Below are 56,542 nucleotides of genomic sequence, written 5' to 3' on the forward strand. Positions count from 1 at the left end.
AACCGCGCAAGACGTTGTTGAGTCTGTGCGCAGCCAAAATATTCAGGTGGCCGGCGGTATCTTGAACCAGTCGCCAGTGCCAAACCAACACGCCTTTGAGTTAACTGTGCAAACTCAAGGACGTTTGGTCGACGAGCAAGAATTTGAAAATATTATTATCAAATCCGGCGACCGCGGTGCCTTGGTTCGTTTAAAAGATGTGGCGCGTATTGAGCTGGGTGCCGAGAATTATGTCACCCGAGGTTATTTAAACGATACCCCTTCTGTGATCATTGCGCTGACAATGCGCCCTGGAGCCAACGCACTCGATACATCCGACACCGTTATTAAAGCCATGCAACGGTTGTCAGAGAATTTCCCCGCCGATTTAGAATACAAAATTATCTACAACCCAACGACTTACATCGAAGAATCCATGAATGAAGTTTTTCAAACTTTGTTTGTGTCTATGATTTTGGTCATTGTTGTGATTATTGTTTTTTTGCAGAGCTGGCGAACAGCCATTATTCCCGTTATTGCCATTCCTATTTCGTTAATAGGCACGTTTGCAGTGATGTTGATGGCTGGATTTTCTCTCAACATGTTGTCGTTATTTGGCTTAATTCTCGCAATTGGTATTGTTGTCGATGATGCGATTGTTGTGGTTGAAAACGTAGAGCGTAAGTTGCGTGAGGGCATGGAGGTTCGTCAAGCTACCAAAGAAACTATGGACGAAGTGGGCATTGCACTGGTGGCAACCAGTTTGGTGTTAGTCGCGGTATTTTTGCCGACAGTTTTGATGGAGGGAATTTCGGGGCAGTTTTACAAACAGTTTGGGGTCACCATTGCCGCGGCAACTATGATCTCGACGGTGGTTTCGATCACTCTCAGTCCGGTGATGGCGACGATCCTTATGAAAGCGCCAGTAGATCGCCAAGCTCCTATGGGTTTTCTTGAAAAAGCCTCGAACGGTTTCAATAATTTTATTGATAACATGTCTGGCAAGTACGCCTTTATTGTTCGAAAACTGGTTCGTATGACGCTGGTGGTATCTGTGGTGTACGTGGGTTTAATTACTTTAACGGGTTATCAGTTTTCTAAAATACCGACGGGGTTCATTCCGGCACAAGACAACGGTGTTGCCATCGCCATAATTAACCTTCCTTCGGGTGCTTCTTTGGACCGAACGGACGCTGTGGTGCAACGAGTCTCTGAGGCCATACTCAGCGTTGACGGCGTCGAAGATACGGTGTCATTTACCGGTTTTTCTGCGGCAACCAATGCTAATGCGAGTAATGCTGGGGCCATCTTTGCGGTTTTGGAACCGTTAGGTGAACGTCCCAGCCTTGAGGTGATTTTGACCAATATGCAGCGAGCCTTCTCGACAATTGACGACGCTTTTGTTCTGGCTATTTCTCCGCCACCGGTACCGGGTATTGGTAATGCCAGTGGTTATAAAATGATGATTCAGGATCGCGGCGCACACGGACCTGTGGCACTCGAACAAGCGGCCTGGGCGTTAGCGGCGGCAGCGAATCAGGCCGAGGAAACACGATCTGCCTATACTTTTTTTGAAACCGGCACACCGCGTATTTACTTAGATATCGATCGCGATCGCGCCAGACGGTTGAATGTGCCGCTAAGCAGTGTTTTTAGCACATTAGAAATTAATCTTGGCTCGGCCTATATCAATGATTTTAATTTCCTTGGCCGTACATTTCGGGTGACAGCGCAGGCAGATGCTGAATACCGATTAACGAAAGACGACGTGCTGCGTTTGAGAGTCAGAAGTGAAGACGGCAATATGGTTCCTATTGGTTCCATTGCCACCGTTCACGATACTTCCGGCCCTTCACGAGTGCCGCGCTATAACTTGTACCCATCTGCGGCGGTCAGTGGCGAGACCAGTCCGGGTTTCAGCTCTGGGCAGGCAATTGCGCGTATGGAACAACTCGCTGAATCGGTACTTCCCGATGGCTTTGATTATGAATGGACCGAGTTAGCTTACGAGGAAAAAAATACCGGTAATACCGCGATTATTATCTTTATTCTGGCGGTTTTATTTGTGTTTTTACTGCTTTCTGCGCAATACGAAAGCTACACCTTACCGCTGGCAATTCTGTTAATTGTGCCGATGTGTTTATTGTCTGCCGGTGCAGGATTACTCATTGCCGGTATGGACAATAATATTCTCACTCAAATTGGCCTGGTGGTATTAATTGGCCTAGCGTCAAAAAATGCTATTTTGATTGTCGAATTTGCCAAACAAAATGAACAAGAAAAAGGCATGGACGTTTGGAACGCCGCAGTAGAAGCTTGTCGTTTAAGACTGCGCCCGATATTGATGACGGCCTTGTCTTTCATTTTAGGCGTTTTACCGTTGCTGTTTGCCTCTGGTGCCGGTTTTGAAATGCGCCAAGCCATTGGCTTAACGGTTTTCTCTGGCATGTTAGGCGTTACTTTATTTGGGCTTTTCCTTACGCCTGTATTTTATGTGATTTGCCGAAAAATGGTTGGCTTGGTTTCTACTGACAAAGTAAATTTAAACAAACTTAATCAGCATTAATTAATATAGTTTTCTATTAATATATTGTTAATTGAGATTATTTTTCTTAGATTTTCTAACGGTTATTACTCATGATGCAGTTTTAAATTAACGGATTTTTATCGGTAATTTAATTCATGATCATGAGTAATACCGCGCATGTATTTAAATCTAATTTTCCAAGTACATTTTTTATGTACGTGTAATTGCTATCAATTACAGTCATATCCAATTGTTTTTTATTTTTTACTAATCCTTCTCGTACTCGATCGAGTTCCACTCCTATATAAGCATCTTCTCAAGCGCTGTCGTCTGTTTTCCTGACGTTTATTAGGTTTACATTATTGGGTTATTTTGTAAATTAATTGTTGACTTATTACAGTTATCAAGAATAGTATGTACTGAGTTTACAAAAATAGTTAAAAATGTAAATTTATAGGTTATTTTTAATCTATAACTGTATGTTTATGACGATAGGCTGGGTGGTATGTGTGCTCATTCAAAGTCGTATTGTCGACGAAAGACCTCTAAACCCTCGGTGTAGCAGCCAGAAATCATTTGGTTGTAGAGCACAGACGAGGAACCACAGCAGAAAACTTTGACGTTATCGTGAGCCGCTTTAATGGAAGGTATATCCGTTATGAATGAAACCAAATCCGTGGAAAATAAAGACAGTTTGCGTGCAACGCTTGAGACGTTGCGTGATTCGTACAATCAGCAACCGTACCCAAGTTATCGTGACAGAATTGATGTTTTAAAAACATTAAAAGCCTCGCTTATTCGTAACGAAAAACAAATCTACGAAGCGCTTAAAAAAGATTATGGATATCGGAGTGAATTTGATTCCCTAATTTCGGATGTACTGCCCACCGTTATGGGAATCAACTACGCAATCAAGAATCTGCGCAAATGGATGAAGCCGTCAAAACGGCATTCTGGGCTTATGTTGCTGCCATCCAACGTTAAAGTTCATTATCAGCCGCTAGGCGTTGTGGGTGTAATTACGCCTTGGAATTTCCCGTTTTTCTTAGCTTTGGGGCCTGCGGTTCAAGCACTGGCTGCCGGGAACCGTGTCATGATCAAAATGAGCGAATTCACACCCAACGCTAATCAGGCGCTCAGGGCGGTGCTTAAAGATCTTAGTGAGCACATCGTTATTTGTGAAGGTGAATCAGAAGTAGGGGCCGCTTTTTCCTCACTGCCGTTTGATCATTTGGTGTTTACAGGCTCGACTGCTGTAGCACGACACGTAGCCAGCGCTGCGGCAAAAAACCTAACCCCAATCACACTGGAGCTTGGCGGTAAATCGCCCACTATTATTGATGACACCATCGATATGGCCATTGCTGTCGACGCTATTATCGTGGGTAAATCTGTCAACTCCGGGCAAATCTGCGTTGCTCCTGATTACGTGTTTGTCCCTGAAAACAGAAAAGAAGCGTTTATTAAAACCTTTATTCAGCGTTACGGCGAATATCACTTAAACAGCAACAACCAAAATACTCAAACCCATATCGTGTCGCAAAGGCAATACGACCGCTTGTTGGGTTTCCTCGAAGACGCTAAGCAAAAGGGAGCCAATATCCATTCGGTGAAACCCATCGAGAATGACCAGGGGCGGCGGGTATACCCTCATTTGGTCACAGAGGTTAGCCAAGAAATGAAGGTATTACAGGAAGAAATCTTCGGCTCCATTTTACCGGTAATGACCTACCGTAACATTGAAGAAGTTATTGAGTACATCAATGAACGCCCAAGACCATTGGCGCTGTACATCATGTCTTCTCAAGATTTATTCATCGAAAACATCTTAAAAAACACTCACAGCGGCGGCGTTTCGATTAACGATTCAGCCATGCACGTTATGGCCGATGACGCTCCTTTTGGTGGCATAGGTCACTCCGGTATGGGTCAATATCACGGCCATGAAGGATTTCTGACATTCTCTAAAGCTAGAACTGTGCTGCGTTCTTCGAGTTGGTTGCCAAAAAACCGAATTATTCTTAAGCACAGAGATTTTGTGTTTCGCGCTTTGAGAACGTTAATGCTCAGGTAATACGCCGTGTCTCTGAATGGTTTACAATTTGGCTCTATTTCGTATAATTTTCTTGTTGGTTCAGATCGATTACGTAACTTTTTGGGCTTAAACGAACAAATTGAACGTCATGAATAGAGGAATTCATATTGTCGGAACTGCTTGATAAACATGGCCAGATGGCGAGAAATATTCTAACCGCGTTTGCCGAATCGGGATTTAAAAAAACGTCTATGGAAGGAATTGCACAAGCCTCTGGCATATCTCGGCAATCGGTTTATAAACGATTTAAAACCAAAGCTAATTGTTACGAGTGGACCATTGATACGTATCTTTCCAACATGTATCGCCGAATATTTTCCACCTTAAACAACAACGAGCTTTCTCCAGAGGCAGTTTTAGATAACGTATTCGATATTCTTATCGGTGAAGCCGTAGAGATCATACAAAATACCAACGGCGCTCAAGTATTAAATGACGTTTTGAAAGCCACTCATACTTCAGAGGAAGATTGGCCGCTCAGATTTAAATCGCGCCTGGCAGATTTTATTGAAAAAAACGGCTACGCATCCAGTGAGAAAGCCTCAGGGGTTGCTTTTGCGCTGATCTCTGCCGGAAAAGGATTGCTACTAGAAGAAGCTTCACGAGAGAGCTTTCATAAAGACATGAAGCTTATTATTAAGAGCGTGTGCACGCAAAATACTTGAAACCAGTTACTTATACAGAAATCTACACAAAACCTATACCGAATATTAAACCTTCCGGTTTTTACCGCTTTCTGCGCGTACACGGTTTTCGGTTTGTACATAAATGGTATCTGTGGTGGCCATGCTGGCGTGGCCTAAATCTTCCGACAAATCTTTTAACGCTCGGCCACGTTCAACTTCCATACTTGCGCCGGTGTGGCGCAGCCAATGGCTAGAGGCTTCTTTGAGTTGTCTGGCTTTATCGTCGCCTTCATGGCTTCGCATTTGTTCGTAGGCAACATCAAACATTTCCTGAACAATTCGCGTCAGCTGGCGTGATGTCATACCACCTTGGCCACGAATTTTTTCAACGATGGGGTGGTTTTCACCCGGTGAAGGCAGGGGGGTTAACCCTCGATAGGCTCGATACCGCTTTAAATACGGGATAAAGCTATTGGGCACGGTGATATCGCGTATTTTACGCCCTTTACCGTAGATTTTAAGCCACCAGTTTTGATCCGAATCTTGCCAAAAATGACTCATAACGGGTATCCAATCTTTTCGCTCAGAAAGCTCGGAGATTCGCAAAAATAAGGCTTTTAACGCACAAATTATAAACAAACTTCGTTCATAAATAGGGTCTTGATCGGCCAGTTCCGAGGCAATATTAAACACGTATTGCCATTGGGATTCGGTTAAACGTCGAATTTCTTTAACTTGAGCGTCTCTAATAAAGTAGCGACAGTCTGATTTAGCAATTTGCGCGGGATTGCCGTACAAATATTCTTCATTCATTAAATATCGGTAGAACGCAATAATCGCAGTAAACATTGCCGACAGTGTTTGCTGTGACGGTTTGTATTTCTTTTTATCGATGGTTTGATCGGGATTGCTTTTTTTGGGTAATTGCAGCTTAAACGGCAGCCATTTGGGGTTTTGATCATAGTAGCCGTTAGCAAAGACAAATTTTTCGTGATTGGCCGTGCATATCCAAGATTTTGGTGGTTGCCAGCAGAAATCGGCGTACTCGAGAATATCCGATTTGTTTAGACGATCCATAGGTTTTTGTTTGAACAAAAACAGCCACAACAAGAATCGTTCGGTTTCATTTCTAAAGCGCGTAAATGTGTGCGTGGATTTATTGCGACCAACATACTTAAGGAACTCTTGGCCCCAAAGCCAGTGATTCATCCACCAAGAGTCTTCAGATTCAAGAAAATCCTTCAACGACGGATAATCATCAAGGACCATATTCACTAAGGAATCGTACGTGGGATACAAAGCTGAAGGTTTAGGAATCGACATAAGTGTTTGTGCAGATATTTAGAGAAATAACGAGCCGTGGCTTAAATATAGGGGTTAAAGTTAGTATAAACCTAAGATTACACTATGTCGAATACTAAATAGTATCAGACATAACAGAAGCGATAGAGTGGTATGAAATGAAATCAGATATAGATAAGCCAATCACCCTACGCATGGATGCCAACTTAAAGAAGGATTTTAGGGTCTTCTTTAAGTTGGGCTCTTAAATAAGTGTTTGTCGTGTAGGGTTTCTATTTTTTATGGTTAGTTATGTGGTTTCCGTGTGTTTCTGTGGTCTCGTATTTACAAAGGCAGTCCAAAATCAGGTGCAATTTGATTTAACCACGCATCTAATCGCTCATCGGTCATACTGCTTTGATTATCTTGATCTAGAGCTAGACCAACAAATTTGCCATCAACAACAGATTCTGAGTGCTCGAACTCATAACCCTCGGTTGGCCATGCACCAACAACTTTGGCTCCTCGCTCAGTAACAAACTCGTAGAGTTCGCCCATTGCGTCGACAAATTCATCAGGGTATCCCACCTGATCACCTAAACCGTAAATAGCCAGAGTTTTACCGCTGAAATCGACATCTTCGATTTTGACTAAAAATTCTTCCCAGCTCTCATTTTCACAGTCAGAGGACAAGCCAGGTAACTCGCCTTCACCCAAAGTGGGCGTACCTAATATCATGAACTCGTAAGCTGAAAAGTCATCGATCTCTGTTCGATTTACGTTTAACGGTTTTGCCATTAGCTCGTCGTCGAAACGGCGTTTAATCAATTTCGCTATTTTTCTGGTATTACCGGTATTTGAGCCAAAAAATACACCAATCTTTGCCATGGTTCTCTCCAGATCCGAATCGTGATTTTTTAAAAATTTTCTAGAATAAGATTCAGGCTAAATTCGGCGATAATTATCCTGAATCTTTTAAAGAATAGTTTGCAGAAACTAAGCCAGTCCCGCAGTAGCGATCCAAGTGTTTGTTTTGAATCTGTTTTTTAAATCTATAAACTTCAAGAACAATACAAAATGTAGCAAACACGACATTTAGAAGACTTAGAGGTCCATTTGCCTTTGTTAGCTTTCCTACAACAGTTATAAAGAAGCCAAACTGCCCCCTTCTATTTTCAAACCACTGCCCGTTTCTAGCTCGCTCGATAAGTATTTTACGGTTAATTCACGTTCTTCGCCGGATGTCCGTAAATCCACAACGCAGCCAGCAAGACCATCTTGTGAAGGCATTTCAAACATGACTTTTTGTAACGTTGCTTCGAGAATAGATCTTAGGCCTCGGGCTCCCGTTTTTCTGCTTACAGCGTCTTCTGCGATAAACGTCAGTGCTTCTTCTGAAAATTCTAACGAGCGTCCTTGGTACGAAAATAATTGGCGGTACTGTTTCACCAAAGCATTTTTAGGTTCAGTTAAAATTTTCAGCATTGCTTCAACATCAAGCTCTTCTAAAAAGGTGACAATTGGAAACCGACCGATAAATTCCGGTATTAAACCGAATCTCTGTAAATCGTCAGGTAGCATGGCTGCAAGTAAGTCGTCTAACTCAATACTGGCTTCTTCGGGCTTGGAGTGAAAACCAATGGAAGTATCTTTTGGTTGTACGCGAGAGCTAATAAGTTCCTCTAAACCTGGAAAAGCGCCGCCGACGATAAATAAAATATTCCGTGTATCGATCGTAACTTCATCGCTATTCTCACGGCGTTTGGTCGACTTCGATATATTTTGTTCAGCGCCTTCGACCAATTTCAATAAGGCCTGTTGAACACCTTCTCCTGACACATCACGCACGCCGTTCGCACCGCCACCGCGTTTTGCGATCTTGTCGATTTCATCAATATACACAATACCCCATTGGGCTCTATTGACATCACCCTCTGCGGCTTCTAAGAGCCGAGAGATAATGCTGTCTACGTCGTCACCGACATAACCTGCTTGGGTAAGACTTGTCGCGTCTGCTGAAACAAAGGGCACACCAAGTATTTTTGCAAGGCTCCGCACTATTAGAGTTTTACCGGTACCCGAAGGCCCAACCATTAAGACATTCGACTTTTCAAGTTCGACATCTGATTCGTCGTCGTTGAGAGATTCTTTTGTGCTATTTAATAGGCGTAGGAAATGATTAAATACAGCGACTGATAATGTTTCTTTTGCCAAGTCCTGACCGACGACATAATCGTCGAGGTGTTTTTTGATCGCTTCCGGTGTGCGCAGTTGCGGTTTCATTTCTTTACTTACTTGCGTTTTTCCCCAGCTACTGACAACCTGATGCGCAAGTGTGACACAGGATTCACAAATGCGACCGTCGTTACCACTAATCAGGGGAACCTGAGGACTTTTTTCAACGCCACAAAATGAACAATACACCTTCTCACCTTCAGCCATGTCCTATCTCCTAATCGCGTGTTGATACGCCTGAGTTTATTCTCAACGAATCAAGCCATTGTCTTTGCTTTTGCTGGCGGTTTCGATCCAACAAATGCTCTTTTAGTTTTGGCATCACTTCTTCTAAGCCAAGTACACCCTCCGACAGAACGTCGTCGCAGCGCAAAATATGAAAGCCCAATTCAGACTCAACAACGTCGCTCAACTGGTTTGGTTTCATATCAAAAAGTACTTTTTCTAACTCCGGGTACAACACCCCTTTTTTAACCTTACCAAGCAGGCCACCTTGAAGCGACGTTGGGCATTCAGAATGCTTTAAGGCTTGTTGTTCGAAAAGTTTTGGCTTCTTTTTCAGTCTGCTAGAAATTTGATTGATTCTTTTTAACGAATTTTCACGACTGTTTTCTGGACTGTCTTCATTGACGGTAATAAGAATGTGGCGAGCAGTGCGAATTTCTGGATGATTGAATTTCGCGATGTTCATATAGTAGAACAAGCTGATGTCTTCTGCCGTGGGTACATCGCAATCTGCGCTCACATACTCTAGTACTGAATTTACGTGAAGCTCTCTGGATATAAGTTCAACTAAGTCGTCGTAAACAATGGCGTTGTCAGACAAATAATGTTCAAACTCTTCGGAATCTTCAAATCTTGAAGATATTTCTTCTATCGCATCTTCTATTTGAGTCTCAGGTATTGATATCCTGCTTGCCTCAGGGCTAGACAAAACGAGTTCTTCCAGTTTTATTTTTCTTTCAGAGACACGTTTAACGTCCGCTAATTCGTTAGCATCAAGCTCTTCGTAAGACTTCGAATACTTTTCCGAGGCGATCTTGATTTGCTGATACCTTTCTCCAAATTCGGCGTTCATTTATTCGCTCCCACCATTTTTACTCCAACCATTATTTACTCCAAGAATTATTCGTTTCAGCAGTTATTCGCTTTAAAAGTTGAATAATTAACTCGTAATAAAATGCCTCTTTCGACAATTCGATTAGGTTTCCGTGAGTAGTTCAATCGCCGCTTCAGGCATTTGTAATGTGCAATGACCAAAATAAACGTGATAGCTGACTTTCATATTTTCGATGTCACGAATAACTTTTGTTATTGTGCCGGTTTGGTTTTCTACCACAAGATCGACTCCATCTTTCGAAATGGGAATACGTGCTTTTACTTTTTGGTTAAACTCGTATTGATTCGGCACCCACGGCGCAGACGCAGGAATCAACTCTTCTTCCCTACAGCCGACTGTTTTTCCTGCATCTAAAAAATGTACTCGATAAATAATTTGGTCTTGTAAGTAACTACCTACATCATAAACGCAACCCACCTCTCCGCGTTTAATCAGTAACTCTCCGACCTCTTTTCCCGGATAGGTTCCGTCGTTTCGCACATTTCGCGTTAGTCGAACTTCTGAGCCGTACTCATACGCTGGCTGCATGGTTAAACACCTATAAGTTCATCCATTGATACAAATGTTTCTTGTGGGCCTTGCATCTTATAAATTTTTAGAACTTTTTCCGTCTGTGCATCAGAGTTGACAAAATCTGAATACGCACGTTCTAACAAAGCTTTGTAGGCCTGACGGGTGCTATCTTCATCCGTCGCCTGATCTAGAAGTTCACCCGCTTTATTTAAGTAATCATGGTAGCGTTGCATAATATGCAGACGGTTAATATGTACGATACTTTGTTCGAAAGGCACATCGAAGTAATCGAGAAAATCTTCGGCTGAACTTAATTCACTGAGTTCTTCTTCTAAATCAAATTGAGTCATGAGCAAGCCTCCAGTTTCTTTTGGACAGAAAAATCAATAATTTCTGCGGTATTGTTATCAAGAATGGACAAAAGCAGTTTTGCCCCTATACGGTCACGCTCATCCATAGCGACGACTTTTTCTATCATCGACCGACCTTTCTGGTAAAAACCCATTCTTAACAATAAATATCCCGCAGCTTTTAATGCGAATAAATACAGTCGCACTTGTGTAAAGGAATAGCCAAGACCAGTAATCACATCTCGCATTTCAATGTCTTGCCAACTTGATGGAAATTCAATTTTTCCACCAACCACTTTCATGACTCGGTAAGCGATGGCAAGCGCTTTTTCATATTTGTGCTGATAATAGTAATAGCGGTACAAACCCACCAAAACCGATAAGTTTTCAGGCGCTTTTGCCAGAGCCTTCATCAACAAGCCTTCGCTTTCGGGGCCATAGTTTTCTGCTGCTTGTTGTATCAGGCACTCTACTTCTAAATCCATCTCTCCTTCGAAATAAAGCATGTCGCCGTTAAACTCTTGTAAATCCATAGCGAAATTCCTCAACTTTTTAATACGCTTCGACCAATTGAACATTCATTGATGCATAGGTCGTTTCCAGGTACGCACTCTTTTTCAGTATTACGATGTGCAAAGCCATCCCCAGGCAAGGCTTCAATTTTCTCTTCTAGTTCGTCGATGCGCTCTAATAAACAGCTCATCACCTTACCAATAGGATCAGGAATTAAATGATGATTAAGGTCTACGCCATAGCGCATCGTTTTTGCATTAGGATCAACATTGACGATTCGTCCAGGTATGCCCACGACCGTACTAGAATCTGGTACGTCTTGAACGACGACAGAATTGGCGCCAACCCGAGCGTTCTGACCAATAGTAATCGCACCTAAAATTTTTGCGCCCGTTCCAACAAGTACACCATTACCTAACGTTGGGTGGCGTTTGCCTTTATTCCAAGTCGTTCCACCGAGAGTCACACCGTGATAAAGCGTCACGTCGTCACCAATTTCCGCAGTCTCACCAATCACCACGCAGGCACCATGGTCGATAAAAAATCGCCGTCCGATTGTCGCTCCTGGATGAATGTCGACATTGCTAAAAAACCTGGCAAAAAAAGACAGGAAACGAGCCAAAAATCGGAAACCTTTTTGCCAAAGGCTCGAACTCAGCCGATGAATTAATAGTGCGTGAACGCCTGGGTAAGTGGTTAATACTTCCAATACGGATCTAGCCGCGGGATCGCGATCAAAAACACAAACCACATCTTCTCGCCACAGACTGAATAAATTCATTTGAGCTTTGCTCTTGCCGCTAACGGACTGTGAATTTGTATTCTCAGAATCAAGCACGAGTTCATCTGAATTTGTCATTGCTCTACCCTTGCCGGAAGCTGTTGGAAATCGCCAAGCTCTTCGTAGAAGAGAAAAAGTTCGTTATCATTTGGGCTTCTTTTTTGCTCGGTCGAAAAGCGTCGAACTCGCGCGAGTAATTGTTTGGATTCGATTTCGTTTAAATCAATGCCGATGTCTCGATAAGAAGACTTAACAATTTTTGTTCCTGAATGTTTGCCTAGAATCAGGCTGTGACTGCGTCCAAGTTGCTCTGGGTTTAGACCTTCGTAGTTTTTTCGGTCTTTCAATAAGCCGTCTACATGTATGCCAGCTTCATGGGTAAAAACGCCATCACCAACAACACTCTTTTGCCAGGCCACGTGCCGCCCCGAGGCTCGCTCCACTAAGCTAGATAACCCTGGAATTTTTAACGTATCGACACCGGTTTCTATATTGTGCAAGTTTCTTAATCCGAGAACGCATTCTTCGAAAGGTGCGTTACCGGCGCGCTCACCTAAGCCATTTACGGTGGTGTTAATATGAGTTGCGCCCGCCTTCACGGCAGCTAAAGTATTTGCCGTTGCCAGACCGTAATCATCGTGGGCATGCATTTCGATTTCTAAATCACTACGCTGGGCTATTTTTCGAATATTTTCATACGTTGAAAAAGGTTCGAGAATGCCTAAGGTATCTGCGTAGCGAACTCTGCTGGCCCCTGCGTAAGTCGCGGTTTCAATAACACTGTGAATAAAATCCAGATCCGCTCTTGATGCATCTTCGCAACCAATGCAAATATCGAATCCTCGATCTAAAGCGATTGGCACCAGCCTTTTAATTTCGGCAAGCGCCCAGTCCCGGTTTTTATTCAGTTTTTTGGCTAACTGTTGATCTGAAACCGGTACTGAGAGGTCGATCATATTTACATGGGTTTTAAACGCGGCTGTCATATCCCCTTCATTTAAACGGCACCAAGCAAGCAGCCTTGAATTCAAACCCAGCGAAGCAATACTTCGCATGACATCACGTTCTTCATTTCCCATCGCGGGTATGCCAATTTCTAGTTCAGGAACACCGGCATCTGACAAGTGACTCGCAATTGCGATTTTTTCTTCAGCAGTGAACGATACGCCCGCACTTTGTTCACCGTCTCGAAGCGTTGTATCGTCAATCGTTACTGTTTTCATAAAACGTGCCCGGTAGATATTCTGCCCAGCCAAAGCATTTGATTCGCTGTGGTATTTATATTTGGTTTAGCAATCGCTATACCTTTTTTTTTACGAAATTATTTTTTAATAAATTCAATGACCTATCTGTATTTGAAATTTAAACTCGTTGGTAAGCATTTGGTTTTGTGACATTTTTGTCGCAAATCCGACATCGGGTTCTGGAGAAATAAATTAAAATTTCTTAAAAACGAAAAAAAAGGCCGCAAATTGCGGCCTAAATGCTCTTCGGAGCGCTTATAAAAGGAAATTTTTTCGTTTAGATTTACGCGTATACCGGAGCGAAGGATTTCTCCGGTTCTTCTACTGGGCCATTTTCATCCCAGTAAGGTGACAGTTTACGTAATTTCGCAACAATCGGCGGAATGGCTTGAATAACACGTTCAACTTCTTCTTCAGTATTGTAACGCGACAGTGAAAACCGCACTGTGCCATGTGCTGCCGTATAAGGAATACCCATCGCTCTCATTACATGGGACGGTTCCAAAGAACCCGAGGTGCAAGCTGAGCCACTTGAGGCCGCGATGCCCTGCTTGTTCATCAGCAGTAATATGGCTTCCCCTTCGATATATTCAAAAGCGATATTTAACGTGTTTGGCAGCCGATTTTCTGGGTCGCCCGTGACAAAAGAGTTTGGCACAGTTGCAAGAATGCCTTCCTGAAGACGGTCACGCAAAGCACGTACATAAGTATTTTCATGCGCCATGTTGTCCATCGCTAATTGTGCCGCTTTTCCTAAGCCGACAATTGCCGCGGCATTTTCAGTTCCAGCACGGCGTCCTCGCTCTTGATGGCCGCCTCTTAATAAGGGACGAAAGCGTGTTCCGCGGCGCAGATATAAAACGCCGACCCCTTTGGGAGCATGTAACTTGTGCCCAGAAAGCGAAAGCATATGAATATTGGAATCTTGTAAATTTATAGGTAATTTTCCAACCGCCTGAACGGCATCGGTATGAAACATGACCCCAGCTTCTTGTGCCATTGCCGCCATCTCTTCGACCGGAAAAATAGTCCCGGTCTCGTTGTTGGCCCACATGACGGAAACAACAGCTACATTTTCAGATAGCAACGCCTTATATTCATCTAGGCTCAAACGACCTTTTTCATCGACTTCTAATCGATGCACTGTGTAGCCTTGCGTTTCGAGATTGTCGCAAAGCGTTAAGACGGCTGGATGCTCGACTTCGGTTGTAATGATTTCTTTGCGATCCGGCAGCGCTCTCAATGCCGATAAAATGGCCGTTGAATCAGACTCTGTGCCACAAGATGTGAAAATAATTTCGGAGTCGTGCTCGGCACCCAATAAGGTTTGAATGGTTTTACGGGCATTTTTTAACGCAAAACCAACTTTATTGCCAAAGCTGTGTAATGATGAAGGATTACCGAATTGCTCAGTGAAAAAAGGCAACATTTCTGACACGACTTCTGGGTCGACCATCGTTGTTGCATTGTTATCCATATAGACATCGTTCATCTTAAGCCTCCGCGATTTCGCTTAATTGCTGTTCGGTCACAGGAAGTACTTTGACAAATTCGCCCAGGGCTTCTATCAGCTTCTGCTGTATGCCACCGACTGTTGCAGTTGCCAATTGACAACCCACACAGGCTCCAATGAGCTTGACGTAAATATTTTTGCCGTCAACGTCGATAAGCTCAACATCACCGTGGTCACGCTGCAAAGAAGGCCGAATCTCTTCTAAGGTTTTTTCAATGAGATGAATTCTTTGAACACTCGTCAGCTTAGTTTTTGCTTTTTTCTTAGTTTCAACAGGCTTTTCTTCGGTAGCTTTTTTTGCTTCAGGTATAACAAGTTCGTCGCTGTTGAGCGTTACTACATTTTTTTGCTTAGCAGCAATCGGCGCGGGAACAAACTTTTCTCCACGCGCTTCCATTTCTTCAGCAAGGATCTGTTCGATGCCTTCATGACAAGAAGAACACCCGCCTCCAGCCTTGGTGAAATTAGTAACATCTTCAACGCTGCTCAAAGAATTACTTTTGATGGTGTCTCTGATCATCACGGCATCGATTGCGAAACACTTACAAATCAACGCACCTTCTTCGTGGTCGTCTTCAATTTCTTCACCACGGTAATCGGCAACAGCGGCCTGTAAAGCTTCACGTCCCATCACTGAGCAATGCATTTTTTCTGGCGGCAAACCATCTAAGTAATCGGCAATATCTTGATTGCTAATTTTTAATGCATCATCCAAGGTAAGCCCTTTAACCATTTCTGTTAGCGCCGAAGAAGACGCAATTGCAGAGCCACAACCAAACGTTTGAAAGCCAGCATCTAAAATAATGTCTGTCGCGGGTTCTACTTTAAGGGTTAAACGTAAAGCGTCACCACAGCTTAAAGAACCAACATCGCCAACAGCGTTTGCCTCATTAACAGCGCCAGCGTTTTTTGGGTCATAAAAATGTTCTTTTACTTTTTCAGAATAATCCCACATAGCTTATTCCTCTCCTAAAACAGGAATTGATCAACGCTTAACACGTGAATGAATTACCACAACCGCAAGTGCCGGTTGCGTTTGGATTTTCGAATTTAAACCCGCTACCTTCGAGGTTTTCAACGAAGTCAACGGTCACGCCTTCTAGCAGCTGAGCGCTATTTTCATCGACAACAACGGTGACGCCACCGCAATCAATATGTTGATCGGTTTCTGAAGTTTCTTCTTCCAGCTTCATTGTGTACTTAAATCCTGAACATCCACCACCCTCAACTTGAATTCTTAATCCGGCGACAGGCTTATCGACACTAGTAATAAATCGATCAACGGCTTCAACTGCTTTTCCCGTTAGAGAAATCATGGACTCTCTCCTAAATTGGCAAATTCATTGCAATCAACAATCATGTAACACCAAGCGAATGGCGACTTACACGCTTTTCATATGACAAATTGCAATGCTTATGCCACGGGCTTTAGATAATATTTTTCCCTTTTTTTCAGTGACTTGGAGAGCCCGCGGTGATTTATGCTGCTGTCATAAAGTCAACCGCATAGGACTTTTGTCAGATTTACTACAAAGCGATGGAGCAATGATATGCATGTGTATGAATTAGAACCTGGCGATACCATATTCGCCGCCGACACTTTAAAAAATGATGGAACGCTTCCTGGTTTTTCAACGGACGAGGTTGTCGCTACCAAAGGTCAGCGCGGCGTTGTAATTAATACCGGGCACCTGGAAGGTCAACAGAATAAAATTCTTTTTTTAGTAAGATTTGAAACAGGTGACTCAAGCAATCCGCTTGGACCCGCAGTTGCGTGCTGGCCGGAGGAGCTTAGTCTTCCAAAGGAATGAGTGAATTAATCAAGAATGTTGTTCGCACCCAGTAATAGATTGGGTGCTGAACAGTCTGGAAATAAAGAGTTATTAATTTAACTGTCGTTAGAAAAAAAGGAGCAGGCAATTTCGTAGAAAGCCAAGCCGCCAATTTCATCATGGGTATCTAACTCACGCAGCTTGGCTAATACTGTTTTCGCCGCGAGTACGCGTCCGCGTCTTAACCGGCAAACACCGAGTGCTTTTAAACTAAAAAGGTATAATCTTTCAGGGCCATTTTTTAGCTGCCAATCAGCCGATTTTTTGGATAGCCGCCGATAATTTCGAGTGCAGCCTATTTGCTTAGCGCCTTGAGCTAGAGAGGCCCACACGGCAGCCTCTGCCTGGTCATAACGTGCTTGCACAAAATAGAATTTGTACAGTGAAATATGAACATCTATTTGCCCTACCCAATTTTCACGCGCCTGCAAAAGCAAGTTTTCGCGTTTATTGGTGTCTTTAACTTGCAGAGCTTTATCCAGTAAGGCTTTTAAGCTAGGCGGAAGTGACTGAGAAAAGTAGGCGCTTTCGCTGGAAAATTGTAATAAATTAGACATTGATACAATGCACTCGGTCACATCTAAAACGGCTTACCAGAATTCCTCAGGTGCTAATTTATCGCTATAGAGTTTGCCATCTATAATATGTTGATCAATTATTTTCTCAGCATCTTCTGCCTCAACTGAACCGTACATTGTACCACCAGGATAGATCAGTACGTTCGAGCCTGTTTGACAAGGACCTAAGCAACCGGTTTGAGTCAGTGCGACGTTTTGCAGATTTTTTTGAATCAGTATTTTTGAAAAAGCGTTAAATACATCGGCACAACCTTTTTGCGCACAACTGCCGCGGGGGTGCCCTGGTTGCCTATTTTGAGCACAGATAAAAATATGATGATCTGGTTTTGGCATAATTATATTCTCTCATTAAAGACTTGCTCCAGGGTTACCTGGAAAAGCAAATTTAGGCGGCTGCTTGTTCGTGTGTATGACAATTTTTTGGGCAAACTCGAGAACAAGACTTACAACCGATACAATCTAAGGCATCTTTAATTGCCATTACCTTAAGCTCGTCATCATCATCGTAATCGTCTTCATCATACTCATCGTCTACGTCAACCAGATCAGACTTATCGACCAATTCAAACACATCTCTCGGACAAACTTTGTAACAACGACCACAACCAATACACGTATTAGCATTCAGCTCAGTTACAAATTCGGGAACCCATTGTGTCCCACCACGCGTTTTACCGACGATCGTCGCTGTCATTGTTTTTAACCTCCAAAGTTTTCGACCTCCAAAGAAAAGTGAGCCTAAGCTGTTGTTGCCTGATCCAGCTTCGCTTGCGCTTCTTTCCAAGCTTCACACGCTAAAATCGTGTTTGAAGCAAGCTCAGTTAATTGCTCGTAATCGCTCCATAGTGTGTCTTCAACTACGTCATGAATTTTGGATGCCCACTCAGTAGCGATACGCTTTTTCTTTTTAGCGTCTTTATTTAACGCTTTTAATTCTTCTTCGTTCATCATACCCTCTCGTTATCAGCTTGAGCCCAAACGTTAAATTGAATAAATCATTTAAAGTTTTTCTACTAACGTTTTACTGCTAAAATTTTCCACTACAGCTTTGCTACTTCTCGATGGTTGTTGACCAACTCCACGGCTTTGGCGAGTAATTTTTGAACATCGGCAATCATCTTTTCTGGAGAGTCAAAACCAAAGCGATGGACATCTCTCAAGGTTTTGTCTAGGGCTACGAGTTTGCCTACTGTAATAAATACCCGGCCAAAACCCTCGTGTGTTAAATTAATGACTGGCACCGCCATTAGACCGGTTTCTTTTTCAATCATTTGTGCAACGCCATTGTAAAACGCTTTTACTCGGGAGATAACGATCTCATCGGGATCACCGACAACTGGAATTTCTCTACGTCGTGCTTTGGTTAATATGAGTGGATCCAAAACTTTAGCATCGGACCAATTATCGTATGTGCCGTAACTGTCTACTGCGCGCAATTGCACCACCATCTGTTTTAAAAATGGGTGCTCTAATAATTCATTGCCATCTTCAAGCACTGGAGTATCTGATTCTTCAATCATGTTGAACCTCGTCTTATTCGAGTTATCTGTCATTCATTCCATCGCTTTCAATGCGATATTCGTTGAGATCGTGTTGGCGTTGAATCGCTCTCGCTAACCAACTAGAGGGGCCCTCACTTAATTCTTTTTGAAACGCCGATATCAAGTTTTTAATCAAGGTATCGTCTACAACCTTTAACGGCTGCACGTGCTGATCTAAGAGCTGTTTAACCGCGGATGCACCACAGGCGCGACAATAAACGGCAACACAATCAGTTAAAAAATCCAGTTTTGCAGCTAATTTATCATCGGTTTGTTCTTTGGTTTGATCGTCGAATTGCGCCGCTTCTAACAAGGTGTATGAGTCCGGTTGCACACCGTAAATAGCCAATGACTCAGTGGTGCCAAAATGCTGATTGACGTGTTCACCGTTGTCTGTCGCAAATGCGATTCTTAGCCATGCTTGCTCCGGCTCATCACTAATAACGCGAAGTTGTCTTCGCAGCCCCGAATTCATTAGGCTACATCATCTCTTTTTTGTGCCAGCGGTGAGTGATACGGCTGCATACCCCGATGATGATTCTGTAGTAAATTGGCTAGATCAAATAAAGTTTGCTGCGTCCCTCGGTAACCAAACCAGCAACGTTGGAAACCACCGACTAAATCATATTGTGGGAAACCAATTCGTAAGATGGGAATGCCTAGGCGCTCAGCGCTTTCCACTGCGTGACTGTTGCCAAGAAACAATTCAGCCCCACCCTCTTTCGCAAGTTGTTCTGCGTCTTCTAAATCGCCAATTTTTACGCGTTCTATATTCACGCTCTCTAGCGCTGGATTTTTTAACGCCATTTTTGCAGGTACAACGGCAGCTACCGTTGTAGCCCCCATGCTTGTCAATAATGCGTCGAAGCCAAGCAAAAGATCGGGGTCTGAAGCAATGGCCACTTTGGCATCACCAATCATAAAATGGGTGTCGAGCATGGCGTCTTGCAGTTGACTGCGCTGGCGTCGCCATTTTTCAGGAACCGGTTGCTCGCTTATTTCCGACAACGTCATAAACCAGCGATCACATTCTTCTTGGCCCATTAAATGTCCAAAACGAAAATCCGGTACGTGAGTGCGTTCCAATAAGGAATCAGCTGCACCGAGTAAACTGTGGCCGATAACTAGAGTTGCGGCGTTTTCTCCGGCCTGTCTAATATCGTTTAAGCCGGTGCCTCCCGTGGTTAATGCGCTAAACTCTGTGCGCTCTAAATGGCCATCTAACGAGCCCGAAAGATCGGGAATTAACATCGGCCGCAAACCAAAGCTCTCAATACTTTCGCAAACAAATTCCAAATCGCCTGGCGTAAGATTACCGCCGCAAAGCACATTTACTTGTTTTTTTCTCAATCCGACCTTCGTGTGGTCTACAGGCACTAAAGCCTCGACGATAGATTTGAGCGCAAGCGCAAAACCACTTTCAAAACTACCCGAAAAATCCGGTGTGTTAACACAAACAACTTCGACTTCAGAGAAATCAGGGTATTTTTTTCTAAACGTTTTAAGCGCGGCATTAATATCGCAGCCTTGCGTTTCCGCTAACCCTGTAGTGACTAAACCGATTATTTCTGGCTTGTTTTTCTCGGCAATTGTTTTTAATGCCTCAATAATATTCTCGTCTGCCCCCATTACGGAGCTTACTTGATCCATCGCCGTCGTTTGCAAAGGTATCGGTTCGCGAAAATGTCTGACAAAAAATACTTTTGCAAAGGCCGTGCAACCCTGTGAACCATGCATTAATGGCATGGCACGATTAAGACCAAGAAACGCAAGTGCGCCACCGATTGTTTGACTGGTTTTCAGTGGACTGACCGAGAGTGCTTTGTTTCGTTTGACAAGTTCAGCCATAAAATTACCTATTAACCGTCATTGGCGTAGCGAGTGTGTCTGTGGCACTGTCCCACGGCGCGGCTTTTCGCACAGCAGGCCAGACGGGACTTTCTATTGTTAAACAGAGTTGCCGTACAAGTTCGACCATGCCGTCGTATCCGGCATAAGCGAATTCGCGTTCTTGATTAATATCTAAAAAAGGAATTTTCGCTTTCAAGGCCGTGTACATGTTTCGACCACCGGCAATTAAAATATCGGCTTTGTAATCTCGAACGGTTTGCAGTAAAACTTTAGGGCTGCCTTCGTCCAGCATTTTTACGTCGTCGCCCATCAGTTCACGAATTCGCGCTTTGTCTTCTTCGGTGGATTTTTTTGTACCGGTAGCCACAACTTGCATGCCCAAGTCTTGAAGAGCCGATATTACCGACCAAGACTTAACGCCCCCGGTATACAGCAGAACGCGCTTACCGGCGAGGCGAGGCTTCCACTCGTCTAACTTACTTTTAATTTTAATTTCTTCACGTGCAATAAGTGCTTCGGTGCGAGCAATTAAATCATCGTTACCAATTAATCTGGCAATATCACGAAGCGCCTGGGAAGTATCGGTGATGCCATAAAAACTTCCTTCAAACCACGGTGTTCCAAAGCGATCTTGTAGCTTACGGGCAACGTTCAACATCGCTTTGGAGCAAACCATCATATTAACTTGCGCTGCGTGCATGGTTTGCACTTCTCTAAAACGAGCGTCCCCAGAAAGCGTGCACAGAATTCGCAAACCCAGTTCGTCAAATAAAGGCAGTACATGCCAAAATTCACCGGCAATGTTGTATTCGCCTATTAAGTTAATATCGAAAATAGGAATGTTTGGATTTTTTTCGAGCTTGGGTACGGGATCGGGTTCACGCGTGCCGATGACATATTTCACCATCGCTTCGCCAGCTATTCGATTACCTAGATTTTTAGTACCGTAAAACCCCGCCGCGTCGATCGAAACCACCGGTACTCCAAATTGCTCCTCAGCCGTTCGACACACAGCATCTACATCGTCACCAATAAGCGCTGGCACACAAGTGTTATACACAAATACTGCCGGCGGCGAATAGGATTCGATGGCTTGTTTTATAGAGTGGAAGAGTCGCTTCTCACCCCGCCCCATAATCACATCTTGCTCGGTCAAGTCAGTGGTCATGCCAATACGATAAAGAGTCGGCCCGCTTGATCTTGTACCTCTGTTATCCCAAGAACTGCCTGCACATGCGATGGGGCCATGAACAATGTGAGCAACATCAGCAATAGGCAACAACGCGATTTGGGCACCGTCAAACGCACAGCCGCCTGCCGCAGAACCCGGTTTGGGTTTCGCACAGCCCGACTTTTCCTTCTTGTTATGGGAGCAAGCGGGTTCGTCTAGCAGTTCGGCAATTTCGTTTGCTTTCATAGGAATAAACTCGTTAATACGTTAACCGTTCGCCTTTTACTTTTACTTTAGAGAACCCAATCTAGGGCTTCTCTTTTTAGATTTAGAGTCTTCTCTGATAGAGCAAATAGCAAAGCGCATTCCAATCAATGTGCCTTTGATTTTATTGATATTTTTTCAGTCTTTGTTCATTTTATGTCGAGTTTTTTGTTCGATTGTCGTACTTCAAACAATAACTTTGATCAATGCCTTGTTACTGTGTTAGTCACTTTCACCCCAAAGGAAGTCATCGATTTCTTTCATCAGATAGGCGTTTTCTTTAAAATTTTTGACAATATTTTCCGCTTCTTCTTGGTTGTAGCCTTGTAAGGTGAAACTCGTTGTTCCAACCTCTTTGCCTTCGTAAAACAGCTTGACGTTAATCAGCCAATAACCGGCATTCAGCTCCCGACTTTGCAACGATATAAAAGCGCTTAGCTCGCCGTCTAAGGGTGTCATGTAGTTTAGGTTGTCCATCGTTAACCCCAATCTTCCTCGCCTTCGGAAAAAGCAAACGCAGGTTTATTGTTATTTTGAATCGATGCATCGAGGATTTTGCTTTGCTTGGATTTTTTTCGAATAATATTTGCCAACCAAAACTCCGGCTCTCCCTGCAGCTGGCTTTGAAGCTCTTCTATTAACTCCTCGACATCTGGCCCGCCAGTTACTTTTTTTGGCGTGATACCCAAAGATATAAGCTGCCGTGTTGCAGACCCACCGATTGAGCCGCAATAGACAAGATCGCAACCCACAAGCCAGCTCAATTTAGGCTTCAATTTGTCTTCATTGCCATCTTTTGCCTCTCTAGCAAATTTTTTCTGAATGAGAAGATTGGCTTCATCTTGACTCACGTCGTAAACGTAAAAGCCCTGACTGGATCCAAAATGCTGATCAACCATGTCGCCTTCCAATGAAGCAAATGCGACAACCAGGTTTGTATTATTCGGTAAACAATCCGCGATACAATCGATAGAGCTCGACATACGGAGCCTCCTATGACCATTTGTAGTTGTATATCAATAAGCTTTTTCTGTAACGCCCTAGATAGTTGATCAAAACACAGACCAATATATTGTGGGGACACGTGCTTTTAAAATTTTGAGCAATAAAGCGTTATTTACAAAGAACGATTAGAAAGAACTATTTCTAAAAACCGATTGTAAAGAACCATTAAAAGAGCCCATTGTAAAGGTCAATTGCAAAGACCAGTCCACCCAAAAAATATAATTTTTATGCCTATAATTCATCGTGTTACGAGATAATGTCTATTTAAAAAGCGTGTAATTGTAGTAAAAACGACAATGTGATGAATTAAAAATAAACTAAAAGATGAACTAAAAGAGGAACATTATTTGAAAGTTATTTAATCAAGTGGTTTTTTTCAAACAAGTGATTATCAAATAGATGACCTAAAACGTAATTATCTGAAAAAACAAGATGGAAAACTGTGTCTGATATGAACGCGATTAAACAAAATATTTGGGCTATGAACAAAACTCAAGACATAAAGTCTTGTGTCTTGTTGCTGGATACTATGTACGACAACAGCCAATATATTTTGGATGAAGGACACGAGGCTGACCTTCAATCGATTTATATACGTAACGCCGATTGCATTGATCTAGCTGCTTACATATATACCTATGGACAAAACCGCTCAAGATACGGTGTGGAGCTTCTATTACCGATAAATTTACCCGAAAATTCTAATTGGTTTTCAATGACCGAAAAATATGAAAACCAAAGTGATGTACAGCTTATGACAAAAATCTCTTCCCACCTTAATTTAAACAGTCGACTTGTGTGATCAAACAAAAGCGAGTGATGTAAATCATTAAACTATTGGTAAGCAACTTGCAATCGTAATAATCAAAGAAGCCAGCTTTGTTTGATTAGCGTCAAAATTTAAAAGACTGGCTTACTTTTGGTAAAGCATAGTTGTTTTAAATTTTAGTTATTTTAAATATTAGTTATCTAAATTCTTGGTTGTTTAGATTTTTAGCTATTTAAATTCTTAAATCGGGAGATATTTGATGTCTGAGTACTATATCAACAAAGAAACTGATGAAAGCAACGCTCGCCAAATCCATAGAGACGATTGCAGCTTATTGCCTAAAACACCCGCTTATAACGAAGGTTTAAAGTATCTTGGCTCTTACGGAAGTAAGGATGCAGCATATGCCAAAGCTCGCGGATATTTTGAATCGGTGGCTTTTTGTCCGTCATGCCTGGGCTAGCACTCCGCTTGAGCTTATGGTGATAAAAAAAGGAAAACTCTGGAACGACTGAGCCCTCCAGAGTTTTCTGTTATTTCCGATAATAAATATTTATAACAACCTCCAACAGTTCAGATTATCTAAATTAATTGACCGGTTGGCTAAGAGCTAGTCGTTGTCGCAGATTAACTGCTCTACGAATATTAATTGTTCTGCGAATATTAACTGCTCTGTGGCTTCTAACCGTTTGTCGAATACTTCCCACCACTCCACGTCGTACTTACAATCAGATGTTGTAGTAAAACAAACAATCACCATACAATTGATTTGTTTTAAGTTTCAGCTACAAAAACTGATTTGTTATAAAAGTTCTTGTCTGTTCGAAGTCTGACGATAATGAGGTCTTTCGTGCTCAGAAAAATCTGACGTAATCGGTTTTGTTGGTTCATAATCCCAATTTGTAATAACTCGCTCAAAACAAATAAGCAGTTGGCAATAGGATTGCTAACGTATCAGAACATCTTTATTTATTTTTATCTATGATATGAAATGCAATTATAAGGATAATGTTTGTGGTTCTAGCAACAGAACAAAAAACATCTTCTGTACGTGATTTTAATGATCTTACGCCGGGTGAGCGTTCGGCAGACGTACTAGACATAATCGAAAACCAGGCTTTAAAAACCCCTGCTACGATCGATCAGTTTGTTTCTGGGCTGACTTGGAGTTATGCCAAAATAAAATTTGATGATACAAAAACATCAAATATTGGTCTTGCTATGAGTCCGATGACCTACACACGAACATTGCGTTGGCCTGGAACAATAGCCGGGCAAAAAGTTTCTGATTTTGCCCGTTGGCTAAATTCTTGGGACGCGCACGAAGCAACGCTTGGGCTCAGTTGTTGTAACGCAGTGATAAACAGGGCAAATAACGTATTGATTCAATCTGCAACTCCCCTACCTACGGAGCACGACCCTAACCTTGCGGTTTTTCTTCATTTTAAAGCCAAGCTCAAAAATAAAAAAATTGCCGTGATCGGTCGTTACCCAGGCATGGACGATGTACTTAGCGGACTGGATTACACGGTGATTGAAAGACATCCGGAGAAAAACGACCTACCGGATCCAGCGGCGGAGTTTGTGTTGCCTGAGATGGATTGGGTATTTATCTCGGCTACAACACTTTTAAATAAAACCTTCACTAGATTAAGCAAGCTGTCTTCATCTGCAGTTACTGTTTTGATGGGTCCGAGTACACCATGGTTACGTGAATTTGAGCACTTCGGTATCGATTTTATTGCCGGGGTGATTATTGATGATGCGTACCAGACTGAAAAAATCGTCTGTGAAGGTGGAGGAAAACGTTTATTTGAAGGCGGTGTTAGTTATGCAATTAACAATATCAGTACAAGACGTTTATCGAAATTAAAAATAGCCATCGCTGATGTTGCTGACCGGCGCATATTGCTGCGAGCCGAAATGGACGCATGGTATCAGCAATCTAGTACGACCAGATTTCCCAAATGGGCCAAGCTAGAAGCCCTTGATCAAGAACTATCACTTTTAGACACAGCCTATAAACGACTGTGGGATGCGAACCAGTAAACGAGGAATTAAATTGTCTGTATCGTTGAGCGTGTTTTATCCAGACCTTTCACAAAAAGAAAGTATTTTCTATGAAGCAGCAACCCGAGTTGCAATGTGCTTGGCCAGACAAGCCGGTGACCTAGCTCAGAAAACGCCGCCTGATATTGATGTGCATTTTTTATTGAGCGGTAAATTCGATGCGCCAGACTTCAAAGGAATGCGAATTAGAAGCTACGACTCCAAAGCAGCGATGCTTCGTGTTGAAACGGCGGTGCCCTCACACATTGTTAATAGCAGCAATGCGATCGACTACGTGGTTGCTGCTATTGAAGACGCGCTCGAAAATGCCAGCGAATTTTTGGACGAAATTGAAATGCCGTTCGAGCTCGAGTTACATTTTAGCTTAATAAACAAGATCAAATCTCAGCTAAAAAACAGTGAAAATTAAACTCGTCCTTCATCGAGATGATTTCGAATTAGGCCTCTCTCACACTCATTTGACGGTGTAATTCATCTGATTCTGTAAGCAGTTTTTCTAAACCAATTCTGGCGCAAGATCGACATCGGCCACAGGTGTCGGCTACTTTGAGTGTGGAACTGAGATCATCCAAACAACTTGCGCCATTATCAACCGCCTCAGCAATCTGTTTTTCGGTTACGGAATGACATAAACAGACATACATAGATCTAAGCCTCTTGGTCCAAACCTGATATTTGTTTACAACAACGTAGGGAAGCTGACAAAAATACTGCCAATTCCATGTTTACCCAAGACTAATTGCAAGGCAGAGGCCAAGCCACATCAATAATTCAGCGAATCTTAAGAAAAATTATTATTTGGATTGAGTTTTGCACTAACCTTTTATAAGTTTTTTATCGATGGTTTTGGTTGCGAGACGGATTATCCCAAGTCTCAAATAAATCCAACGTGGTAAAGACATCAATGGCTATTTAGTGAGTACAAGAAAACTATGCCTCTCGTGAATTATGAAAATTGGATCACCTCGAACTGGCGTGATGAATTAATTCAGCAAAAACAAATCGCGACAAATAAATCCGATGCGGCTGAAATCCAAAACCGAATTGATCAAGCGGTGATTGTAAGCCAAGAGGACCTACTGGAGAGTCGTGTTCAATTTGCCTCTTATGTCACAGTGTTTGCGCTTGAGGAAGAGGAAGAACAATCATTTAGGATTGTAAGTGAAGACGAGTCATTAACTCGACCGGGCAGCCTCGCTTGGAGCACGCCTCTGGCAAGGGCTCTTTTGGGTGGGAAAGAAGGTCAGATTGTGACCGTCATTTTAGAAAACGGCTCTAACTGTGAATATGAGATAACACACATTCGAACCGCGAGCAGCTATTGACTGTAAAAACCTGTGAGAAAAGCCTGAAACGGTATTTAAAGCAAAAACTAATCACTATCATTAGGAGAAGATATTATGAAACTGAGTGACATTTCTTTTAAAGATTCATCATTCGAAGAATGTATTCTTGCCACTGGTATTGAGGATACCGAAGAACTTATCGAGCTGCGCGCAAGAAATAAAAGCATTCAATCGGTTACCGAATTAAAGTACTTTCCAAACTTAAAGCTACTCGATTTAACCCGTAACCAAATAACTGAGATCGATCTATTCGATAACCCAGAATTGGAAGAACTCTATTTGGGCAGTAACGAAATCGAAGAGCTGGATTTATCTTGTAATACAAAACTTAGACATTTGGAAATATTCATCAATGATATTTCTTACATAGACTTAACTAACTTAAGCGAACTCGAAAATATATACGCCAGTAAGAACGACCTCGTTTCTCTAAATTTGGAAAACAATCCTCGTATCGAGGAAGTTCAACTGAGCAACAATGAACTCGAAGAACTGGTGTTACCAAACGATTGTGAGCTATTTTCAGTTAAAGTTGAAAATACCAAACTCAATGAAGAAACCATTGAGCTATTAAAATCCAAAGTATCGGCTCACAATTTTAAATCTTAGGTGTTAGGCTAGGGCCTGTTCACACTAATTTAATCACACCTGCTGGAGCGTATTTTTTCCGTATTTTAGGCGCAGTGAGTGTGATTTGGTTGTTCCAAATGAACGAGCTGCAACACGAAATACGGGAAAAATACGCCGAGCCCCTAGGGTCGCCCCTAAAACACGCCATTCGTTGTTGTTCGTCGCTTATTTAGCGCGCTAAACTGCACTCCTCACGCCTAGACTGACGCGTTTTAGGGGCGACAGGTGCGGTTAAATTAGTATGAACAGGCCCTAGTTAACTTGGTAATAAAATAAAGAGCAAGCAGTTTGGTAAAATGCAAGGATGCTTTGATTAACGATCAGGGACGACGAACGCGTCCCGCACAGCCTTTTTAGTTATATTAACGGAACAGATCGGAACAAATCAAAACACTAAGATTGCGAATGCCGCTGTGCCAATAAGGCTAATACCTCTTCATCGTCTTCTTCGGTCATAGAATCCAATGCAGCGAGCGGTGCATTTGCCACGGCTTCTAACCTAACGGTCCAATCGGGGTCTTGAAGCAAAGGTACAACGTCGTCACCGCTAAGTCGCGAAGCCACTATTCGCCTAACTTCTGGCTCGGAATCAACCGCCATTAACCCCAGGCTTTCAACAGGAAGACGTTTAGCGACGATTTTTCTAACCTGTAAATCCGGATCTCGAATAAAGCGGAAAAGTCGGCCAAATGCGATGCGTTGCGCAACATACGCTCTAACAAGATAGTCGACATCGTCGGCCATTTTTTCCAGTTCTGTTTCGGCAATTCGATCTGCAACCGTAATGCGAACCTCGCGATCTTTGTCATTCATTAATTGAGGAAGCTGCTCACGGGGTAATCGGTAAGCGACCGCGCGGCGCACTGCTTCATCATTATCTGCGATCATCCGATCGAGGGCGTCCACCGGCGCGTAACGCACGGCGATGGCACGGCGTTCCCAAAAGTCGTCTCTAAGATAGACTTCCGCGTATTGCGGATTAATTCGAAAAAAACGGTCAATTTGTCGGCCGCTTTCCGCCTTAACACAAATATCGCCCGGCGAGCACCGGCCACTCAATAACAAAGACATTCTATAACTGCAGTATCGGCAATCAGCGGTAGGTGTTTGATCTTGGCTATTCGAGTCGTTTATTGTTTTATCGTCCACGTTTGACCTCATTCATCGTCTATGAATTCAGCAAAAACGTAGCCAGATGCGCTGTCAAGATCGTTTGTTAAAACGGAACAATGGTCTTGAGAGTTGACTAAATATATTGCGTAAGCGTCTCGCTCAAGTATCGGTTTACCCGAGTGAATATCATCTTCCATACACCAAGTAAAATGGTGATCGGAATACTGATTTCGTAGCTGAGTCAAGGTTTGTTCAGAAAGACCATTTCTATCGACAAATTCAGCAACTTGATTTAATTGTTCACTTGCAATCACGATACACGTTCTCCGTATAGCTTGACACCCAAATTCGGTTTACCAATAGCTTTAGCGAGCCATGGCGGAGGATTAGCTTTAGAAAGCACAGTTTGCAAACGTTTAAGTACCTCCGCAGACTGATAATTTTGCTCAAGTTTAATTGGGTGTAAACCCAATTTAACAACTTGCGCTGCGGCCAAGGCACCGATCGACCGCGTGTACAGTAACGAACAGTCTTCGATTAAAGTAGCGCGGGCACGATTTTTTTCGCTGTTTTTAAAGGCTTTGGAGGTAAGGGTTTTCGATGGCTCGCGAATGTCGATCAGGCGTATGTAGTCAGGCGAGACTTGATAAATCAAATACCTTTGGCAGTCACTGAATAAACCATCAACTAACTCGCCCCGGTCAGATGCACAGGCGACGCGCAACGAACCGCTAATCTCGCAAAAAGTTCCCAGTTCGTACTCCGGCTTCGGGTTTAAATAGTGACGCACTCCCCTGCCTTTGAGTAACGCAAAGGCTTTTTCAAATTGCTCAGAACTGACCGAATCAAAAAGGCCAGCGCCTTCACTTTTCAGTTTTTTTGCGCGTAGCCTGGTAATTTTAGCAACGGTTATCGGCTCACCAATTATTTGAATCAATAAACCTAACAACGTTTTTGCATCGATGTACTTTAATTCCTTGGCAGCTAAAGCGATTCGAAGTGCCAGCTCATCGCTGAGTGGCGCAGTCATTTTTACTGCGCCTCAACCAAGCGTTTTACTCGAACAGTCATGGGCAATTTCGGTAACGCTATGGGCTCTAAATAATAACTAGAGCCGTCAGCCAGCTTTAATTCACCACCCCACTTTTCGTCAGAGTCAAACTCTAATGAAACAATCTCATCTTCTAAATCGCGCTTTGGAACATAAAGGGTAAGCTTGCCTTCAGGATCTTTTCTTAACATTACACTGGGCATACAAGTCATTCTCCACGTTAAGTGATTAAAATAAAATGAATGGCACCTAGATAGGTGCCATTCTTAGATAACCAATTAACGAACGAGGTCGTAATTGTAGTCAGTGGTTTGCATACCACGGGTTTCGTCATCCAAACGCTCAAGTACCGAGTTAACAAGCGTGGTGAGCATTTGCATAGCGCCTTCATAACCCAGTGTTGTTTGACGGTGTAAATGGTGACGGTCAAAAATTGGGAAGCCAATACGAATTAGTGGTACTTCATGCTCTTCACCTTTGTACAAGGTGTCGCGCTGAATAAATTTACCGTAGGAGTTACCAATCATGAAGTCAGGTTTATTAGTAAATACCAGCGAGCGCATGTGCCACAAGTCTTTACCAATGTGTACTTCACAGTTTTTACCGTAAGGATTTTCATCCAGAATAGCGTCCATTGCTTTTTTCCAACGCTTATTCGCGTTGTTGCAAAGAATGTGCGTTGGCTCAGCACCAAGCTCAAGCAAGAATTTACTGAGCCCCATAACGAAATCTGGATCACCCCAAAGCGCAAACTTTTTACCGTGCAACCAAGCGTGCGAGTCTGTCATCATATCGACTAAACGACCTCGCTCTTTCGTGAGGCTATCAGGGATTGGTTGACCAGTGACTTCGCTGACTTTCATTAAGAATTCGTCTGTACCATCAAGACCCATAGGAAGACTGATGCGTGGTGCTTCGTGCTTCCAGGTATTCTTAACGAATTTTTCAGTTTTAACCGACTGCCAACGTTGAAGTAAAAACGTCTCTTTGGCATTAGGCGCGTCTTTGATTTCGTCTTGCGTTGTGCCGCCGGCGTACATACGGAATTCACCGTCAGCAGGTGTGTCCAATACTTCTTCGGGATCGGAAAGCATGGTAAAAGGCACGTCCATTTCGTTAAGCATGCGCTTAATGACACGATAGTTACCTAAATAAGTTTCGAAACCGGGAACGATATTAATCTTTCCGTTCTTGCCGACTTCCTTACCTTCCATATGATTTAACGTGAAGTAACGCGCAATGCCTTCAAACATGTTGTCCCAACCGGTTGTATGGCTACCAACAAAACTGGGTGTATGAGCGAAAGGAACAGGATATTCCTCTGGCACGTGTCCTTCGTTTTTAGAGTTATTAATAAACGCATTTAAGTCGTCACCAATAACTTCGGCCATACATGTTGTTGATACAGCGATCATGTCTGGTTTGTAAGTGGCCTTACAGTTTTCCAAACCGTCTTTCATGTTTTGTTGGCCACCAAATACCGCCGCGTCTTCCGTCATGGAGTCAGACACGCACGCAATTGGCTCTTTAAAATGACGATTAAAGTAAGTGCGGAAATAAGCAACACATCCTTGCGAACCGTGAACATAAGGCATGGTTTTTTCAAAGCCGAGTGAACACAATACCGCGCCAAGGGGTTGGCATGCTTTCGCTGGATTAACGGTCATTGCTTCGCGAGAAAAATTTAATTCTTTATATTCCTCAGTCGTAGTCCACTGGAAAATTTCATCGATTTTTTCTTGAGAGTGCTTTTCTTCAAAGTTATCACGCTTTTCAGCAAGTGAATCCCGATACTCTTGTTCGCGGAATAAAGGGTAACTAGGTTTGATGTTGTCGACATCTTGACTCATAACATTTCTCCTTCCGTGCCACTAATTTGTGAACAAACGGACTTGGATTTCTACTAAGCCTTACTTCATCGCGTAAGACTCTGTCGGCTTAGCAGAAAAGTTTTTAAAAATTAAGCGCTTGCTGCGATTGCTTCATCAGCAGACTCTGGCTTTTTCCACGGTGCAGCCAATTTAGACCAGCACGGATTATTCAAAGTCATATCCATATCTTTAGCGAAGATGGCAAAGCCATCAAAGCCGTGATAAGGACCGGAATAATCCCAGGAGTGCATTTGACGGAAAGGCACGCCCATTTTTTGGAAAATGTATTTTTCCTTAATGCCGGAGCCGATAAGATCAGGCTTAACTTTTTTGACGAATTCTTCGAATTCGTAACCGGTTACGTCATCGTATAACAAGGTCGCGTTACCCATTTCCTTGATGGTACGATCGTAGTCATCGTTGTGGCCGAACTCGTAACCGGTTCCCACCACTTCCATGCCAAGATCTTCGTAAGCGCCGATAACGTGACGTGGACGCAAACCGCCGATATAAAGCATGACGCGCTTGCCTTCCAAACGAGGGCGATATTTGTCAATCACTGACTGCCATTCAGGCTGATATTTTGCGAGTACTTCTTCGCATTTAGCCTGAATACTCTCGTCAAATTGAGCCGCAATTTTTCGCAGTGATTCAGCGGTTTTAGTTGGACCAAAGAAGTTGTACTCCATCCAAGGAATACCGTACTTCTCTTCCATATGACGCGAAATATAATTCATCGAGCGGTAGCAATGGACCAGGTTCAATTTAACTTTTGGTGTCAGTTCCATTTCGGATAAGGTACCATCGCCCGACCACTGAGCAACAACACGCAAGCCCATTTCTTCGAGTAGAATACGCGAGGACCAAGCATCACCACCGATGTTGTAGTCACCAATTATCGCTACGTCGTAATCCGTTTGTTCGAAACTGTTATCGTCGTCGCGAGCACCCAAGACCCAGTCACGAACGGAGTCGTTCGCAATATGGTGACCTAGAGATTGTGACACGCCTCTGAAACCTTCACAGCGCACAGGCACAACGGTCTTGCCGTGTTCTTTTTGTTTGGTTTTTGCAACCGCTTCGATATCGTCTCCGATAAGACCAATCGGGCATTCCGACTGAATGGTGATACCTTTGTTTAATGGGAAAAGGGTTTCGATTTCGTCGATCATTTTTGCCAGCTTTTTATCGCCACCAAAAACGATGTCTTTTTCTTGGAAGTCGGAAGTAAAGTTCATTGTTACAAAGGCATTTACGCCGGTTGTACCAATGTAATAATTACGTCGACCCGCGCGAGAATATTGTCCGCAACCGACAGGACCGTGAGAGATATGAATCATATCTTTAACCGGACCCCAAACCACACCTTTTGAACCGGCGTAAGCACAACCGCGAATGGTCATAACACCAGGCAATGATTTTTTGTTTGACGTAATACATTTTTTACTTTGTTCGAGCGAAGTATCATTCGGTGTTAAATGCTTAGAGCGATCTTTTTTCGCTTTTTCTGGATAAACCTCTAATACTTCTGATATGAGGGCTTCAACCTCTTCACGTGACATTTCAGACATGACTTTGTCTCCTGAATGTGGGTTTTCGGGTAATAGGTGTGCGCTCGTAAAAACGCACACCTAGCTAGGCAAATTCGCCCGCCCCGCCGTTCACTTCATCAGGACCAACAGCTTAAAGTTCCGATGCTGTTTTACCTACGATACTCTCGTCTTCCTCTTCCATGATGCCGAAGTCCATCAGCAATTGCTCAAGGTCGTCCATAGAAATTGGTGTAGGAATAACAAGTTTTTCGTTTGAAATAAGCTTTTGTGCGAGAGCGCGATACTCGTCCGCTTGTTTAGCTTCTGGATCATACTCGATCACTGTCATACGACGGATTTCTGCACGTTGTACAACGTTATCGCGAGGAATAAAGTGAATCATTTGCGTACCTAAACGCTCAGCCAAGGCAATGATTAATTCATCTTCACGATCTGTATTACGACTGTTACAGATAAGTCCGGCTAGACGTACACCACCAGAGTTAGCGTATTTCACAATACCTTTAGAGATATTGTTTGCGGCATACATAGCCATCATTTCACCGGAAACAACGATATAGATTTCTTGTGCTTTGTTTTCACGAATAGGCATCGCGAATCCACCACATACAACGTCACCAAGCACATCGTAAAATACAAAATCTAGCTCGCCTTCGTACGCGCCTTCTTCTTCAAGAAAGTTAATCGCAGTAATCACACCGCGACCGGCGCAACCAACACCAGGCTCAGGACCACCTGACTCAACGCAACGTACATCGCCATAACCAACTTTAAGCACGTCTTCTAGCTCAAGGTCTTCAACGGTGCCAGCTTCAGCAGCCATTTCCATAATGGTGTTTTGCGCTTTTGAATGAAGAATAAGTCGAGTTGAATCTGCTTTTGGATCACAACCAACGATCATTACTTTTTTTCCAGCTTCTGCTAATGCAGCCACTAGATTTTGGGTGGTAGTTGATTTACCTATACCCCCTTTACCGTAAATTGCACATTGACGCATAGCCATAACCACATCTCCTAAATAAAGTTTGCATATGTTGCTTATCAATTTAATTTAACTTGCGGTAGGACAAGCACACGCCGATACAAGAGCAGTGGTTGTGCCAAGCACAGAAAGAAGTGCCTAAGTCTATGTAATTGTTGGATAAATTAATTTGTGACGGCTTATTAAATATCGTTTTGTAGGCAACAAAAACATTTAAGTGTTGTGTTAATAACGACAATGCGACAAATTAATTTTTAAGCCCGAAACAAATTTTTATTTGTAGCAAAGCCGACAATTTGTCATTGATATTGGCAGTTACACAAAGCATTTTTAAAAAAATTAAGCAAAATCAATAGTGTTTTTGCTGGCGCAGTATTTGCTCTGATACAGCAAGTAGGCATTAGACATTAAATGTATTTGTCATTTGCTGTTTTTTAGTCTGAAAACATTTTCTTATAAATGCGGTTTATCTTAATTGATTAAAATTAAATGATGAACAAACGCTTTTATATACCTTAAATTAATTTTTAGTTGGGCTAAAAATAAAATCTAGAAAACGAAACGCTGAATATATCAGTTCGGGGAGGACTCTATAGTGGCAATTCCGGAAAAGTCAGAATTAATTGCAAAAATGAAATCGGGCGAGCTTATTCCCTATCTGGGAGCTGGCGCGCTCGAAGGCGTTAAAAATGTAGCTGATGGAACGTCTATCCCTGCAGATAGCGAGAGCCTAATTCTTGCTATGACCGGCGGTACGCCAATGGCGCCTAGATTAATGTATGAATTTCCGCGTGCTGCAATGCACCTCGAAAATAAAAAAGGACGTAGCTTTTTAGAAAGATTTTTAAAGAAAACCTACGCTGAAACAGACTGGAGTGACGCTGCCCTTCACACATGGCTGCACTCTGTAGAAACGCCGTTTATTATCGATTCCAACCGTGACTTAAAAATGCAAACGCTGTTAAAAGACAGAGCGCATAACCTTATCGTTGGTGCCGCGCGCCTTGCTGCGCATCCTCACCGCTTCGATATTTATGAATGGGTAGACGGCAAATACCAACTGCGACCACAGGATTTAGTCAATACAGCCCTCCCTACACTGTTTAAACCACTTGGCAGCCCAGAGCCAAAACCGAGTTTTGTCGCCTCAGATGCCGATTTTGTTGATTACATAACAGAACTTATGGGTGGGTTTGCGATTCCCGCGTGGATTAAAGAAAAACGTATCAATAAACAATATTTATTTTTAGGCATGCGTTTTACACGAGACACCGAGCGCATGGTGATGAGCGATATGATCTACGGTGCATCGGAAGACTGTGCAGGTTGGGCGTTGATCCCAGAGCCAACAGACAAAGAAAAGCGTTTTCTAACGAAGAAAAACGTCGTAATTATCGAACAAGACTGGACCTCATTTTTAAAAAATGAAGTCCTACAAGCCGCTTAATTTTAAATTTATGGAGACAAGGTATGTTGTTAAATCAATACGCGGAGAAATCGCTTTTGTGTAACGTAAGCGTGAACGGTAAAACAAGCGAAGACAATGTGTATGTTTACCGAGGCGACATGGTGATCGAAGAAGGCGAAATCGCGGATTCCCAAGGCCGCCGTCATCCGCCCAAGTCAGTCGTTAAACAAGCCGTAACTATGGGCTCGGAGTCGAAGTTAGACGTTGTTGCCGGTGCTGTCGATAATCTCGAATTTATACCTGACTTTATCGCCAAATACGGCACTGATTTCAGCGAGAAAATTAATTGTCTTTTTTATGTCTCGAACATTAAGAAGCCGATGGTTGTTGATGTAGATGGTATCAGCACGACGGTTCTTCCTCACGATGAAGGCGCGGTATGGACAATGCTTATGGATGATTTACGGTTGGAGAAAAGCGACTTTAAAGGTCAAAGTGCTGAGGATAAAGTCATCACTATGTTTGAGGCACTCAGCGATTACAAACCCGGTGCTGAGGTATTGCCTTTTGATCAAGCAATAAAAAATACCGTGGAAATAAAAAAGGAAGCTAGAGGTCCGGTTTAAACCGCTATGCCGGTGGTCCAATGCTGGATTAACCATTCCCTATTCAGATTAGCTGTGTTCCCTTTTATTGCCCTGGTTTATGTTACCCATGTTACTCAGTTTCAGTGTTGATTTGGTGGCCCATTGGCCGCCTTTTTTATGGTAACTATTTTATTAAACTATTTTATTGTAACGCTGCTTTATTATAACGTTGCGACAGATGAACATACGACTGTCGCAATCGTTAATTAACAATAAATTGAAAAATTAATTATCTAAATAGATTTATTCCTAAATCAGCTTGCTAGCTCTTCGTCACTTCGGCCAAAGCGTACGCGTTTTTCCGCGTCATCACCCAAGTGTTTGGCTAACCACGGCGGTGGCGATCCGCGCATGACTTCCTGTAATTGAGCGATAATTTCTGATGCCTCGCCACCATCCACTTTTTTAATGGGATAAACGCCGGCACGTACAATTTTTGCCGCAGCGGGACCACCAACGGAAACAACATACGCAACCTGGCAGTCTTCAATGAGCTTAGCTCTAAACGCGTTTCTATCGTCTGAGAGATCGGCTTCGATTGCCGATCTCACATCAATAAGTTGGCTTAAATCTTCACTCACTTGGTAAATAAGAAAACGCAAGCACGAACCAAAATGACCGTCGAGTTTTTCTTCCGTGTTCGAGGCGATGGCCACTCTAACCGATCGAGGAGGAATATTGTCCAAAGGTTTAGCCTCAGGCAGTGACGCCAAATCGGTTTCCCCCCAAAGAATTCTTACGGCCTCTTTCATTTCTGCGAGGCCAATCCCAATATCTTCACCATCCTCTTCGCCATCAGCGCTCGCAAAACTTGTTTTCAAATGAGTTACCGTTACGACACCGAGACTTTCTTCATTGATTTCACCGTCGATACATTGTGCAAGAATATCGAGTAATTGACTTACGCTTATGCCTGGTAGGATACGTGAAGCTAATGCGATCCTCAGTGCTGTTTCTCTATTTAAATTTGGAGTTTCCATATAAAACCTCAATTTTACTTGGCTAACAAAAACGACACTGGATTTACAACGACACTGGATCGACCTTAATCGTCGTCATCATCATCGTCGTCGATTTCACGGATAATTTTTCGGTAAATTTCTATTCGGTCGCCATCCGTTAGCGGAGTCTCTAACTTCACAAATCGTCCGAAAATACCTATTTTTTGTGTGTTTAGATCGATGTCTTGGCACATCTTTAATATGCCTGAGCCCTCAATAACCTGCCCTACTGTCGCACCCTCTTCGACTTTGCAGGAAAGTTGAACCTGACTGAGGCCAGAATAAATAACGGCTATTTGCACTTGTATTTCCTCCAATACCCTCTAATACCCAAGAAGCTCTTAATAAAAATATTCTTTCTTAGGGCTAGGTCTGCAACTCAACCAGAGGTGGAGCAGAATTGTCCGCTTTTCTTTTTGCAATGTATTCGTCTATGACGCGTTTAAGCGCGATCATAATACCCAGGACGATAAAACCCCCTGGCGGAAGGATTGCCAGTAAAACACCGCCGTCGGCATCGATCAGCGTTAATTCAAGCCACTCAAATTGCTTGCCAAGCAGCAGTGAGGCGTGCGCAAACAACGTACCGCTTCCCAAGATTTCTCTCGCCGCGCCAAGAAAGACCAGTGCCCAGGTAAAACCCAGTCCCATTCCGATCGCATCAACCAGTGACGCCAGCGGTGGTTGCTTCATAGCGAATGCTTCGGTTCGACCGAGGATGGCACAATTAGTAACAATGAGCGCGATGAACAAGCCGAGCACTTTGTAGAGTTCATGCATCCACGCATTCATTGCTAAATCCACTAACGTAACGGTGCCGGCTATTATCGCGATCATAACCGGGTTTCGAATTTCAGCAGGAATACTGTGACGCAATATTGAGATAAGTACGCTAGAAATAACCAATACCGCTGTCGTAGCGATACCCATGCCCAAGCCGTTTGTTGCGGAAGTTGTAACAGCCATCACCGGGCATAAGCCGAGCAGTTGAACGAGCGCAATATTATTTTCCCAAATACCAAAACCAAAATATTCTCGATAGCTCTTTGCGGGTTTAATATCCGTGCTTCTACAGCTATTACAATTTTCATCCATCTTTTTTAACCTCCTGGTTTGTATTCACCAAGGTTTCATTGTTATGTTCGTAAAAGTTATATTCATAAAAGTTACGTGCGTAAAAATCCAAACCACCCACGACGACTTTAACAATGGCACGAGGGGTAATTGTCGCACCGGTAAATTGATCGAATTCACCGCCGTCTTTTTTAACCAACCAGGCGCTTCTCGGTGTGTTTTTTAGCGATTTCCCATCAAAGCTTTTGATCCAATCACTTTTGTGAATTTCTATTTTATCCGCCAAGCCCGGCGTTTCTTTATGACTGAGTACGCGCAGCCCCAATACTTCCGCATCCGTATTCATCGCCATAATCAGTGTAATGGTTCCGCCATAGCCCCCGACATTTAACTCAAATACAAAGGCAGAAACTTGATTATTCTTACGTGCAATAAACACTTGCACGGGCTCATCAGAAAATAAATCATCCGTGATTGTTATTGAATCTTCGAGGGGATTGTTATCATAAATGCTTTTGGGTAAAACCTGCTGCAAGACAGCCAGACGATCCTCGGCGAGACGTTCTGCAATGGGTGCCGCAGTTTTTTGTTGCCCGAACATAAGCAAGGTAGTAACAACGGCGCATACCATGGCAAGTAACGTTGTCTGATAATCAACTCTATTGCGCCAAACGTGCAGTTTTTCACTCAGCGAGATATTCATAGTGTTTTTTGAGACTCTCGTACAAGTTCAATCCCACTGAGTTCTGGCAGAGGTTTGCCAGAATTATCTCGGCCGTAAATACGTGGGCGAAAGTAACGGTCAATTAATGGGGTTAATGCATTCATAAAGAGCACGGCAAATGCGACCGCTTCTGGGAAAGAGCCCCACTGTCGAATAATAAAAATAACGCTCGCGCAACCAATACCAAAGATCAATTTTCCGCTGCGACTAATGGGAGATGTCACCGGATCTGTCGCAATAAAAAATGCTGCGAAAAAAACGCCGCCAGAGGTGAGGTGAAATATAGAATCGGCAAACTGTGCGCTGTTTGCGTAATACGCTATCGCCGTCAACAGAAATAGCGACGACAACATGGCGAGAGGAATTTCCCAACTAATAATCTTGCGCCAAAACAAAAAAGCAGCGCCCAGTAATATTAATAGCTCTGAGGTCTCACCCATGCTTCCAGCTTGTTGCCCAGAGAAGGCAAGCCACAACGATGGTTTGTTTTCAACGGCATTATCCAGACTCAACGATGTTTTAAACTCGCCGAGGTAAGTGGCTCCGGTATACGCGTCTGGAATTGATGCACCTAAAAAAATGTAATCTATCGACTCTTTAACGCTAACGGCACTCGCGCTGTCTGGCAAAGTCCAAAGTGTCATTTGTACCGGAAAAGTAATTAACAGCGCCGTTCTAGCAAGCATTGCCGGATTAAAAATATTTTGACCAATCCCACCGTACAGCTGTTTACCAACTGCAATTGCAAAGAAACCGCCGAGTGCTCCTATCCACCAAGGCGCCCAGGGCGGCAAGCAAAGCGCTAACAGCCAACCCGTTAATAATGCGGAACCATCTAGAACTCGATACCAAGGTTGTTTAAGCCAAAGCAAACACAGTAGCTCGGTTGCCAAGGCGGAGGCACAGGTTATTAAAAATAAAAATGCTGCCGGAAGGCCGAATATATAGATGCCGAATAAAGTGCAAGGTATAAGTGCAACACAGACTTGAAGCATTACGTTGCTAACTGAGGCGCCTGCATGAGCAAAAGGTGACGATGCGGGCTGTGCATTCATAGCGCTTGATCCTCCGTTTTAACCTCAACATTACTGTCCGCAGACGCTGACTTTTCGGTATCGCTTAGTGTGTTCGGTGTGTTTGCCGTAGGTTTAACACGTTTTGTTTTCTTCGCTTTTTTCGCAGCTTTTGCTGCTGCCTTCGCGGCTTTTTCAGCGTCGACTCGTTGCTGCTTGGCCAAACTTAACTGGACTGTGTAATCCATTTTTTTAGCTGCAGTCCGTTTGGCGTCTTGCTGGCCTTTACCGTATTGAAAATACTGCACGAGAGGAATGTGGGAAGGACAAACGAATGAACATGAGCCGCACAAAATACAGTCCTTCAGACCGTATTCGTCGGCACCGTCAAAATCATCGATTCGAGTACGGGACGCCATTTCCAACGGCAGTAAACCCATGGGGCATGCATCAACGCAGCTCGTACAACGAATACACGGTGATTCCTCGGCGCGAGGAACTTCTGCTTTTGACAGCGCAAGAACGCCGGTTGCACCTTTCATAGTCGGCACATCAAGCGAGGCTAAAGATACGCCCATCATTGGTCCGCCGAGAACCAGTCGTTTGGGGTCAGCGGTCAAGCCGCCACAGGCATCAATCAAATTTTTAACGGGGGTGCCGAGTGCAACTTCAATATTCCTTGGGTTCGCAACGCAATCGCCCGCTACGGTCACCACTCTTGATATCAAAGGTCTACCGAAACTCAACGCCTCATAGATGGCGTAAACAGTACCCACGTTGTGAACGAGTACGCCCACTGAAGTGCTGCGACTTCCGGCCGGAACTTCGCTACCGGTGACAGTTTGAATGAGCTGTTTCGCCGAGCCCATTGGATAGCGAGTCGGTACAACTTGCACCTCGACCATTCCAAAGGGCGCGGCAGCTTCACGCATCGCTGCGATGGCGTCTGGCTTGTTATCCTCGATAGCGACAACAATACGGTATGCCTGCAGGATATGGCGGATAAGTCGAGCACCTTCGATAATATCCGCCGCGCGCTCTCGCATAAGCCTGTCATCGCAGGTTAAATAGGGTTCACACTCAGCACCGTTAACCAACACGGTTTTTATTTCGTGCTTTGCGCCTTGCTTTAACTTTACCGCCGCAGGAAAAATCGCACCGCCCATGCCGACGATACCTGCCTGCGCAACTCTATCTGCCAGTGTTAAAGGGTCTACATCGTAGGGGCTGCCGCTTACACCTGTTTCAAGCCAACGATCTTCGCCATCCGGCTCAATAACGATCGCGTGCGCTGGGAGGCCAGATGGATGCGGCGCAGTAACCAGCGCGATTTCCCGGACCACACCTGAACTTGATGCGTGCACAGGCGCCGAGATTTCAGAGGGCGCGAGTGCGAGAAGTTGACCTTTGAGTACTTTGTCTCCGGGTTTTACTATGGGTATTGCATCCGCACCTGCGTGCTGCCGTAGCGGTAAATATAAGCGCTCGGGCAAAGGAAGCTTTTCTATCGCCATCGTTGACGAGTCAGATTTAAAGCCTTTAGGGTGAACGCCCCCTTGAACTCGCGGCAATCTCAAAAAGCTGCGTAACATCGTATTGCCTCCGTATGCGATTGCAGATTATTCACTAGGCGGCCGAAGGTTTAGGCCAGTGCCATGCATTTAACGACTCGGGTTCTGGAGCCATATCGATACAGTTTTCAGGGCACACATCAAAGCATTTTTTGCACCCGGTACAGGCGGCCGTGACCACAAAATGTATTTGGCCGTTAGCACCGACCACTGCATCTGTAGGGCAAGCCTTGAGGCATTTCGTGCAACCCACACACTGTGTCTCGTTAATTGCAGCAACCACAGGCTTGGCTACATCACCGACAGTACTTGGGTCGATATCTAAAAGATCCGCCAAGCTTTCAACTAACGCTCTGCCCCCTGGCGGACAAAAATTAAGTGAAACCTCACCGTCTACAACGGCTTTGGCCGCCGGCGAACAGCCGGGAAAACCGCACTGGCCGCACTGGCTTCCGGGCAACATATCCTCGACGCCTTTTACTAGCGGATTTTCGTCTTCAATGGCAAAAAATTTTCCAGCAAGCCCTAGCAACAGGCCAAGAAATGCGCCAAGTGCTGTGATTGAAAGTACGGCAACTATCATTGATTAATCCTCGCTTAAACCGCTTGAACCAAGCCACCAAAACCTAAAAAAGTCATTGCTAAGAGTCCCGCTGTTACCAGCGCAACCGGTGGTCCCTCGAATGCGCGCGGCACACTCGCTAATTGCAAACGCTCTCGAATGCCGGCAAAAATAACCATGATTAAACAAAAGCCGAGTGCGGAACCAAAACCAAAAGTCAGTGCTTCACTGAAACTCTGTTGCTCACGAACACTGATGAGTGGCACGCCAAGGACTGCGCAATTTGTCGTAATAAGCGGTAAATAAATACCCAAAGATCGGTAAAGAGCTGGGCTTGTTTTTTTTAAGACCGTTTCAGTAAATTGAACGACTGCGGCGATAACCAGTATGTACCCCAGTATACGAAGAAAACCGATATTTAAAGGTTGAAGTACTAAAAATTCCAACAGCCAACTACAACCTGATGCGAGTGTCATCACAAAAGTTGTTGCCGCACTCATACCGACAGAAGTTGACAGTTTTCCCGACACACCCATAAAGGGACACAAACCAAGAAAGCGCACAAGAACAACGTTGTTAACGAGCACTGTTCCTATTAACAGGCTTATGTAATCCATATTCGAAGTCCCCATTTAAAAATTCCGCGAGTGATTGTCAAAATAAATAACTCAACAAAGAATGAAGTCGCGCAATAAATAATTTGTTCGATCAGCGGTGCATCGAACATGCCACAGCTCCACACTTATGGTTAGCTGCGTGAAATTCAAAGAAGTTTTTTGATATAGAACAGTTTCTGAACTTAAAACGCTTATTCGCTAAGGCGTTATGTTGTTTTTTCTATGTAGGGTTTACGACAAAACTAAGTAATGCGACACGCTACCCATTGTAGTATTTGGTACAAATGTGTAGTTTCAAACAAGGTTTAATGGGGTTTTACACGCGGCACGTGTTTTGCTGAATTAATATTTAGCGATGTCATTGCAGGTTAAATAAATCGGAGACTCTCACCTAAATCTTTGAGGCAAAAACCTTGAAACGCCAAAATTTTTGAGATGAGTTTTTCTAGATGCTTAACTTTATTTTATAAGTAATGGCCTAGCTTATACGATAAAACTCGTTTATGGGATAAAACTTGGTCCCCTTCAAAATCTAATGTTGACGGAAAAATTTTATCTTGAATTAATTGTGGCTTTTACTTTTTCATGCGTAACACTTGGAACGAACCTATGAACACAACTAACGGCAAAAATATTTCAAGCAATAACGCCATAAAAAAAACGCAGGTTTCAGTTTCGGCTCCTAAACCAGATTCTCGTGAAAACAGAGACGGAGGAGAAAGTATTTATAATTTGTCACACAGAGATCTATCACCGGAGGTATTTAAACAAGCGGTAGAACATGCTCCCGTTGCAATATCGATCACTGATTTACAAGCAAACATTCTTTATGCTAATCGAGCGTTTAGTAAGGTTACCGGCTATAACAACGATGAAGTAATCGGCGAAAACGAGAGTATTCTTTCAAATCACACTACGCCAAGACTTGCCTACCAAGCTTTATGGGGTCGACTGCTGCAGAAAAAAACGTGGTCTGGCTTACTCGTAAATCGACGTAAAGACGACTCACTGTATCTCGCTGAACTCTCGGTTGCACCGGTTTTAGATCAAAACGAAGATACCGTGTATTACCTTGGCATGCACCGAGATTCCAGTGATCTGCATGAGCTTGAACAGAGAGTAAATAATTTATCTCAAATGATTTCTGCTGTTATTAATTCATCACCCATTGCGATCGCGCTTCTTAACGCAGATACAGATATCATTTTGATGAATCCGTCTTTTCAACGATTAGTAAGCGATCTTGCACCGGAAAAAAGCGCCGAGGATGCGAAAGAAATACTGCTAGAAATGCTGGGTGATGATTTTATAAACCTGAAAAAAACAGGTAAGCATTTTCATAACCATGAAGTTAGCTTTGATGAAGGTGGCGCTAACCAACGATGGCTAGTGTGTAATGGAACTATCATTGGGTTGGAGGACGAAAAACCCGGAAATTTTTTCACTCAGCCTGAATCGAGTCACTTTTTATTAACGATTGATGATTTAACGGAATTACGCCAGCGTCAATTAGATTCACAATTAAATGCATTAAAGGCTGTTATTGCCGAAGAAGAATTAGCTCACGCCACACGAGAGGCATTTAATGGCGCCATTCACAACTTAGAAGGGCCTGTTAACTTAATTGGAGCTGCTCTGGCAATGCTCGCACGAAGAAAGGATGTTTTTTCCGATCAAGACCCCGTAATTCAAGCGCTTAAAGATGCGCAAAAAGCTGGTCATCAAGCTCTCGAAAATTTAACGCGGTCTTTACCAGATACCTCCGATCAATCGAAGACGTCTGTTAACGTCAATGAAGTACTGCGAAATGTTATTAGACTTTCCACTCAAAAATTACTTTCACACAGCATTGTCGTCGATTGGCAACCTGCCCTTCGACTTCCTCCGGTGCTTGGTAAGGAAGGCAAGTTAGTGAGTGCTTTTAGAAGTCTTGTCGACAATTCGATTGAAGCAATGGCTGACAGTAATTTAATAAAGCGTGAATTGACTATACGCACTTACGAGCAAAAACAAGGCGTTCGAATTGATATTATTGATACCGGATCAGGCATTGATCAGTCCTTAAGATTCAAAATTTTTGAGCCTTTTTTTAGCACCAAAAAGCCGCTTCAAGGAAATTGTCGCGGCATAGGCTTGTCGATGGTTCAAGAAACCATATTGGATCATGCTGGCACTGTTTTTGTTGACGAAGATTACGATAGCGGCTGTTGCATGGTGGTTGAACTTCCGCTTTAGACCCGCTGTCGATTTTGCTTTTGAAATTAAATGTAATCGAAATATATCGATATGAAACCGTGGTTCAATCGAGATTAGCGTGCCTATGAATACAAATGATCGTTTATTCAGTACCGTCACACCAGTAAGCCGAACTGAACTCCTTGAGCGGGAAATTAAGGCGCTTAGTAAAATCTCTCAAATTATTTGTCATTCAGAAACTATAGAAAAAACGTTTCAAGATGTGCTTGCAGTCCTGCACGATACAGCCGGAATGAAACACGGGCTTATCTCGATTACGGACTCGGAATACACCTCCGTTCAAGTCTCAACAATCCATTCGGGTACGGACGAAAATTTTAAAGGTGGAAGAATAAAATATCGTAGCGGAGAAGGCATAATTGGACGCATATTAAGTCACGGTAATCCCATTGTATTAGGTAGAATTTCTTCAGAGCCGAACTTCTTAGACAGGTTAGAGCTTTATAACTTTGAGTTGCCTTTTGTTGGTGTTCCTATTGAAAATGTATCCGGTAAAACGATCGGTGTTTTAGCGGCGCAGCCCGAAAGTCCGGCCGACGACCTGTTAGCGGAACGCACTCAGTTTATGGAAACCGTTGCTCACCTACTTTCTCAAACGGTTAGATTGCTAGTTAATGAGGAAAAAGGTCAGGAAATCGCAACCGAGCGAGATGAATTGCGACGTGAAGTACGCGCAACGTTTAGTTTTGAAAACATGGTTATCGGCCATACCTCACTGATGCGCCGAGTGTTTGATCAAGCACGCCGAGTTGCCAAGTGGGACAGCACAGTACTTGTTCTCGGCGAATCCGGTACGGGCAAAGAATTAATTTCAAGCGCAATACATTACAATTCACCGAGAGCCAAACAACCTTATATTCGTCTAAATTGCGCGGCCTTGCCAGAAACACTGCTTGAGTCAGAACTGTTTGGCCACGAAAAAGGCGCATTCACCGGTGCAGTTAAGCAAAGAAAAGGACGCTTCGAACAAGCCGATGGCGGAACTTTATTTCTTGATGAAATCGGCGAAATTTCTCCGATGTTCCAAGCGAAATTACTCAGAATATTACAAGAAGGTGAGTTTGAAAGAGTCGGTGGAACCCAAACAATTCGTGTAGATTTAAGAATAGTCGCGGCGACAAATCGTCATTTGGAAACAGAAGTCGAAAAAGGCAATTTTCGTGAAGACTTGTATTATCGTTTAAATGTTATGACGATTAAAATTCCTCCACTGCGTGAACGCCGGGCGGATATTCCCGAATTAGCGGAGTTTTTACTTTCTAAACTCGCCAAGAAACAAAGTCGAGAACTTAGCTTGACCAACACAGCCGTTAGAATGCTGATGAACTACAGTTGGCCAGGAAATGTTAGAGAACTTGAGAACTGTCTTGAGCGTGCCTCGATCATGAGCGAAGGAGGCACTGTAGATTGCGATGCAATTTCAATGACAGGCTTAAATCAAGAAGTTCCACCCCACCCTGCTCATATCGATTTACCCCCCACTGATCTAAGCGACGATAATTTAGATGAACGAGAAAAAGTGATTGCCGCATTAGAACAAGCGGGCTGGGTTCAAGCTAAAGCTGCGCGTTTGCTGGGAATGACACCACGACAAATCGCCTATCGAATTCAAACCCTAAATATCAATGTGCGAAGAATTTAAATATTTAGAGAAATACGTCTTCGAAATTATTTCTGATTTTTCTATCTAAATTTCTATACTGGTTTTCTATCTAGAACAGTTAACTTTGTGGCTGGTTATTTAAAATTTATGATTAGATATTTAGAATTATGATTTGATATTTAAGAATTGTGATTTGATATTTAAATTTATAGTCAGCCATTTAAAATTTAAAGCCCACCCATTTACCCTGCTCCACTCAACCGATTATTAATCTTTGTTAATTAGAAGTTCCTTTAATAATCTCTGGCTTAAAAAACTGTGTCACGACCACGACATTTTGGCAGCATTTTATTGTATGGTCAGCAACAAAACCGAATCACATAATAATTTTTATCAATAAATTCAAGAGCTTAAAATTGGGCACACGCGTTGCACTTAGTTTGGTATTCCTCCGAAGATTATTGATCTTTGGACTACAACTAAACAATGCGCCTGGTATACGCGCGTGATTTGGAGACACCAAAATGGAACTCGAAGTAATTGACGAAACTCAAGCCAGTGGTTGTTCTTCCAGCGGATGTGGCAGTACTGAAGATCAGTTAGCTCACCTCCCTGAATCTATTCAAAATAAAGTTCAAAACCACCCCTGCTACTCTGAAGATGCTCACCATTATTTCGCACGTATGCACGTAGCTGTAGCTCCAGCTTGTAATATCCAATGCCACTACTGCAACAGAAAATACGATTGCTCAAATGAATCAAGACCCGGTGTTGTCTCTGAGTTATTGACTCCAGATCAGGCAGTAAAAAAAGTAAAAGCAGTAGCTGCAAATATCCCGCAAATGACCGTACTGGGTATTGCCGGCCCCGGTGACCCGTTAGCAAATCCAGAGAGAACGTTCGATACCTTTAGAATGCTTAGCGAACAAACGCCTGATATTAAATTGTGCGTATCGACAAACGGGCTCGCCTTACCCGATGCCGTGGAAGAATTATCAAAACACAACATCGACCATGTAACGATTACGATTAATTGCGTCGACCCAGAAATTGGCGCGAAGATTTATCCCTGGATATATTGGAACGGACGCCGAATTAGAGGTGTTAAAGGCGCAAAGATTCTTATTGAGCAGCAACAAAAAGGTCTGCAAATGCTGACCGACCGCGGCATTTTGGTGAAAGTAAATTCTGTCATGATTCCTGGTGTAAATGATTCACACCTCAAAGAAGTCAGTCAGATCGTAAAGTCTAAAGGCGCGTTTTTACATAATGTAATGCCGCTTATCGCCGAAGCAGAACACGGAACATTTTACGGCGTCATGGGCCAGCGCAGCCCAGAGCCAGAAGAACTGCAAAACCTACAAGACGAATGCTCAGGCGACATGAATATGATGCGTCACTGCAGACAGTGCCGTGCTGACGCCGTGGGTTTGCTCGGTGAAGATCGCGGCGAAGAATTCACAATGGAAAAAATTGAAGAAATGGAAATCGATTATGAAGCGGCCATGGAAAAACGTGCCGTGATACACGAAGGTATTATTGAGGAACTCGAAGAAAAACGCGCGCGCATTGCGGGTGTGAGTATTCCAAGCGATGAACCTTCAATTCCGCAAGATACTCGACCCGTCCTTATGGCAGTGGCAACAGCCGGAGGCGGCATTATTAATCAACACTTCGGCCACGCGACAGAGTTCTTAGTTTATGAAGCGTCACCGCAGGGTGTTCGGTTTATTAGCCATCGTAAAGTTGATCAGTACTGCATCGGTAATGACACCTGCGGCGAAAAAGAAAGCGCACTTGACGGTTCTATTCGAGCGTTAAAAGGTTGTGAATCTGTTCTTTGTTCAAAAATTGGTTTTGAACCTTGGGGCATGCTTGAGGAAGCTGGCATCCAGCCTAACGGCGAACACGCTATGGAGCCGATCGAAGAAGCTGTGATGGCTGTTTACGAAGAAATGATTTTGTCCGGTGCCATTAAAAATGAAAACAATGATTTATCAGCGTTAGCGTAGCTATCTAGGAGCGAACCTTATGTCGGTTGAAATTGTTGATCTCTGTGTAAATTGTTGGGCATGCGTTGACGTGTGCCCAAGCGATGCGATCTCTGCATCAAACACACACATGTTAGTAAATGCAAAGAAATGCACGGAATGTGAGGGAGATTACGCAGACCCACAGTGTGCAAGCATATGCCCTATCGAATCAGCCATACTCGATTCAGGAGGTTTTGCCATCAACCCACCAGGGTCGCTAACCGGCATTCCTCCAGAAACTCTGGCTGAAGCGATGAACGAAATACAAGCGCGATAACACCGAGGTACGCATGACGACGGTGGTGTTTTACGAAAAGCCAGGTTGTATTTCAAATCAAAAACAAAAAAACATGCTTCGTAATTTAGGTCTCGATGTCGAGGCAAGAGATTTACTTAAGTCTGCCTGGGATAAGCAAAGCTTGAGAGCATTTTTCTCGGACGACCACATAGCAAACTGGTTCAATAAAAATGCACCACAGGTCAAGCGCGGAGAGATTAAGATCGAAGCATTAAATGAAGAAAAAGCGCTGTCGTTGTTGATTGATAACCCAATACTTATTCGACGCCCTCTCATAGAGTTGAATGCATTAAAGATGTGTGGGTTTGAATTAAATTCAATCCTTATCGAATTGGGTTTAGAGCAACGTAATGAAATAACAGCTGACTTAGAACGCTGTTCTGTCAATGGCTCGAAAGGAATTTGCTCATGACTCTGGAGGCGACCCAATTAGTGCAGGCTTTTGACGATGTTGGATCGATATCGACGATAGAGAGCCAACAGGAAAGAGAATTTATATCTCAAATTTTGAAATCGAGATCGGAAAATACAAGTTCGTTGCCGGACAAGCTTGGTTTAAACGAAAACGAATACGCAGACTTTATCGATCACTATCAACAGTTGGGGCTCTCTTTTGATGACGTGGTTTTTGATGAAGAGACTTTCGATAAAGTAAATCTCGATAAAGCAACTTTCGATAAAGTAAAAATAGACAAAAACCGCGCTAGCAAGATCGAAGTACGACAGGAGCTTTTTGAACTTCGCGAGGAAGAATGGTATGAGCTAGTTACACTGATGCTCTCATATTCTAAAAATAATTCAATTCAAGAAGTTTGGATGGCAAAAATACTCGCGGCCGCGTGCCTTGGCGACAACCATTTATGGCGAGATATTGGTATGGAAAGCCGATCAATGCTTAGAGATTTAATTGAATATTATTTTCCAACACTCGCCATAAAAAATACGCAAAATATGCGTTGGAAAAAGTTTTTTTACAAGCAGCTTTGCGAGGCAGAAGGACACTATGTTTGCCGTGCTCCGAGCTGTGATATCTGTCCGACCTACAACGATTGTTTTGGAGTCGAAGAATGAGCTATTTCAAACGAATTTCAGTAAAAGATGCAGACCATATCCTAGCCACCCGTTCGGATGTATTACTTTTAGACATTCGATCTGAATCTCACTATCGAGAGGGACACCATCCAAAAGCAATTTTATTGGATGAATTAGGCTTACAAAAGCTGATACGAAAAACCAGCAAATCAACCGCATTGATTATTTATTGCTACCACGGAAACAGCAGTCAAGACATCGCAAGACTGCTTTCTGATTTTGGCTTTAATGACTGTTATAGCGTTGACGGTGGTTATTCTGCGTGGTGCCACCAAATCGACAGCGAATTTCCCATAAGTGATAGCGTGAACAAATGGATGAGCGAAAAAGGTATCGAAAATAGCGACGTTGATGCGCGACTTAATTCTCAATATGAAACGGCATTGATGCTGGCAGCCAGACGCGGGAACACCGATCTCGTCCGCGATTTTATTTTATGTGGTGCCGACCCTAATTTGAAAGACAGCCGAGGCAACAACGCACTTTGGTACGCCTGCCTAAGCCAAAACATCGAATGTGTGCGCACACTGATAAATGCCGATGTTGAGGTCGACAATACCAATATCTACGGTTTTACTGCGCTGAATTATTCCATTGGCATGGACGACATCTTTGAACTCCTGACCGATTACATGTTTCATGACTCAATTTTAAGACTGAGTATGTACGACAAAAATGGGTCGAGTTCTTCTCGCAGTCGGACAAATGAAGCTGTTGCTTAATATTATTGAGGAAAACAATGAACACGACCGAGCAAAAAATCAGAGATCAAATCGCTAACAACCCGATTTTATTGTATATGAAAGGCACGCCTGAGTCGCCGGAATGCGGATTTTCCGGCTCGACTGTGGCTGCGTTAAAAAAAACAGGCTACCCATTTAATTATGTCAATGTGCTCGCCTCACCATTTATTCGGGAACGGCTACCTTCTGTGTCCAATTGGCCCACCTTCCCTCAGTTATTTGTTTCGGGTGAACTGGTCGGAGGTTGCGACATAGTTCTTGAAATGGTTGAAGACGGTTCACTACAACCCATGTTGAGCCAAGCATCTTCTGCGGAAGCCTAAGGCATGAATAAAGCTGAAATTATTACCGACCTGATTGCGAGCGCCATCGAGGGCGCCGAAATCTCTCTCGATGGAGAAGACTGTACTTTCACAGTATGGATCATTAGCCAATCTTTCGAAGGGCAAAAAACCATCGATCGACAAAAAACGGTTTTAGCCCTACTCGATCAAATGCTGAGAAGCGGTGATCTCCACGCTGTAACCGTTAAAGCCTATACGCCCGACGAATGGGCGAACAGAAGCGCCGCTTCGGTAGGTGTGCAAATTCAAATGTAGTCATTTGTTTATGTCTTCAAACTTCTAACACATAAAAACCGATTGATGGACGGTTTTTATGTGTTAGTATGTAGGCCATTCCATTTCAGCAAAGAATGCAATGCAAATGATATTGGGTGACCTTGAAAAACGTGTATTACACTACCTTTGGGCTACACCAGAGTCCGATGCCAAGCAGGTTCATAAAGCACTAACGATGTCTATGGGCGGTAAGCTCAATACCATTCAAAGTACTCTCGACCGTCTGTTCAAGAAGAATTTACTTTCCCGCCAAAAAGTCGGACACGCTTATTATTACAGCGCGGCCGTTGGCCGTGAGGCGTTGATTGCGCAATTAATTCAAAGCGTTACCGGTGATTTTGTAAACGATAAAGAAGACGGTTTGATAGCCGCGTTCGCTTCGGTCTCTAAAGAGTTGGATGATGAACAGTTAACTCAGTTAGAAGATTTGATTCAGCAACAGAGACAAAAGTTGTCAAAGGATCGGAACGATGGAAATCAGTGAAGGCGCCTTCGTTCTCAATCTTTTTAGTATCGGTTTACTGAGTTTGCTAATAGCAACGGTACTATTAAGCACTGCAAGCCCTCTTTTAAATCGTTCATTAGCGTTGATTTCAGCGTCTAACAAAAAGAAGGTTCTTTGGGCATATGTCTTATCACCTTGGTTGATTGGCCTTGTTTCTGTCGGTTTAGTTGTATTATCCGAACGTGTTTCTAATTCTTTAATAGCACAAATTACTCACTGGCATCATTTATATGTTTTTGATATTGCCAGTTGGCATGGTGCTACTTTAATTCTGTTTATAGTGATAACCGTTTACGTGATTTTTTCGCGGGCACATTCTGCTGTGCGCCAATCACATAATCTGAGAGTTCTTGATAACTTTACTGAATCTGAATTAAATGAGCACCAAACAATAACATCTGATTTACCGTCGGATGTGGTGTTAATCGATTCGAGATTACCCTCTGCATTTTCAGCGGGATTTTTTCAAGCTAAATGTTACTTAACCACGGGGTTAGTGGATCAAGTAACAACGCCTGAATTGGATATCATCATCGATCATGAAAGATCCCACAACCAAAACAAAGATTCTCTGCAAAAATGGATTTTCAGGATTTTTGCATCCCTCTTCCCAAATAATTTAGCGAAACAATTAAATAAAAACTTTTCGACCAGTTGCGAATTATTGGCTGACGCGGAAGTTGCTAAATCTTATTGTTCTTTCGATATCGCACAAACTTTGGTAAACGCAGCCAGAATACAACGTGTCTATTTTAAAACATCAAACTCTTTGGTCAGTCATTTTATTGATAATGACATTGATATTAGAGTTCGAGCATTGGTTGCGCCACAGGTTTACCGTTTGTATCCGTTGGCTTTTTATGGTTTAGCTTTTGTTACCGTTTCGGTGATTTCTTTTTCAGTGGTAGACACTCTCCATCACGTCGTCGATACCCTATTCTCACATTAATTTAAGGTTTTAAACGAGCTGATTTATGAATTTCAGTTATTTACGTATCTTTAAAAAACCGATTGCCGATCGGCTTTTTGTAAAACATCGGTTGGCTAAACTCACGGTAGGTGTGATTACCTGCTTTGTGTTTAGCGGTACTCATGTTTCTGCCTCTGAAAATACAGAGGTATTGTCTTTGTCTGAGGCCATTCAACTTACGCTAGAGCATCACCCAAAACTAACCACTTTTGTTCATAAGATAGAAGCCGCCAAAGGATTGATTGATCAGGCGGGAGTGGGTGAACGCGCAAATATTCATTTAACGGTGGAAGATTTTGCCGGTTCTGGTGAATTCAGCAGTTTTGATGGGGCTCAAACCACCCTGTCTATCGATTGGCTTTTGCAAAGTCATGTTATTGCTGGTCGTGTAAGGAGTGCGAAAGTTGCTTCTGGGCAGCAAATTATAGAGCAGCAAATTACCGCGCTTGATTTATCGGCGCAAACCTCTCGTTTGTACATTCAAGGCTTGGTCGAGAAGCAACGGCTATTTTTAGCAGAGGAAGCTGTGCAGCAAGCGAAAGATACCCTATCGGCCATTGGCAAACGTGTAACGTTGGGTAAAAGTCCGGAATTTGAGCGACTTCAGGCAGAAGTTACATTGGCGCAACGAGAGTTAGCAGTCGAAGATTTACATCACACGCTTTTAACAACATTTTATGCGCTGGGTGCTCAATGGAGTAATTTCGATGGCCGATATGATTTATCGGGTGATTTATTCAAAATTCCTCAATTGGTCGATGCCGACGAAAAATTCGAACAACTATTAACGCATCCTGCGCTGGATTTATTGGTAACGAAACAGCGAATTGCAGCTTCCAAAGCAGAACTTTCGCGTATTCAAGCGAAACCCCAATGGCAAATTTCTACGGGAATCCGTCGCTTCGAAGCAACGGATGATTTCGGCCTTGTTGCTGGTTTGTCAGTTCCTTTGGGGAAAGATCGATCCAGTGAAGGAAAAATTCGTCGCTTTTATGCCCAACAAGAAGAATATATTGCCGAATATACCACTCTCCACCAGCAGTTAAAAACGCAACTTTACACGTTATTACAAGAAATCAAACACAGTACCCATGTGATTAATTCGCTCGAACAAAAAATTATCCCTTCCCTTACTGATGCTGAAAATCTTGCGTTAAGCGCTTATGAATCTGGAAAGCTTAGTTATACCCAGTGGTCAGATATCCTCAATAAAAAATTAATTTTTGAGCAGGAATTATTAACCGCCTATGAAACCATTCACATGCAACATATTGAACTACAGCGCCTAACCGGTACGTCGTTGTCTTTTTAAAAAGAGCTTTTAGGAAAAAATTATTATGAACATTCAGTGCATTTTACGTATTTTTCTGCTCAGCCAAATGTTGGTGATCGGTGTAATTTCAAGCGCCGGTTATGTGTTGGCATCTGAGACTCAAATGCAAGAAGCTGAACCCGAAAAAGGGCCGAATCGAGGCAGAATGTTACGCGACGGCAGCTTTGCGGTAGAACTGGCTATTGTTGAAACAGGCGTTCCTCCTGAATTTAGAGTTTGGGTAACTGATGACGGCAAGACAATCAATCCAAGCCAAGTCGATATTACAATTCAGTTGCAACGATTGGGGAACGTAACCGACAACATTAATTTTTCCGTCGAAAACGATTATTTACGCGGCGATACGGTGGTCTATGAACCGCACTCGTTTGTTGTACTTCTTACTGCCGACTATCAGGGAAAAAGTTATCAATGGCAGTATGATAATTTTGAAGGACGCACGCGCATAGCAAATAATATTGCACAAGCATTAGATATTAAAACCGAAATTACCGGGCCTGCCACCTTACACGAAACCGTTCGTGTTTACGGACAACTAGCGTTACCGCCAAACGCAAAACGTAAGATTCAAGCCCGTTTTGATGGTGTGATTAAAAACATGCATGTGGCGTTAGGTGATTATGTTAAGAAAGGCCAAACGCTAATTACTGTTGAGAGTAATGAAAGTTTAAAAAGCTATCAAATTACGGCACCAATAGATGGTGTTATTAGCCAGCAATTGGCCAGTGAAGCTGAGCAAACTTCCGCTCGCACTCTGTTAGAACTTACCAGCCAAAAGGTATTAGTAGCAGAACTCGCCGTTTTCCCTACTGATGTTCCTAGTATAAAAAAATTTGCGCCAGTAGAAATTAACATAAATGGATTCGATCATGGGATAACGTCGGTTGTTTCTGGTTCAAAGTCCACTTTAAGAAATGATCAAGCGCGTATTTTTTTAGCAGAAGTTAGGAACACCGATGCAACCTTAACTGAGGGTATGTTTGTTACCGCAGACATTGAAATTGCAACTGTAGATACGCCACTTGCGGTTAAGCGGGAAGGATTACAAGCCTTCCGTGACTTTACCGTAGTTTATGCCAAATTCGGCGAACAATACGAAGTACGGATGCTCGAATTAGGAATGCAAGCTGGTGAGTGGGTTGAGGTATTGGGTGGAATTGACCCTGGTACTGAATACGTAACGGAAAATAGTTACATCATTAAAGCTGATATCGAAAAATCCGGCGCCTCACACGATCACTAGGAGTACTCTTATGTTAGAAAAAATTCTGTATTTTTCGATTCAGCGCAGTGCCATTGTTATCGTATTAGTGTTGGCAGTCTCTGTTATTGGTGGTTGGAGTTTCACGAAACTTCCCATCGATGCAGTGCCAGATATTACTAATGTACAAGTAATGGTTAATACAGAAGCCCCGGGGTTCACGCCGCTTGAAATCGAACAAAGAATTTCATATCCACTTGAAAATGCGATGGCAGGGTTGCCAGGATTGGTACACACACGTTCAATATCCCGCTATGGTCTCTCTCAGGTTGTGGCGATATTTTCTGATGACACAGACATATATTTTGCTCGTCAGTTAATTAACGAGCGCCTTTCATCGTTACGTTCAAAGCTACCGAACGGCATTGAGCCAGAACTTGGACCCATTGCAACAGGTCTTGGCGAAATATTTATGTTTACCGTCGACGCAGAACCAGGCGCGGTCAACGATGATGGAAGTCCCGTGACACCGACCGATCTACGATCCGTACACGATTGGATTATTCGGCCTCAATTAATGAGAGTGCCAGGTGTGGTTGAAGTTAATCCCATTGGCGGTTATGAAAAAGAAATTCTTGTTGCTTTCGACCCTGCTAAGTTGCTTGCAATTGGGTTAACTCAGGAAGATGTTGTTACCGCGATAGAAGCCAACAACGCTAATCGTGGCGCGGGATTTATAGAGCGTAACGGTGCGCAATGGTTAATGCGGGTTACCGGTCAGATTGATGCGATCGAAAAAATTCAATTAATTCCGTTAATGACTCAAGACGGTTCAAGCGTAACTATCGCTGATGTCGCCCGCGTAAG

General features: G+C 43.2%; 64 protein-coding genes (2 of these 64 cut by a window edge). 26 read left to right on the forward strand and 38 right to left on the reverse strand.

What is annotated here, in order from left to right; genetic code table 11:
* The 3 genes from LU361_RS15040 to LU361_RS15050 all read left to right on the forward strand — a co-directional run.
* Positions 1 to 2,545, forward strand: the 3' portion of a protein-coding gene (locus LU361_RS15040) for an efflux RND transporter permease subunit (RefSeq protein ID WP_233089706.1). 602 nt of this gene lie to the left of the window's left edge; only the last 2,545 of its 3,147 coding nucleotides appear in the window; its start codon lies beyond the left edge, outside the window; its stop codon occupies positions 2,543 to 2,545.
* Positions 2,546 to 3,164: 619 nt separating this feature from the next.
* Positions 3,165 to 4,580, forward strand: a complete 1,416-nt coding sequence (locus tag LU361_RS15045; RefSeq protein WP_233089707.1) for a coniferyl aldehyde dehydrogenase — start codon at positions 3,165 to 3,167, stop codon at positions 4,578 to 4,580.
* A gap of 128 nt (positions 4,581 to 4,708) precedes the next feature.
* A complete protein-coding gene (locus LU361_RS15050) occupies positions 4,709 to 5,266 on the forward strand; it encodes a TetR/AcrR family transcriptional regulator (protein ID WP_233089708.1) in 558 nt (185 codons plus the stop codon).
* 45 nt (positions 5,267 to 5,311) lie between these two features.
* Here the strand turns inward: LU361_RS15050 and LU361_RS15055 are convergent, their stop codons facing one another.
* The 12 genes from LU361_RS15055 to LU361_RS15110 all read right to left on the reverse strand — a co-directional run bounded on the left by LU361_RS15055 (position 5,312) and on the right by LU361_RS15110 (position 16,093).
* Positions 5,312 to 6,496, reverse strand: coding sequence for a tyrosine-type recombinase/integrase (locus tag LU361_RS15055; protein ID WP_233090036.1), 1,185 nt, complete (start codon positions 6,494 to 6,496; stop codon positions 5,312 to 5,314).
* Positions 6,497 to 6,853: 357 nt separating this feature from the next.
* A complete protein-coding gene (locus tag LU361_RS15060; RefSeq protein WP_233089709.1) occupies positions 6,854 to 7,396 on the reverse strand; it encodes a flavodoxin in 543 nt (180 codons plus the stop codon).
* Between the two features lie 255 nt (positions 7,397 to 7,651).
* A complete protein-coding gene (gene clpX / locus LU361_RS15065) occupies positions 7,652 to 8,950 on the reverse strand; it encodes an ATP-dependent Clp protease ATP-binding subunit ClpX (RefSeq protein ID WP_233089710.1) in 1,299 nt (432 codons plus the stop codon).
* A 10-nt stretch (positions 8,951 to 8,960) separates the two neighbouring features.
* The gene (nifM, locus tag LU361_RS15070; RefSeq protein ID WP_233089711.1) at positions 8,961 to 9,821 is read right to left on the reverse strand and encodes a nitrogen fixation protein NifM; all 861 of its coding nucleotides are present in this window, start codon (positions 9,819 to 9,821) and stop codon (positions 8,961 to 8,963) included.
* A gap of 123 nt (positions 9,822 to 9,944) precedes the next feature.
* Positions 9,945 to 10,391: a nitrogen fixation protein NifZ gene (locus tag LU361_RS15075; protein ID WP_233089712.1), complete on the reverse strand. Its 447-nt coding sequence runs from the start codon at positions 10,389 to 10,391 to the stop codon at positions 9,945 to 9,947.
* Between the two features lie 2 nt (positions 10,392 to 10,393).
* Positions 10,394 to 10,726, reverse strand: a complete 333-nt coding sequence (gene nifW, locus LU361_RS15080) for a nitrogenase-stabilizing/protective protein NifW (RefSeq protein WP_233089713.1) — start codon at positions 10,724 to 10,726, stop codon at positions 10,394 to 10,396.
* Positions 10,723 to 11,259: a hypothetical protein gene (locus LU361_RS15085; protein WP_233089714.1), complete on the reverse strand. Its 537-nt coding sequence runs from the start codon at positions 11,257 to 11,259 to the stop codon at positions 10,723 to 10,725. Before LU361_RS15085 ends, nifW begins: the two co-directional genes overlap by 4 nt.
* A gap of 11 nt (positions 11,260 to 11,270) precedes the next feature.
* Positions 11,271 to 12,098: a serine O-acetyltransferase gene (gene cysE, locus LU361_RS15090; RefSeq protein WP_233089715.1), complete on the reverse strand. Its 828-nt coding sequence runs from the start codon at positions 12,096 to 12,098 to the stop codon at positions 11,271 to 11,273.
* Positions 12,095 to 13,243 (reverse strand): homocitrate synthase, encoded by a 1,149-nt coding sequence (gene nifV / locus LU361_RS15095; RefSeq protein ID WP_233089716.1) that lies wholly within the window; start codon positions 13,241 to 13,243, stop codon positions 12,095 to 12,097. The genes cysE and nifV overlap by 4 nt, the downstream gene beginning before the upstream one ends.
* 304 nt (positions 13,244 to 13,547) lie before the next feature.
* Entirely contained in the window at positions 13,548 to 14,756 is a 1,209-nt protein-coding gene (gene nifS, locus LU361_RS15100; protein ID WP_233089717.1) for a cysteine desulfurase NifS, read from the reverse strand.
* Position 14,757: 1 nt separating this feature from the next.
* The gene (nifU, locus tag LU361_RS15105; RefSeq protein ID WP_233089718.1) at positions 14,758 to 15,732 is read right to left on the reverse strand and encodes a Fe-S cluster assembly protein NifU; all 975 of its coding nucleotides are present in this window, start codon (positions 15,730 to 15,732) and stop codon (positions 14,758 to 14,760) included.
* Between the two features lie 37 nt (positions 15,733 to 15,769).
* Positions 15,770 to 16,093, reverse strand: coding sequence for a HesB/IscA family protein (locus tag LU361_RS15110; protein ID WP_233089719.1), 324 nt, complete (start codon positions 16,091 to 16,093; stop codon positions 15,770 to 15,772).
* 234 nt (positions 16,094 to 16,327) lie between these two features.
* On the opposite strand from LU361_RS15110, the gene LU361_RS15115 reads away from it, so the two are divergent.
* Positions 16,328 to 16,588 (forward strand): nitrogen fixation protein NifZ, encoded by a 261-nt coding sequence (locus tag LU361_RS15115; protein WP_233089720.1) that lies wholly within the window; start codon positions 16,328 to 16,330, stop codon positions 16,586 to 16,588.
* Positions 16,589 to 16,665: 77 nt separating this feature from the next.
* On the opposite strand, the gene LU361_RS15120 is transcribed toward LU361_RS15115, so the two are convergent.
* The 10 genes from LU361_RS15120 to LU361_RS15165 form a co-directional block, all read right to left on the reverse strand.
* A complete protein-coding gene (locus LU361_RS15120) occupies positions 16,666 to 17,166 on the reverse strand; it encodes a hypothetical protein (RefSeq protein WP_233089721.1) in 501 nt (166 codons plus the stop codon).
* A 33-nt stretch (positions 17,167 to 17,199) separates the two neighbouring features.
* Positions 17,200 to 17,520, reverse strand: coding sequence for a (2Fe-2S) ferredoxin domain-containing protein (locus LU361_RS15125; protein ID WP_233089722.1), 321 nt, complete (start codon positions 17,518 to 17,520; stop codon positions 17,200 to 17,202).
* A gap of 52 nt (positions 17,521 to 17,572) precedes the next feature.
* Positions 17,573 to 17,881 (reverse strand): ferredoxin III, nif-specific, encoded by a 309-nt coding sequence (gene fdxB / locus LU361_RS15130; protein WP_233089723.1) that lies wholly within the window; start codon positions 17,879 to 17,881, stop codon positions 17,573 to 17,575.
* 44 nt (positions 17,882 to 17,925) lie between these two features.
* Complete coding sequence (locus LU361_RS15135) at positions 17,926 to 18,138, reverse strand: CCE_0567 family metalloprotein (protein ID WP_233089724.1); 213 nt, start codon at positions 18,136 to 18,138, stop codon at positions 17,926 to 17,928.
* Between the two features lie 89 nt (positions 18,139 to 18,227).
* Positions 18,228 to 18,707: a NifX-associated nitrogen fixation protein gene (locus LU361_RS15140; RefSeq protein WP_233089725.1), complete on the reverse strand. Its 480-nt coding sequence runs from the start codon at positions 18,705 to 18,707 to the stop codon at positions 18,228 to 18,230.
* Between the two features lie 22 nt (positions 18,708 to 18,729).
* Entirely contained in the window at positions 18,730 to 19,203 is a 474-nt protein-coding gene (locus LU361_RS15145; RefSeq protein ID WP_233089726.1) for a NifB/NifX family molybdenum-iron cluster-binding protein, read from the reverse strand.
* Entirely contained in the window at positions 19,203 to 20,576 is a 1,374-nt protein-coding gene (gene nifN, locus LU361_RS15150) for a nitrogenase iron-molybdenum cofactor biosynthesis protein NifN (RefSeq protein WP_233089727.1), read from the reverse strand. Before nifN ends, LU361_RS15145 begins: the two co-directional genes overlap by 1 nt.
* Positions 20,577 to 20,580: 4 nt before the next feature.
* Positions 20,581 to 21,996, reverse strand: coding sequence for a nitrogenase iron-molybdenum cofactor biosynthesis protein NifE (nifE, locus tag LU361_RS15155; RefSeq protein WP_233089728.1), 1,416 nt, complete (start codon positions 21,994 to 21,996; stop codon positions 20,581 to 20,583).
* A 240-nt stretch (positions 21,997 to 22,236) separates the two neighbouring features.
* Positions 22,237 to 22,491 (reverse strand): hypothetical protein, encoded by a 255-nt coding sequence (locus tag LU361_RS15160; RefSeq protein ID WP_233089729.1) that lies wholly within the window; start codon positions 22,489 to 22,491, stop codon positions 22,237 to 22,239.
* 2 nt (positions 22,492 to 22,493) lie between these two features.
* On the reverse strand, positions 22,494 to 22,997 hold the full coding sequence (locus tag LU361_RS15165) for a NifB/NifX family molybdenum-iron cluster-binding protein (protein ID WP_233089730.1): 504 nt from the start codon (positions 22,995 to 22,997) through the stop codon (positions 22,494 to 22,496).
* 464 nt (positions 22,998 to 23,461) lie between these two features.
* Here LU361_RS15165 and LU361_RS15170 point away from each other — a divergent pair, with 464 nt between their 5' ends.
* From LU361_RS15170 to LU361_RS15185, 4 genes are all read left to right on the forward strand, one after another.
* Positions 23,462 to 23,821, forward strand: coding sequence for a hypothetical protein (locus LU361_RS15170; RefSeq protein WP_233089731.1), 360 nt, complete (start codon positions 23,462 to 23,464; stop codon positions 23,819 to 23,821).
* A gap of 226 nt (positions 23,822 to 24,047) precedes the next feature.
* Complete coding sequence (locus LU361_RS15175) at positions 24,048 to 24,251, forward strand: hypothetical protein (protein ID WP_233089732.1); 204 nt, start codon at positions 24,048 to 24,050, stop codon at positions 24,249 to 24,251.
* A 551-nt stretch (positions 24,252 to 24,802) separates the two neighbouring features.
* Entirely contained in the window at positions 24,803 to 25,837 is a 1,035-nt protein-coding gene (locus LU361_RS15180) for a Rossmann-like domain-containing protein (protein WP_233089733.1), read from the forward strand.
* Positions 25,824 to 26,267: a hypothetical protein gene (locus tag LU361_RS15185; RefSeq protein ID WP_233089734.1), complete on the forward strand. Its 444-nt coding sequence runs from the start codon at positions 25,824 to 25,826 to the stop codon at positions 26,265 to 26,267. Before LU361_RS15180 ends, LU361_RS15185 begins: the two co-directional genes overlap by 14 nt.
* 28 nt (positions 26,268 to 26,295) lie before the next feature.
* On the opposite strand, the gene LU361_RS15190 is transcribed toward LU361_RS15185, so the two are convergent.
* Positions 26,296 to 26,502, reverse strand: coding sequence for a (2Fe-2S)-binding protein (locus LU361_RS15190; RefSeq protein WP_233089735.1), 207 nt, complete (start codon positions 26,500 to 26,502; stop codon positions 26,296 to 26,298).
* Between the two features lie 288 nt (positions 26,503 to 26,790).
* Between LU361_RS15190 and LU361_RS15195 the strand changes: the two genes are divergently transcribed.
* Both LU361_RS15195 and LU361_RS15200 read left to right on the forward strand, forming a co-directional pair.
* A complete protein-coding gene (locus LU361_RS15195; protein WP_233089736.1) occupies positions 26,791 to 27,183 on the forward strand; it encodes a GreA/GreB family elongation factor in 393 nt (130 codons plus the stop codon).
* Positions 27,184 to 27,258: 75 nt separating this feature from the next.
* Positions 27,259 to 27,813 carry a leucine-rich repeat domain-containing protein gene (locus LU361_RS15200; RefSeq protein WP_233089737.1) on the forward strand — a complete coding sequence of 185 codons (555 nt, stop codon included), beginning with the start codon at positions 27,259 to 27,261 and terminating at the stop codon, positions 27,811 to 27,813.
* Between the two features lie 414 nt (positions 27,814 to 28,227).
* On the opposite strand, the gene LU361_RS15205 is transcribed toward LU361_RS15200, so the two are convergent.
* From LU361_RS15205 to nifH, 7 genes are all read right to left on the reverse strand, one after another.
* The gene (locus LU361_RS15205) at positions 28,228 to 28,983 is read right to left on the reverse strand and encodes a 4Fe4S-binding leucine-rich repeat protein (protein ID WP_233089738.1); all 756 of its coding nucleotides are present in this window, start codon (positions 28,981 to 28,983) and stop codon (positions 28,228 to 28,230) included.
* A gap of 8 nt (positions 28,984 to 28,991) precedes the next feature.
* Positions 28,992 to 29,261: a DUF6129 family protein gene (locus tag LU361_RS20035; protein WP_233089739.1), complete on the reverse strand. Its 270-nt coding sequence runs from the start codon at positions 29,259 to 29,261 to the stop codon at positions 28,992 to 28,994.
* Positions 29,258 to 29,977 carry a dinitrogenase iron-molybdenum cofactor biosynthesis protein gene (locus LU361_RS15215; protein WP_233089740.1) on the reverse strand — a complete coding sequence of 240 codons (720 nt, stop codon included), beginning with the start codon at positions 29,975 to 29,977 and terminating at the stop codon, positions 29,258 to 29,260. The genes LU361_RS20035 and LU361_RS15215 overlap by 4 nt, the downstream gene beginning before the upstream one ends.
* Before the next feature lie 2 nt (positions 29,978 to 29,979).
* Entirely contained in the window at positions 29,980 to 30,201 is a 222-nt protein-coding gene (gene nifT / locus LU361_RS15220; protein WP_233089741.1) for a putative nitrogen fixation protein NifT, read from the reverse strand.
* Between the two features lie 75 nt (positions 30,202 to 30,276).
* A complete protein-coding gene (gene nifK / locus LU361_RS15225; RefSeq protein ID WP_233089742.1) occupies positions 30,277 to 31,848 on the reverse strand; it encodes a nitrogenase molybdenum-iron protein subunit beta in 1,572 nt (523 codons plus the stop codon).
* A gap of 110 nt (positions 31,849 to 31,958) precedes the next feature.
* A complete protein-coding gene (gene nifD, locus LU361_RS15230; RefSeq protein ID WP_233089743.1) occupies positions 31,959 to 33,440 on the reverse strand; it encodes a nitrogenase molybdenum-iron protein alpha chain in 1,482 nt (493 codons plus the stop codon).
* Positions 33,441 to 33,552: 112 nt separating this feature from the next.
* A complete protein-coding gene (gene nifH, locus LU361_RS15235) occupies positions 33,553 to 34,425 on the reverse strand; it encodes a nitrogenase iron protein (RefSeq protein WP_233089744.1) in 873 nt (290 codons plus the stop codon).
* 574 nt (positions 34,426 to 34,999) lie between these two features.
* On the opposite strand from nifH, the gene LU361_RS15240 reads away from it, so the two are divergent.
* Both LU361_RS15240 and LU361_RS15245 read left to right on the forward strand, forming a co-directional pair.
* The gene (locus tag LU361_RS15240) at positions 35,000 to 35,851 is read left to right on the forward strand and encodes an SIR2 family protein (RefSeq protein WP_233089745.1); all 852 of its coding nucleotides are present in this window, start codon (positions 35,000 to 35,002) and stop codon (positions 35,849 to 35,851) included.
* 23 nt (positions 35,852 to 35,874) lie between these two features.
* Positions 35,875 to 36,438, forward strand: a complete 564-nt coding sequence (locus tag LU361_RS15245) for a hypothetical protein (RefSeq protein ID WP_233089746.1) — start codon at positions 35,875 to 35,877, stop codon at positions 36,436 to 36,438.
* A 275-nt stretch (positions 36,439 to 36,713) separates the two neighbouring features.
* On the opposite strand, the gene LU361_RS15250 is transcribed toward LU361_RS15245, so the two are convergent.
* The 8 genes from LU361_RS15250 to rsxA form a co-directional block, all read right to left on the reverse strand.
* Complete coding sequence (locus LU361_RS15250) at positions 36,714 to 37,439, reverse strand: dinitrogenase iron-molybdenum cofactor biosynthesis protein (protein ID WP_233089747.1); 726 nt, start codon at positions 37,437 to 37,439, stop codon at positions 36,714 to 36,716.
* A 65-nt stretch (positions 37,440 to 37,504) separates the two neighbouring features.
* On the reverse strand, positions 37,505 to 37,762 hold the full coding sequence (locus LU361_RS15255; protein WP_233089748.1) for an RnfH family protein: 258 nt from the start codon (positions 37,760 to 37,762) through the stop codon (positions 37,505 to 37,507).
* Between the two features lie 64 nt (positions 37,763 to 37,826).
* A complete protein-coding gene (locus LU361_RS15260) occupies positions 37,827 to 38,555 on the reverse strand; it encodes an electron transport complex subunit E (protein ID WP_233089749.1) in 729 nt (242 codons plus the stop codon).
* Positions 38,548 to 39,237 carry an electron transport complex subunit RsxG gene (gene rsxG, locus LU361_RS15265; RefSeq protein WP_233089750.1) on the reverse strand — a complete coding sequence of 230 codons (690 nt, stop codon included), beginning with the start codon at positions 39,235 to 39,237 and terminating at the stop codon, positions 38,548 to 38,550. Before rsxG ends, LU361_RS15260 begins: the two co-directional genes overlap by 8 nt.
* The gene (locus LU361_RS15270; protein ID WP_233089751.1) at positions 39,234 to 40,313 is read right to left on the reverse strand and encodes an RnfABCDGE type electron transport complex subunit D; all 1,080 of its coding nucleotides are present in this window, start codon (positions 40,311 to 40,313) and stop codon (positions 39,234 to 39,236) included. The genes rsxG and LU361_RS15270 overlap by 4 nt, the downstream gene beginning before the upstream one ends.
* Complete coding sequence (gene rsxC / locus LU361_RS15275; RefSeq protein WP_233089752.1) at positions 40,310 to 41,863, reverse strand: electron transport complex subunit RsxC; 1,554 nt, start codon at positions 41,861 to 41,863, stop codon at positions 40,310 to 40,312. The genes LU361_RS15270 and rsxC overlap by 4 nt, the downstream gene beginning before the upstream one ends.
* Before the next feature lie 34 nt (positions 41,864 to 41,897).
* Entirely contained in the window at positions 41,898 to 42,425 is a 528-nt protein-coding gene (locus tag LU361_RS15280) for an RnfABCDGE type electron transport complex subunit B (protein WP_233089753.1), read from the reverse strand.
* A gap of 14 nt (positions 42,426 to 42,439) precedes the next feature.
* Positions 42,440 to 43,021, reverse strand: a complete 582-nt coding sequence (gene rsxA, locus LU361_RS15285; RefSeq protein WP_233089754.1) for an electron transport complex subunit RsxA — start codon at positions 43,019 to 43,021, stop codon at positions 42,440 to 42,442.
* Between the two features lie 609 nt (positions 43,022 to 43,630).
* On the opposite strand from rsxA, the gene nifL reads away from it, so the two are divergent.
* The 14 genes from nifL to LU361_RS15355 all read left to right on the forward strand — a co-directional run.
* Positions 43,631 to 45,256: a nitrogen fixation negative regulator NifL gene (nifL, locus tag LU361_RS15290; RefSeq protein ID WP_233089755.1), complete on the forward strand. Its 1,626-nt coding sequence runs from the start codon at positions 43,631 to 43,633 to the stop codon at positions 45,254 to 45,256.
* 85 nt (positions 45,257 to 45,341) lie between these two features.
* Positions 45,342 to 46,919, forward strand: coding sequence for a nif-specific transcriptional activator NifA (nifA, locus tag LU361_RS15295; RefSeq protein ID WP_233089756.1), 1,578 nt, complete (start codon positions 45,342 to 45,344; stop codon positions 46,917 to 46,919).
* 485 nt (positions 46,920 to 47,404) lie between these two features.
* Positions 47,405 to 48,892, forward strand: a complete 1,488-nt coding sequence (nifB, locus tag LU361_RS15300) for a nitrogenase cofactor biosynthesis protein NifB (RefSeq protein ID WP_233089757.1) — start codon at positions 47,405 to 47,407, stop codon at positions 48,890 to 48,892.
* Between the two features lie 19 nt (positions 48,893 to 48,911).
* The gene (locus LU361_RS15305) at positions 48,912 to 49,190 is read left to right on the forward strand and encodes a 4Fe-4S binding protein (protein WP_233089758.1); all 279 of its coding nucleotides are present in this window, start codon (positions 48,912 to 48,914) and stop codon (positions 49,188 to 49,190) included.
* A 13-nt stretch (positions 49,191 to 49,203) separates the two neighbouring features.
* Positions 49,204 to 49,623 (forward strand): ArsC/Spx/MgsR family protein, encoded by a 420-nt coding sequence (locus LU361_RS15310; protein WP_233089759.1) that lies wholly within the window; start codon positions 49,204 to 49,206, stop codon positions 49,621 to 49,623.
* Positions 49,620 to 50,282, forward strand: a complete 663-nt coding sequence (locus LU361_RS15315; RefSeq protein WP_233089760.1) for a nitrogen fixation protein NifQ — start codon at positions 49,620 to 49,622, stop codon at positions 50,280 to 50,282. The genes LU361_RS15310 and LU361_RS15315 overlap by 4 nt, the downstream gene beginning before the upstream one ends.
* Positions 50,279 to 51,025, forward strand: a complete 747-nt coding sequence (locus LU361_RS15320; protein WP_233089761.1) for an ankyrin repeat domain-containing protein — start codon at positions 50,279 to 50,281, stop codon at positions 51,023 to 51,025. The genes LU361_RS15315 and LU361_RS15320 overlap by 4 nt, the downstream gene beginning before the upstream one ends.
* 17 nt (positions 51,026 to 51,042) lie before the next feature.
* Positions 51,043 to 51,369, forward strand: a complete 327-nt coding sequence (gene grxD, locus LU361_RS15325) for a Grx4 family monothiol glutaredoxin (RefSeq protein WP_233089762.1) — start codon at positions 51,043 to 51,045, stop codon at positions 51,367 to 51,369.
* A gap of 3 nt (positions 51,370 to 51,372) precedes the next feature.
* Positions 51,373 to 51,645: a BolA/IbaG family iron-sulfur metabolism protein gene (locus tag LU361_RS15330; protein ID WP_233089763.1), complete on the forward strand. Its 273-nt coding sequence runs from the start codon at positions 51,373 to 51,375 to the stop codon at positions 51,643 to 51,645.
* Between the two features lie 100 nt (positions 51,646 to 51,745).
* Entirely contained in the window at positions 51,746 to 52,150 is a 405-nt protein-coding gene (locus tag LU361_RS15335) for a BlaI/MecI/CopY family transcriptional regulator (RefSeq protein ID WP_233089764.1), read from the forward strand.
* Positions 52,137 to 53,120, forward strand: a complete 984-nt coding sequence (locus tag LU361_RS15340; protein ID WP_233089765.1) for a M56 family metallopeptidase — start codon at positions 52,137 to 52,139, stop codon at positions 53,118 to 53,120. Before LU361_RS15335 ends, LU361_RS15340 begins: the two co-directional genes overlap by 14 nt.
* 25 nt (positions 53,121 to 53,145) lie before the next feature.
* A complete protein-coding gene (locus LU361_RS15345) occupies positions 53,146 to 54,453 on the forward strand; it encodes a TolC family protein (protein ID WP_233089766.1) in 1,308 nt (435 codons plus the stop codon).
* A gap of 25 nt (positions 54,454 to 54,478) precedes the next feature.
* Complete coding sequence (locus LU361_RS15350) at positions 54,479 to 55,717, forward strand: efflux RND transporter periplasmic adaptor subunit (protein ID WP_233089767.1); 1,239 nt, start codon at positions 54,479 to 54,481, stop codon at positions 55,715 to 55,717.
* Between the two features lie 10 nt (positions 55,718 to 55,727).
* On the forward strand, positions 55,728 to 56,542 hold the 5' portion of the coding sequence (locus LU361_RS15355) for an efflux RND transporter permease subunit (RefSeq protein WP_233089768.1). Its footprint extends 2,317 nt past the window's final position; 815 of the gene's 3,132 nt are visible here — the first part of the coding sequence; its start codon is at positions 55,728 to 55,730; the stop codon falls past the right edge of the window.

The organism is Sessilibacter corallicola (assembly GCF_021290925.1).
GTDB classification, from domain to species: domain Bacteria; phylum Pseudomonadota; class Gammaproteobacteria; order Pseudomonadales; family Cellvibrionaceae; genus Sessilibacter; species Sessilibacter corallicola.

Excerpts from the sequence above, each read along its gene's own strand:
- LU361_RS15115 (WP_233089720.1), top strand. The coding sequence starts at position 16,328 with ATGCATGTGTATGAATTAGAACCTGGCGATACCATATTCGCCGCCGAC.
- LU361_RS15245 (WP_233089746.1), top strand. The coding sequence starts at position 35,875 with ATGTTGTTAAATCAATACGCGGAGAAATCGCTTTTGTGTAACGTAAGC.
- LU361_RS15190 (WP_233089735.1), bottom strand. The coding sequence starts at position 26,502 with ATGTATGTCTGTTTATGTCATTCCGTAACCGAAAAACAGATTGCTGAG.
- cysE (WP_233089715.1), bottom strand. The coding sequence starts at position 12,098 with ATGACAAATTCAGATGAACTCGTGCTTGATTCTGAGAATACAAATTCA.
- LU361_RS15260 (WP_233089749.1), bottom strand. The coding sequence starts at position 38,555 with ATGGATGAAAATTGTAATAGCTGTAGAAGCACGGATATTAAACCCGCA.
- nifT (WP_233089741.1), bottom strand. The coding sequence starts at position 30,201 with ATGCCCAGTGTAATGTTAAGAAAAGATCCTGAAGGCAAGCTTACCCTT.
- LU361_RS15340 (WP_233089765.1), top strand. The coding sequence starts at position 52,137 with ATGGAAATCAGTGAAGGCGCCTTCGTTCTCAATCTTTTTAGTATCGGT.
- nifV (WP_233089716.1), bottom strand. The coding sequence starts at position 13,243 with ATGAAAACAGTAACGATTGACGATACAACGCTTCGAGACGGTGAACAA.
- LU361_RS15125 (WP_233089722.1), bottom strand. The coding sequence starts at position 17,520 with ATGCCAAAACCAGATCATCATATTTTTATCTGTGCTCAAAATAGGCAA.
- LU361_RS15055 (WP_233090036.1), bottom strand. The coding sequence starts at position 6,496 with ATGGTCCTTGATGATTATCCGTCGTTGAAGGATTTTCTTGAATCTGAA.
- LU361_RS15175 (WP_233089732.1), top strand. The coding sequence starts at position 24,048 with ATGTCTGAGTACTATATCAACAAAGAAACTGATGAAAGCAACGCTCGC.
- nifM (WP_233089711.1), bottom strand. The coding sequence starts at position 9,821 with ATGAACGCCGAATTTGGAGAAAGGTATCAGCAAATCAAGATCGCCTCG.
- LU361_RS15110 (WP_233089719.1), bottom strand. The coding sequence starts at position 16,093 with ATGATTTCTCTAACGGGAAAAGCAGTTGAAGCCGTTGATCGATTTATT.
- LU361_RS15215 (WP_233089740.1), bottom strand. The coding sequence starts at position 29,977 with ATGACTGCGCCACTCAGCGATGAGCTGGCACTTCGAATCGCTTTAGCT.
- nifB (WP_233089757.1), top strand. The coding sequence starts at position 47,405 with ATGGAACTCGAAGTAATTGACGAAACTCAAGCCAGTGGTTGTTCTTCC.
- LU361_RS15315 (WP_233089760.1), top strand. The coding sequence starts at position 49,620 with ATGACTCTGGAGGCGACCCAATTAGTGCAGGCTTTTGACGATGTTGGA.
- LU361_RS15135 (WP_233089724.1), bottom strand. The coding sequence starts at position 18,138 with ATGATGAACGAAGAAGAATTAAAAGCGTTAAATAAAGACGCTAAAAAG.
- LU361_RS15160 (WP_233089729.1), bottom strand. The coding sequence starts at position 22,491 with ATGGACAACCTAAACTACATGACACCCTTAGACGGCGAGCTAAGCGCT.
- LU361_RS15310 (WP_233089759.1), top strand. The coding sequence starts at position 49,204 with ATGACGACGGTGGTGTTTTACGAAAAGCCAGGTTGTATTTCAAATCAA.
- nifD (WP_233089743.1), bottom strand. The coding sequence starts at position 33,440 with ATGTCTGAAATGTCACGTGAAGAGGTTGAAGCCCTCATATCAGAAGTA.
- fdxB (WP_233089723.1), bottom strand. The coding sequence starts at position 17,881 with ATGACAGCGACGATCGTCGGTAAAACGCGTGGTGGGACACAATGGGTT.
- LU361_RS15270 (WP_233089751.1), bottom strand. The coding sequence starts at position 40,313 with ATGAATGCACAGCCCGCATCGTCACCTTTTGCTCATGCAGGCGCCTCA.
- LU361_RS15045 (WP_233089707.1), top strand. The coding sequence starts at position 3,165 with ATGAATGAAACCAAATCCGTGGAAAATAAAGACAGTTTGCGTGCAACG.
- LU361_RS15250 (WP_233089747.1), bottom strand. The coding sequence starts at position 37,439 with ATGGAAACTCCAAATTTAAATAGAGAAACAGCACTGAGGATCGCATTA.
- LU361_RS15320 (WP_233089761.1), top strand. The coding sequence starts at position 50,279 with ATGAGCTATTTCAAACGAATTTCAGTAAAAGATGCAGACCATATCCTA.
- LU361_RS15075 (WP_233089712.1), bottom strand. The coding sequence starts at position 10,391 with ATGCAGCCAGCGTATGAGTACGGCTCAGAAGTTCGACTAACGCGAAAT.
- LU361_RS15350 (WP_233089767.1), top strand. The coding sequence starts at position 54,479 with ATGAACATTCAGTGCATTTTACGTATTTTTCTGCTCAGCCAAATGTTG.
- nifH (WP_233089744.1), bottom strand. The coding sequence starts at position 34,425 with ATGGCTATGCGTCAATGTGCAATTTACGGTAAAGGGGGTATAGGTAAA.
- LU361_RS15165 (WP_233089730.1), bottom strand. The coding sequence starts at position 22,997 with ATGTCGAGCTCTATCGATTGTATCGCGGATTGTTTACCGAATAATACA.
- nifL (WP_233089755.1), top strand. The coding sequence starts at position 43,631 with ATGAACACAACTAACGGCAAAAATATTTCAAGCAATAACGCCATAAAA.
- LU361_RS15185 (WP_233089734.1), top strand. The coding sequence starts at position 25,824 with ATGCGAACCAGTAAACGAGGAATTAAATTGTCTGTATCGTTGAGCGTG.
- rsxA (WP_233089754.1), bottom strand. The coding sequence starts at position 43,021 with ATGGATTACATAAGCCTGTTAATAGGAACAGTGCTCGTTAACAACGTT.
- LU361_RS15335 (WP_233089764.1), top strand. The coding sequence starts at position 51,746 with ATGCAAATGATATTGGGTGACCTTGAAAAACGTGTATTACACTACCTT.
- rsxC (WP_233089752.1), bottom strand. The coding sequence starts at position 41,863 with ATGTTACGCAGCTTTTTGAGATTGCCGCGAGTTCAAGGGGGCGTTCAC.
- LU361_RS15195 (WP_233089736.1), top strand. The coding sequence starts at position 26,791 with ATGCCTCTCGTGAATTATGAAAATTGGATCACCTCGAACTGGCGTGAT.
- LU361_RS15085 (WP_233089714.1), bottom strand. The coding sequence starts at position 11,259 with ATGGATTTACAAGAGTTTAACGGCGACATGCTTTATTTCGAAGGAGAG.
- nifS (WP_233089717.1), bottom strand. The coding sequence starts at position 14,756 with ATGAACGATGTCTATATGGATAACAATGCAACAACGATGGTCGACCCA.
- LU361_RS15330 (WP_233089763.1), top strand. The coding sequence starts at position 51,373 with ATGAATAAAGCTGAAATTATTACCGACCTGATTGCGAGCGCCATCGAG.
- nifU (WP_233089718.1), bottom strand. The coding sequence starts at position 15,732 with ATGTGGGATTATTCTGAAAAAGTAAAAGAACATTTTTATGACCCAAAA.
- nifK (WP_233089742.1), bottom strand. The coding sequence starts at position 31,848 with ATGAGTCAAGATGTCGACAACATCAAACCTAGTTACCCTTTATTCCGC.
- clpX (WP_233089710.1), bottom strand. The coding sequence starts at position 8,950 with ATGGCTGAAGGTGAGAAGGTGTATTGTTCATTTTGTGGCGTTGAAAAA.
- LU361_RS15280 (WP_233089753.1), bottom strand. The coding sequence starts at position 42,425 with ATGATAGTTGCCGTACTTTCAATCACAGCACTTGGCGCATTTCTTGGC.
- nifN (WP_233089727.1), bottom strand. The coding sequence starts at position 20,576 with ATGGCTGAACTTGTCAAACGAAACAAAGCACTCTCGGTCAGTCCACTG.
- nifA (WP_233089756.1), top strand. The coding sequence starts at position 45,342 with ATGAATACAAATGATCGTTTATTCAGTACCGTCACACCAGTAAGCCGA.
- LU361_RS15145 (WP_233089726.1), bottom strand. The coding sequence starts at position 19,203 with ATGAATTCGGGGCTGCGAAGACAACTTCGCGTTATTAGTGATGAGCCG.
- LU361_RS15200 (WP_233089737.1), top strand. The coding sequence starts at position 27,259 with ATGAAACTGAGTGACATTTCTTTTAAAGATTCATCATTCGAAGAATGT.
- rsxG (WP_233089750.1), bottom strand. The coding sequence starts at position 39,237 with ATGAATATCTCGCTGAGTGAAAAACTGCACGTTTGGCGCAATAGAGTT.
- nifW (WP_233089713.1), bottom strand. The coding sequence starts at position 10,726 with ATGACTCAATTTGATTTAGAAGAAGAACTCAGTGAATTAAGTTCAGCC.
- LU361_RS15060 (WP_233089709.1), bottom strand. The coding sequence starts at position 7,396 with ATGGCAAAGATTGGTGTATTTTTTGGCTCAAATACCGGTAATACCAGA.
- LU361_RS15305 (WP_233089758.1), top strand. The coding sequence starts at position 48,912 with ATGTCGGTTGAAATTGTTGATCTCTGTGTAAATTGTTGGGCATGCGTT.
- nifE (WP_233089728.1), bottom strand. The coding sequence starts at position 21,996 with ATGAAAGCAAACGAAATTGCCGAACTGCTAGACGAACCCGCTTGCTCC.
- grxD (WP_233089762.1), top strand. The coding sequence starts at position 51,043 with ATGAACACGACCGAGCAAAAAATCAGAGATCAAATCGCTAACAACCCG.
- LU361_RS15120 (WP_233089721.1), bottom strand. The coding sequence starts at position 17,166 with ATGTCTAATTTATTACAATTTTCCAGCGAAAGCGCCTACTTTTCTCAG.
- LU361_RS15345 (WP_233089766.1), top strand. The coding sequence starts at position 53,146 with ATGAATTTCAGTTATTTACGTATCTTTAAAAAACCGATTGCCGATCGG.
- LU361_RS15140 (WP_233089725.1), bottom strand. The coding sequence starts at position 18,707 with ATGATTGAAGAATCAGATACTCCAGTGCTTGAAGATGGCAATGAATTA.